Origin of the sequence: Sinorhizobium numidicum (assembly GCF_029892045.1) — a bacterium.
Lineage (GTDB): Bacteria > Pseudomonadota > Alphaproteobacteria > Rhizobiales > Rhizobiaceae > Sinorhizobium > Sinorhizobium numidicum.
On the sequence record NZ_CP120368.1, the window covers coordinates 1,019,484 to 1,073,366 of the forward strand.

At 60.9% G+C, this 53,883-nt stretch carries 60 protein-coding genes and 1 pseudogene (2 of these 61 running past the window's edge); 30 read left to right on the top strand and 31 right to left on the bottom strand.

Going from position 1 to position 53,883, the window contains the following annotated elements:
* Both PYH37_RS15945 and PYH37_RS15950 read left to right on the top strand, forming a co-directional pair.
* Positions 1-1,240: pseudogene (locus PYH37_RS15945) on the top strand (putative bifunctional diguanylate cyclase/phosphodiesterase) (it extends 1,104 nt beyond the left edge of the window).
* 301 nt (positions 1,241-1,541) lie between these two features.
* Positions 1,542-2,318 carry a L,D-transpeptidase family protein gene (locus PYH37_RS15950; RefSeq protein WP_280735888.1) on the top strand — a complete coding sequence of 259 codons (777 nt, stop codon included), beginning with the start codon at positions 1,542-1,544 and terminating at the stop codon, positions 2,316-2,318.
* A 24-nt stretch (positions 2,319-2,342) separates the two neighbouring features.
* Here PYH37_RS15950 and PYH37_RS15955 read toward each other — a convergent pair whose 3' ends face one another.
* Positions 2,343-2,819: a MarR family winged helix-turn-helix transcriptional regulator gene (locus PYH37_RS15955; protein ID WP_280735889.1), complete on the bottom strand. Its 477-nt coding sequence runs from the start codon at positions 2,817-2,819 to the stop codon at positions 2,343-2,345.
* A 114-nt stretch (positions 2,820-2,933) separates the two neighbouring features.
* On the opposite strand from PYH37_RS15955, the gene PYH37_RS15960 reads away from it, so the two are divergent.
* Positions 2,934-3,356 (top strand): organic hydroperoxide resistance protein, encoded by a 423-nt coding sequence (locus PYH37_RS15960; protein ID WP_280735890.1) that lies wholly within the window; start codon positions 2,934-2,936, stop codon positions 3,354-3,356.
* Positions 3,357-3,496: 140 nt separating this feature from the next.
* Here PYH37_RS15960 and PYH37_RS15965 read toward each other — a convergent pair whose 3' ends face one another.
* The gene (locus PYH37_RS15965) at positions 3,497-3,709 is read right to left on the bottom strand and encodes an alkylphosphonate utilization protein (protein WP_280735891.1); all 213 of its coding nucleotides are present in this window, start codon (positions 3,707-3,709) and stop codon (positions 3,497-3,499) included.
* Between the two features lie 27 nt (positions 3,710-3,736).
* On the bottom strand, positions 3,737-5,284 hold the full coding sequence (locus PYH37_RS15970; protein WP_280735892.1) for a helicase HerA-like C-terminal domain-containing protein: 1,548 nt from the start codon (positions 5,282-5,284) through the stop codon (positions 3,737-3,739).
* Positions 5,285-5,580: 296 nt separating this feature from the next.
* On the opposite strand from PYH37_RS15970, the gene PYH37_RS15975 reads away from it, so the two are divergent.
* Positions 5,581-5,973: a hypothetical protein gene (locus tag PYH37_RS15975; RefSeq protein WP_280735893.1), complete on the top strand. Its 393-nt coding sequence runs from the start codon at positions 5,581-5,583 to the stop codon at positions 5,971-5,973.
* A gap of 94 nt (positions 5,974-6,067) precedes the next feature.
* Here the strand turns inward: PYH37_RS15975 and PYH37_RS15980 are convergent, their stop codons facing one another.
* The 5 genes from PYH37_RS15980 to PYH37_RS16000 all read right to left on the bottom strand — a co-directional run bounded on the left by PYH37_RS15980 (position 6,068) and on the right by PYH37_RS16000 (position 10,289).
* Entirely contained in the window at positions 6,068-6,901 is an 834-nt protein-coding gene (locus tag PYH37_RS15980) for an aldo/keto reductase (RefSeq protein WP_280735894.1), read from the bottom strand.
* Between the two features lie 70 nt (positions 6,902-6,971).
* Complete coding sequence (gene tam / locus PYH37_RS15985) at positions 6,972-7,766, bottom strand: trans-aconitate 2-methyltransferase (protein ID WP_280735895.1); 795 nt, start codon at positions 7,764-7,766, stop codon at positions 6,972-6,974.
* Positions 7,767-7,778: 12 nt separating this feature from the next.
* Positions 7,779-8,441 carry a haloacid dehalogenase type II gene (locus PYH37_RS15990; protein ID WP_280735896.1) on the bottom strand — a complete coding sequence of 221 codons (663 nt, stop codon included), beginning with the start codon at positions 8,439-8,441 and terminating at the stop codon, positions 7,779-7,781.
* A gap of 186 nt (positions 8,442-8,627) precedes the next feature.
* Positions 8,628-9,179, bottom strand: a complete 552-nt coding sequence (locus PYH37_RS15995; RefSeq protein ID WP_280735897.1) for a phosphatase — start codon at positions 9,177-9,179, stop codon at positions 8,628-8,630.
* 69 nt (positions 9,180-9,248) lie between these two features.
* Positions 9,249-10,289 carry a zinc-dependent alcohol dehydrogenase family protein gene (locus tag PYH37_RS16000; RefSeq protein ID WP_280735898.1) on the bottom strand — a complete coding sequence of 347 codons (1,041 nt, stop codon included), beginning with the start codon at positions 10,287-10,289 and terminating at the stop codon, positions 9,249-9,251.
* A 158-nt stretch (positions 10,290-10,447) separates the two neighbouring features.
* Between PYH37_RS16000 and PYH37_RS16005 the strand changes: the two genes are divergently transcribed.
* Positions 10,448-11,329 (top strand): branched-chain amino acid aminotransferase, encoded by an 882-nt coding sequence (locus PYH37_RS16005; protein WP_280735899.1) that lies wholly within the window; start codon positions 10,448-10,450, stop codon positions 11,327-11,329.
* Positions 11,330-11,352: 23 nt separating this feature from the next.
* Here the strand turns inward: PYH37_RS16005 and PYH37_RS16010 are convergent, their stop codons facing one another.
* Both PYH37_RS16010 and PYH37_RS16015 read right to left on the bottom strand, forming a co-directional pair.
* Positions 11,353-11,610 carry a YdeI/OmpD-associated family protein gene (locus tag PYH37_RS16010; protein WP_280735900.1) on the bottom strand — a complete coding sequence of 86 codons (258 nt, stop codon included), beginning with the start codon at positions 11,608-11,610 and terminating at the stop codon, positions 11,353-11,355.
* A 4-nt stretch (positions 11,611-11,614) separates the two neighbouring features.
* Positions 11,615-12,025 carry a VOC family protein gene (locus PYH37_RS16015; RefSeq protein ID WP_280735901.1) on the bottom strand — a complete coding sequence of 137 codons (411 nt, stop codon included), beginning with the start codon at positions 12,023-12,025 and terminating at the stop codon, positions 11,615-11,617.
* A gap of 617 nt (positions 12,026-12,642) precedes the next feature.
* Between PYH37_RS16015 and PYH37_RS16020 the strand changes: the two genes are divergently transcribed.
* Positions 12,643-13,245 carry a superoxide dismutase gene (locus tag PYH37_RS16020; RefSeq protein WP_280735902.1) on the top strand — a complete coding sequence of 201 codons (603 nt, stop codon included), beginning with the start codon at positions 12,643-12,645 and terminating at the stop codon, positions 13,243-13,245.
* A 238-nt stretch (positions 13,246-13,483) separates the two neighbouring features.
* Here the strand turns inward: PYH37_RS16020 and PYH37_RS16025 are convergent, their stop codons facing one another.
* A complete protein-coding gene (locus tag PYH37_RS16025; RefSeq protein WP_280735903.1) occupies positions 13,484-14,197 on the bottom strand; it encodes a helix-turn-helix transcriptional regulator in 714 nt (237 codons plus the stop codon).
* Between the two features lie 133 nt (positions 14,198-14,330).
* On the opposite strand from PYH37_RS16025, the gene PYH37_RS16030 reads away from it, so the two are divergent.
* The 3 genes from PYH37_RS16030 (at position 14,331) to PYH37_RS16040 (ending at position 16,612) form a co-directional block, all read left to right on the top strand.
* A complete protein-coding gene (locus tag PYH37_RS16030; protein ID WP_280735904.1) occupies positions 14,331-14,969 on the top strand; it encodes a LysE family translocator in 639 nt (212 codons plus the stop codon).
* Positions 14,970-15,165: 196 nt separating this feature from the next.
* Complete coding sequence (locus tag PYH37_RS16035; RefSeq protein ID WP_280736063.1) at positions 15,166-15,612, top strand: c-type cytochrome; 447 nt, start codon at positions 15,166-15,168, stop codon at positions 15,610-15,612.
* Positions 15,613-15,697: 85 nt separating this feature from the next.
* Positions 15,698-16,612 carry a c-type cytochrome gene (locus tag PYH37_RS16040; RefSeq protein WP_280735905.1) on the top strand — a complete coding sequence of 305 codons (915 nt, stop codon included), beginning with the start codon at positions 15,698-15,700 and terminating at the stop codon, positions 16,610-16,612.
* 4 nt (positions 16,613-16,616) lie between these two features.
* Here the strand turns inward: PYH37_RS16040 and PYH37_RS16045 are convergent, their stop codons facing one another.
* The 6 genes from PYH37_RS16045 to PYH37_RS16070 all read right to left on the bottom strand — a co-directional run bounded on the left by PYH37_RS16045 (position 16,617) and on the right by PYH37_RS16070 (position 23,751).
* Positions 16,617-17,186 (bottom strand): DJ-1/PfpI family protein, encoded by a 570-nt coding sequence (locus PYH37_RS16045; RefSeq protein WP_280735906.1) that lies wholly within the window; start codon positions 17,184-17,186, stop codon positions 16,617-16,619.
* A gap of 13 nt (positions 17,187-17,199) precedes the next feature.
* Positions 17,200-17,703: a GNAT family N-acetyltransferase gene (locus PYH37_RS16050; protein ID WP_280735907.1), complete on the bottom strand. Its 504-nt coding sequence runs from the start codon at positions 17,701-17,703 to the stop codon at positions 17,200-17,202.
* A 306-nt stretch (positions 17,704-18,009) separates the two neighbouring features.
* The gene (locus PYH37_RS16055) at positions 18,010-18,423 is read right to left on the bottom strand and encodes a MerR family transcriptional regulator (RefSeq protein ID WP_280735908.1); all 414 of its coding nucleotides are present in this window, start codon (positions 18,421-18,423) and stop codon (positions 18,010-18,012) included.
* 133 nt (positions 18,424-18,556) lie between these two features.
* On the bottom strand, positions 18,557-20,893 hold the full coding sequence (locus tag PYH37_RS16060; RefSeq protein WP_280735909.1) for a glucose/quinate/shikimate family membrane-bound PQQ-dependent dehydrogenase: 2,337 nt from the start codon (positions 20,891-20,893) through the stop codon (positions 18,557-18,559).
* A gap of 255 nt (positions 20,894-21,148) precedes the next feature.
* A complete protein-coding gene (locus tag PYH37_RS16065) occupies positions 21,149-22,654 on the bottom strand; it encodes a protein adenylyltransferase SelO (RefSeq protein WP_280736064.1) in 1,506 nt (501 codons plus the stop codon).
* Between the two features lie 140 nt (positions 22,655-22,794).
* A complete protein-coding gene (locus PYH37_RS16070) occupies positions 22,795-23,751 on the bottom strand; it encodes a homocysteine S-methyltransferase family protein (protein WP_280736065.1) in 957 nt (318 codons plus the stop codon).
* A gap of 229 nt (positions 23,752-23,980) precedes the next feature.
* Between PYH37_RS16070 and PYH37_RS16075 the strand changes: the two genes are divergently transcribed.
* Entirely contained in the window at positions 23,981-24,601 is a 621-nt protein-coding gene (locus PYH37_RS16075) for a TetR/AcrR family transcriptional regulator (RefSeq protein ID WP_280735910.1), read from the top strand.
* A gap of 47 nt (positions 24,602-24,648) precedes the next feature.
* Here PYH37_RS16075 and PYH37_RS16080 read toward each other — a convergent pair whose 3' ends face one another.
* From PYH37_RS16080 to PYH37_RS16090, 3 genes are all read right to left on the bottom strand, one after another.
* Positions 24,649-25,176, bottom strand: a complete 528-nt coding sequence (locus PYH37_RS16080; protein WP_280735911.1) for a DUF1697 domain-containing protein — start codon at positions 25,174-25,176, stop codon at positions 24,649-24,651.
* An 11-nt stretch (positions 25,177-25,187) separates the two neighbouring features.
* Positions 25,188-27,296 (bottom strand): S9 family peptidase, encoded by a 2,109-nt coding sequence (locus PYH37_RS16085; protein ID WP_280735912.1) that lies wholly within the window; start codon positions 27,294-27,296, stop codon positions 25,188-25,190.
* 120 nt (positions 27,297-27,416) lie between these two features.
* The gene (locus tag PYH37_RS16090) at positions 27,417-28,337 is read right to left on the bottom strand and encodes a LysR family transcriptional regulator (RefSeq protein WP_280735913.1); all 921 of its coding nucleotides are present in this window, start codon (positions 28,335-28,337) and stop codon (positions 27,417-27,419) included.
* 142 nt (positions 28,338-28,479) lie between these two features.
* Here PYH37_RS16090 and PYH37_RS16095 point away from each other — a divergent pair, with 142 nt between their 5' ends.
* Entirely contained in the window at positions 28,480-28,752 is a 273-nt protein-coding gene (locus PYH37_RS16095) for a DUF2798 domain-containing protein (RefSeq protein WP_280735914.1), read from the top strand.
* Between the two features lie 43 nt (positions 28,753-28,795).
* Here the strand turns inward: PYH37_RS16095 and PYH37_RS16100 are convergent, their stop codons facing one another.
* Positions 28,796-29,635, bottom strand: coding sequence for an SDR family oxidoreductase (locus PYH37_RS16100; protein ID WP_280735915.1), 840 nt, complete (start codon positions 29,633-29,635; stop codon positions 28,796-28,798).
* A 122-nt stretch (positions 29,636-29,757) separates the two neighbouring features.
* Here PYH37_RS16100 and PYH37_RS16105 point away from each other — a divergent pair, with 122 nt between their 5' ends.
* A complete protein-coding gene (locus PYH37_RS16105) occupies positions 29,758-30,120 on the top strand; it encodes a winged helix-turn-helix transcriptional regulator (protein ID WP_280735916.1) in 363 nt (120 codons plus the stop codon).
* A 53-nt stretch (positions 30,121-30,173) separates the two neighbouring features.
* On the opposite strand, the gene PYH37_RS16110 is transcribed toward PYH37_RS16105, so the two are convergent.
* Positions 30,174-31,064, bottom strand: coding sequence for a VOC family protein (locus PYH37_RS16110; RefSeq protein WP_280735917.1), 891 nt, complete (start codon positions 31,062-31,064; stop codon positions 30,174-30,176).
* Positions 31,065-31,473: 409 nt separating this feature from the next.
* Between PYH37_RS16110 and PYH37_RS16115 the strand changes: the two genes are divergently transcribed.
* The 3 genes from PYH37_RS16115 to trhA all read left to right on the top strand — a co-directional run bounded on the left by PYH37_RS16115 (position 31,474) and on the right by trhA (position 33,271).
* Positions 31,474-31,896: a universal stress protein gene (locus PYH37_RS16115; RefSeq protein WP_280735918.1), complete on the top strand. Its 423-nt coding sequence runs from the start codon at positions 31,474-31,476 to the stop codon at positions 31,894-31,896.
* Between the two features lie 56 nt (positions 31,897-31,952).
* Positions 31,953-32,297 carry a TraR/DksA family transcriptional regulator gene (locus tag PYH37_RS16120; protein WP_280735919.1) on the top strand — a complete coding sequence of 115 codons (345 nt, stop codon included), beginning with the start codon at positions 31,953-31,955 and terminating at the stop codon, positions 32,295-32,297.
* 311 nt (positions 32,298-32,608) lie between these two features.
* On the top strand, positions 32,609-33,271 hold the full coding sequence (gene trhA, locus PYH37_RS16125; RefSeq protein ID WP_280735920.1) for a PAQR family membrane homeostasis protein TrhA: 663 nt from the start codon (positions 32,609-32,611) through the stop codon (positions 33,269-33,271).
* Between the two features lie 95 nt (positions 33,272-33,366).
* On the opposite strand, the gene PYH37_RS16130 is transcribed toward trhA, so the two are convergent.
* Positions 33,367-33,864 (bottom strand): hypothetical protein, encoded by a 498-nt coding sequence (locus PYH37_RS16130; RefSeq protein ID WP_280735921.1) that lies wholly within the window; start codon positions 33,862-33,864, stop codon positions 33,367-33,369.
* Between the two features lie 219 nt (positions 33,865-34,083).
* Positions 34,084-34,491 carry a peptide-methionine (R)-S-oxide reductase MsrB gene (gene msrB, locus PYH37_RS16135; RefSeq protein WP_280735922.1) on the bottom strand — a complete coding sequence of 136 codons (408 nt, stop codon included), beginning with the start codon at positions 34,489-34,491 and terminating at the stop codon, positions 34,084-34,086.
* Positions 34,492-34,764: 273 nt separating this feature from the next.
* Here msrB and PYH37_RS16140 point away from each other — a divergent pair, with 273 nt between their 5' ends.
* From PYH37_RS16140 to mnhG, 7 genes are read left to right on the top strand one after another with little or no spacing between them, the layout of a single operon-like run.
* Positions 34,765-37,128, top strand: coding sequence for a putative monovalent cation/H+ antiporter subunit A (locus tag PYH37_RS16140; RefSeq protein ID WP_280735923.1), 2,364 nt, complete (start codon positions 34,765-34,767; stop codon positions 37,126-37,128).
* Positions 37,125-37,544, top strand: a complete 420-nt coding sequence (locus PYH37_RS16145) for a Na(+)/H(+) antiporter subunit B (RefSeq protein ID WP_280735924.1) — start codon at positions 37,125-37,127, stop codon at positions 37,542-37,544. Before PYH37_RS16140 ends, PYH37_RS16145 begins: the two co-directional genes overlap by 4 nt.
* Entirely contained in the window at positions 37,544-37,921 is a 378-nt protein-coding gene (locus PYH37_RS16150; protein ID WP_280735925.1) for a Na+/H+ antiporter subunit C, read from the top strand. The genes PYH37_RS16145 and PYH37_RS16150 overlap by 1 nt, the downstream gene beginning before the upstream one ends.
* Before the next feature lie 6 nt (positions 37,922-37,927).
* Positions 37,928-39,487 (top strand): Na+/H+ antiporter subunit D, encoded by a 1,560-nt coding sequence (locus PYH37_RS16155; protein WP_280735926.1) that lies wholly within the window; start codon positions 37,928-37,930, stop codon positions 39,485-39,487.
* Complete coding sequence (locus PYH37_RS16160; protein ID WP_280735927.1) at positions 39,484-39,960, top strand: Na+/H+ antiporter subunit E; 477 nt, start codon at positions 39,484-39,486, stop codon at positions 39,958-39,960. Before PYH37_RS16155 ends, PYH37_RS16160 begins: the two co-directional genes overlap by 4 nt.
* Positions 39,957-40,343 carry a cation:proton antiporter gene (locus PYH37_RS16165; protein WP_280735928.1) on the top strand — a complete coding sequence of 129 codons (387 nt, stop codon included), beginning with the start codon at positions 39,957-39,959 and terminating at the stop codon, positions 40,341-40,343. Before PYH37_RS16160 ends, PYH37_RS16165 begins: the two co-directional genes overlap by 4 nt.
* The gene (mnhG, locus tag PYH37_RS16170; protein ID WP_280735929.1) at positions 40,343-40,702 is read left to right on the top strand and encodes a monovalent cation/H(+) antiporter subunit G; all 360 of its coding nucleotides are present in this window, start codon (positions 40,343-40,345) and stop codon (positions 40,700-40,702) included. Before PYH37_RS16165 ends, mnhG begins: the two co-directional genes overlap by 1 nt.
* Positions 40,703-40,745: 43 nt before the next feature.
* Here the strand turns inward: mnhG and PYH37_RS16175 are convergent, their stop codons facing one another.
* A complete protein-coding gene (locus PYH37_RS16175) occupies positions 40,746-41,039 on the bottom strand; it encodes a hypothetical protein (protein ID WP_280735930.1) in 294 nt (97 codons plus the stop codon).
* A 62-nt stretch (positions 41,040-41,101) separates the two neighbouring features.
* Here PYH37_RS16175 and mucR point away from each other — a divergent pair, with 62 nt between their 5' ends.
* The gene (gene mucR / locus PYH37_RS16180) at positions 41,102-41,533 is read left to right on the top strand and encodes an exopolysaccharide biosynthesis transcriptional regulator MucR (RefSeq protein WP_280735931.1); all 432 of its coding nucleotides are present in this window, start codon (positions 41,102-41,104) and stop codon (positions 41,531-41,533) included.
* A gap of 277 nt (positions 41,534-41,810) precedes the next feature.
* On the opposite strand, the gene PYH37_RS16185 is transcribed toward mucR, so the two are convergent.
* Positions 41,811-42,233: a SufE family protein gene (locus PYH37_RS16185; RefSeq protein WP_280735932.1), complete on the bottom strand. Its 423-nt coding sequence runs from the start codon at positions 42,231-42,233 to the stop codon at positions 41,811-41,813.
* Positions 42,234-42,576: 343 nt separating this feature from the next.
* Positions 42,577-43,014, bottom strand: coding sequence for a DUF5330 domain-containing protein (locus PYH37_RS16190; protein ID WP_280735933.1), 438 nt, complete (start codon positions 43,012-43,014; stop codon positions 42,577-42,579).
* A gap of 726 nt (positions 43,015-43,740) precedes the next feature.
* Here PYH37_RS16190 and PYH37_RS16195 point away from each other — a divergent pair.
* From PYH37_RS16195 to PYH37_RS16205, 3 genes are read left to right on the top strand one after another with little or no spacing between them, the layout of a single operon-like run.
* Positions 43,741-45,324 (top strand): sensor histidine kinase, encoded by a 1,584-nt coding sequence (locus PYH37_RS16195; RefSeq protein ID WP_280736066.1) that lies wholly within the window; start codon positions 43,741-43,743, stop codon positions 45,322-45,324.
* Complete coding sequence (locus PYH37_RS16200; protein WP_280735934.1) at positions 45,296-46,249, top strand: peptidoglycan-binding domain-containing protein; 954 nt, start codon at positions 45,296-45,298, stop codon at positions 46,247-46,249. Before PYH37_RS16195 ends, PYH37_RS16200 begins: the two co-directional genes overlap by 29 nt.
* A gap of 58 nt (positions 46,250-46,307) precedes the next feature.
* On the top strand, positions 46,308-46,664 hold the full coding sequence (locus PYH37_RS16205; RefSeq protein ID WP_280735935.1) for a DUF1491 family protein: 357 nt from the start codon (positions 46,308-46,310) through the stop codon (positions 46,662-46,664).
* A 103-nt stretch (positions 46,665-46,767) separates the two neighbouring features.
* Here the strand turns inward: PYH37_RS16205 and PYH37_RS16210 are convergent, their stop codons facing one another.
* A complete protein-coding gene (locus tag PYH37_RS16210) occupies positions 46,768-47,841 on the bottom strand; it encodes a DUF2336 domain-containing protein (protein ID WP_280736067.1) in 1,074 nt (357 codons plus the stop codon).
* Between the two features lie 274 nt (positions 47,842-48,115).
* On the opposite strand from PYH37_RS16210, the gene PYH37_RS16215 reads away from it, so the two are divergent.
* The 3 genes from PYH37_RS16215 to PYH37_RS16225 all read left to right on the top strand — a co-directional run bounded on the left by PYH37_RS16215 (position 48,116) and on the right by PYH37_RS16225 (position 49,783).
* Positions 48,116-48,808: an SH3 domain-containing protein gene (locus PYH37_RS16215; RefSeq protein ID WP_280735936.1), complete on the top strand. Its 693-nt coding sequence runs from the start codon at positions 48,116-48,118 to the stop codon at positions 48,806-48,808.
* Between the two features lie 235 nt (positions 48,809-49,043).
* Positions 49,044-49,328 (top strand): hypothetical protein, encoded by a 285-nt coding sequence (locus PYH37_RS16220; protein ID WP_280735937.1) that lies wholly within the window; start codon positions 49,044-49,046, stop codon positions 49,326-49,328.
* A gap of 287 nt (positions 49,329-49,615) precedes the next feature.
* Complete coding sequence (locus PYH37_RS16225; protein ID WP_280735938.1) at positions 49,616-49,783, top strand: hypothetical protein; 168 nt, start codon at positions 49,616-49,618, stop codon at positions 49,781-49,783.
* 154 nt (positions 49,784-49,937) lie between these two features.
* Here the strand turns inward: PYH37_RS16225 and PYH37_RS16230 are convergent, their stop codons facing one another.
* The 3 genes from PYH37_RS16230 to PYH37_RS16240 form a co-directional block, all read right to left on the bottom strand.
* Positions 49,938-50,483, bottom strand: coding sequence for a DUF1254 domain-containing protein (locus PYH37_RS16230; protein WP_280735939.1), 546 nt, complete (start codon positions 50,481-50,483; stop codon positions 49,938-49,940).
* Positions 50,476-51,063, bottom strand: coding sequence for a DUF1214 domain-containing protein (locus PYH37_RS16235; RefSeq protein ID WP_280735940.1), 588 nt, complete (start codon positions 51,061-51,063; stop codon positions 50,476-50,478). Before PYH37_RS16235 ends, PYH37_RS16230 begins: the two co-directional genes overlap by 8 nt.
* 105 nt (positions 51,064-51,168) lie before the next feature.
* Positions 51,169-53,382 carry a transglycosylase domain-containing protein gene (locus PYH37_RS16240; protein ID WP_280735941.1) on the bottom strand — a complete coding sequence of 738 codons (2,214 nt, stop codon included), beginning with the start codon at positions 53,380-53,382 and terminating at the stop codon, positions 51,169-51,171.
* A 144-nt stretch (positions 53,383-53,526) separates the two neighbouring features.
* Here PYH37_RS16240 and PYH37_RS16245 point away from each other — a divergent pair, with 144 nt between their 5' ends.
* A protein-coding gene (locus PYH37_RS16245; RefSeq protein WP_280735942.1) for a YcgN family cysteine cluster protein crosses the window boundary here: on the top strand, positions 53,527-53,883 show its 5' portion. It continues 111 nt past the right edge of the window; 357 of the gene's 468 nt are visible here — the first part of the coding sequence; it begins with the start codon at positions 53,527-53,529; its stop codon lies off the right edge, out of view.

Here is a 53,883-nt window from a genome sequence, read left to right on the forward strand (position 1 = left end):
AATTCGCGGATGCGATCAGTGGGCGGTTCTGGCCTTTCTCGATCTCGACAACTTCAAACTGATCAACGACAGCCTCGGTCATACCGCCGGTGATGAGCTGCTTAAGGCGGTGGCAGAACGCATGCGCGCCGCAGTGCGTAAGTCCGACGTTGTCGTGCGCGTCGGCGGCGATGAGTTCATCATCCTCCTGAACGGGCTACCGACGGAACAGGAGGTGGTGCTCTCCCGCCTGGAGGATATTCGCGCCGCGATTGCCACCCCGGTGCAGCTCAACGATTGCAGCCTGCAGGTCACTTGCAGCATGGGCGTCGCCTGCTTCCCCAACCAGGGCCGGACCGTAAGCGAACTGCTCGCCAACGCCGATATGGCCATGTATCGCGCCAAGGAACTCGGCCGCAACAACCTCCAGGTCTTTTCCGAGGAGATGGCCGCCAAGGCTCATGAGAAGCTCCAGCGGCAGGAAGAACTGCGTGAGGCAATCGCCCGCGAAGAATTCGTCCTGCATTACCAGCCGCAGATGAGCCTTGAGAGCGGCCGCATCTTCGCGGCCGAAGCTCTGTTGCGATGGAGGCATCCGCTTCGCGGCATGCTCTCCCCTGCTACTTTCGTTCCGCTCGCTGAAGAGACCGGCCTGATCGTGCCGATCGGTGATTGGGTACTGAGAACCGCCTGCCGCCAGTGCAAGGCCTGGCAGGATGCCGGGCTGGCGCCTCTGATCATCAGCGTCAACGTGTCCGCGCGGCAGTTTCGCGAACGCAACTGGGCCGCGCGGGTGGCGGCGGTACTGACTGAAACGGGTCTGGAGGCGCGTTATCTCGAGCTCGAATTGACCGAGAGCCTGATCATGCAGGACGTGCAAGGGGCGATCGCGACCATGCATGAGCTCGAGGCAATCGGTGTGCATCTGGCCATCGATGATTTCGGGACGGGATATTCGAGCCTCAGCGCGCTCAAACGCTTTCCGGTGCGGCGGTTGAAGATCGATCGCTCGTTTGTAGAGGACATTCCCTCCGACCCCGATGACAAGGCAATTACCTCGGCGATCATCTCGCTCGCGCAGAAGCTCGGCCTGCGCGTGATTGCCGAAGGGGTAGAAACCCTCGATCAGGTTGAATTTCTGCGCCAGAGCGGTTGCGACGAGATCCAGGGCTATTTCTTCAGCCGGCCGCTGCCCGCCGGCGATTTCGAGGCGCTGCTGCGGCAAACCTTGTGCGTCTTAAACGATGCGTGGCGCGTGTAGGTGCCACGCGGCCGGGGTCTGGTGTCATACCAGCGGTTGTGAACTGCGATAGCACAATTGTGATCGGAAGTTTGCTGACACAAGCCGGCTCCGGCCGTAAATGCGAATCTGGAGCAAGATGAGAAAAAAACATAAGCGGTTTTCGCTTGCGTCCTGCTCCGGCTTATCGATATCGATCACAATGATTTTGGATTGCTTCAATCCAAGGTCACCGTGATCTATTCGAAAGGCAGGGAGGCGTGAGTCGCTGATGCCTGTCCTGCCGCTCCTTCAGTCGCCGCACTCAAACCACAAGAGCTCGATGTCATCGCTGCCTGTCTTTTCCCGCCGCCAGTTCCTCCGCACATCCGGACTCGCAATCGCCTCCGCCGGCCTTGCGGGCTGCACCTCTTCGATGAACACCGATCGGTTTCGCCAGGAAACGGCGCCGGTTTTCCGCAATCCCGCTCTTGAGAGTCGCTGGATCGACCCCGCCGAAGGCATACTGGAAGGACCGGTCGGCGAGCCGACGGGATTACCGGCCCAGGACCCTTACTACGAGGAGATCTATGCGGCGATGGAGGATGGCGGCTTCCTGATCCCTGCGGTGCCCTATCGGCAGATCGATGCCCGTTTCTATCGCCAGGAAGTCAGCGATCCGTTCGGCGAGCGGCCTGGCACCATCGTCGTGGATACGGCCGACCGCTATCTCTACCTCATCCAGCCGGGTGGCCAGGCTCTACGATATGGGGTCGGGCTTGGCCGAGAGGGTTTCGCCTGGTCGGGACGCGGCGTCATCCAGTGGAAGCAGAAGTGGCCAAAATGGACGCCGCCGGGCTCAATGATTGCGCGCCAGCCGATCCTGGCGAAATACTCGGCGCAGAATGGAGGCATGCCACCGGGGCTCGACAACCCGCTCGGATCGCGCGCGCTCTATATCTTCCAGAACGGCCAGGATACGCTCTATCGCGTGCATGGAACGCCGGAATGGCAGTCGATCGGCAAGGCGGTTTCATCCGGTTGTGTGCGCATGATCAACCAGGATGTCATCGATCTTTACGACCGTGTGCGTAATAAGGCGCCGATCCTGGTCATCTGACGGATTTACGTTTCCGCTGAGCGATCAGCCTTCGTGCTGATCGTTCGCGAGCCGCTGCGTCAGCCGGTGCAGGGCTTCGCGCAATTCGCCGACCTCTTCAAGGCTGCAACCCGTGGCCTTGCCGATTTCGATCAGTATCCCGAAGGCCTCGTCCTTCAGGTCCCGGCCATTTTCCGTGAGACTGACGATCACCTGCCGCTCGTCGGCCGGATCGCGCAGCCGGGTGACATAACCGGCCGCTTCCAGCCGCTTGAGCAGCGGAGAAAGAGTGCCGGAATCGAGGCCCAGCTCTTCGCCGATCCGCTTCACCGTCATGCTGTCCTGCTGCCATAGCGCGAGCAGCACGAGATATTGCGGGTAGGTGAGCCCGAAACGGTCAAGCAGCGGCTTATAGGCGCGGTTGAAGGCATGCGCCGCCGAATAAACGGCAAAACAGAGTTGCTTGCCGAGCGTCAGTACCTCATCGGACAGGGCATCAAATTTCGCCACTTTGGTCGTCATGATGGCATTGTCGCAAATTCGCGCCGACAATGCAATTTGCAAAATTAATTTGCGAGCAATTTAATTTTGCGATAAGTATCTGCCCATCGGCAACATCACACGAAGGAGACTGCCATGCCTATCGTTTACCGCACCACCGCATCCGCGACCGGCGGCCGCGCCGGCCAGGCCAAGAGCGCTGACGGCGTGCTCGACGTTACCCTCACCGTGCCGAAGGAACTCGGCGGCGACGGCGCGCGCGGCACCAATCCGGAGCAACTCTTCGCCGCCGGCTATTCCGCCTGCTTCCTCGGCGCGCTGAAGTTCGTCGCCGGCAAGGAAAAGGTAAAGCTTCCGGAAGACACCAAAGTGACAGGCACGGTGGGCATCGGCCCTCGCGAGGACGGCACGGGTTTCGGCATCGACGCGGCGCTTGAAATCTCGGCGCCCGGCGTTGACCGGGCGGTAGTCGAGGACCTGGTGCAGAAGGCGCATATCGTTTGCCCCTACAGCCATGCGACAAAGGGCAATATCGACGTGAAACTGACGGTCGCCTGAGAGCGAGCTCGTTGCTGTTATAAGCTGAGGCCCGAAACGCGTTTCGGGCCTCAGCTTTGTCTTTCGCGACCTCGGTACAGGGCGATTCCCGGCAGCCCACCCGACGAGCGCGTGCCTCGAGCGATTTGTAAAGGGGCCGCCTAGGCCTTCTTTAGAAACTCGGTGCGCAGCACCAGTCCCTTGATCTTTTCGACCCGGCACTCGACCTCTTCCGGATCGCCCGTCAGGCGAATGCCCTTGACCAGCGTGCCGCGCTTCAACGTGGTGGAGGTCCCCTTTACCTTCAGATCCTTGATCAGCGTGACATTGTCGCCGTCCTTCAGGATGGCGCCGTTCGAGTCCTTAACGTCCATGGTCAATCCTTTGAGTATATAACTGGGTTACCGCTTCAGGCTGCCGAGGATACCGCGCACCAGGGCACGGCCGACCTGGGTTGCTACGGTGCGGGCAACCGATTTCATCGCGGCTTCGACGATCGTCTCACGCTGGTATCCGGACGAACGCGCCTGTTTGCCTGCCGGCTTTTCCGACGCATCGTCACCGAAACCGGGCAGGGTCCAGCGTCCGCTGCCGGTCTCCTGGGCTTGCGCCTCTGCCTGTTTGGCTTCCGCCTGCTCCGCGGCCTTGGCCGCCCGTTTTGCAAGCATCTCGTAGGCGGATTCCCGATCGAAGTCTTCGTCATAGAGACCACGCACCGGACTGACGTCCATCACCTTCTGGCGCTCGGCCTCCGTCAGCGGACCGAGGCGGGAAGCCGGCGGGCGGATCAGCGTCCGCTCCACTATCGAGGGTGAGCCCTTGCCCTCAAGCGTCGAGACCAGCGCCTCGCCGGTACCGAGGTTGGTGATCACCTCTGCGCAATTAAAATCGGGATTGGGGCGGAACGTGTCGGCCGCCGTCCTGACCGCCTTCTGTTCGCGCGGGGTATAGGCGCGGAGCGCATGCTGGACGCGATTGCCGAGCTGCGCCAGCACCGTTTCCGGCACATCGAGCGGATTCTGGGTGACGAAATAAACGCCGACGCCCTTGGAGCGGATGAGACGAACCACTTGTTCGACGCGCTCGACGAGCACCTTTGGTGCATCGTTGAAGAGCAGATGCGCCTCGTCGAAGAAGAACACCAGCTTCGGCTTGTCCGGATCGCCGACCTCGGGCAATTCCTCGAAAAGCTCCGAGAGAAGCCAAAGGAGAAAGGTCGCGTAGAGCCGCGGGTTCATCATCAGCTTGTCGGCGGCAAGCACCGAGATTGCGCCCCGACCGTCATTGGTGGTGCGCATGATGTCGGTGATCTTCAGTGCCGGTTCGCCGAAGAAATGCTGTGCGCCCTGCTGCTCGAGGATCAGCAGCTCGCGCTGGATCGAGCCTACCGAGGACTTGGAGATGAAGCCGAACTGGTTGGAAAGCGCGCTTGCGTTCTCGCCCATATAGTTGAGCAGCGACTGCAGATCCTTGAGGTCGAGGAGGGGAAGTCCGCCCTCATCGGCGATCTTGAAGGCGATGTTCAACACGCCTTCCTGGGCATCGCTAGCGTTCATCAGTCGCGACAGGAGGAGCGGTCCCATCTCCGACATGGTGGTGCGCACCCGGTGGCCCTTCTCTCCGTAGAGGTCCCAGAAGATCACCGGAAACTCCTGGAACTCGTAGGGCGTAAGGCCGATCTGCTCAGCCCGTTTCAGCAGAAAGTCCTTCGGCTCGCCGATCGCCCCGATACCGGAAAGATCGCCCTTCACGTCGGCGCAGAAGACCGGCACGCCGGCATTTGAAAAGCCCTCGGCGAGGATCTGCAGCGTTACCGTCTTGCCTGTGCCGGTGGCGCCGGTGATCAGCCCGTGGCGGTTACCGAATTTGAGCTCCAGATACTCGGCCTTGTTGACCGAATCGTCCGGCTTGCGGCTGGTTCCGACATAGAGCTTGCCTTCCTGCAGCATGGGGGTTTCATCTCCGTTTTATCAATGAAACCGGGCAGTTCCCGCATGTTGCGCAAAGGCCCGTCATCGAAGTTTCGCTCAGCTCTGTTATAGGCGGTGCAGTTGCATGCGGCAACATGGTCGCAATCGGAAACAGTCGCGCCGGCGGCCGGATTGCCATTGGTAAGGCGCTGTGAAACCATGGCTGGAATTCGGGCGACGCTCCGCGGCCCTGACGGATTGGGGTTGTTATTGTCATTCCAGGACCGATCATTTACCTTGACGTTAACGTCAAAAATTCGAACGAGGAGATTTCCATGAGTGAACTGGTCACACGCGTCGCGGAGAATGTCGGAATCGAACCTGCGACGGCCGAAAAGGCTGTGGGGATGATCCTCGGTTTCCTCCAGCGCGAAGCGGCCGAAGGGCCGGTTGCCAAGATGATCGAGGCAATCCCGGGCGGGCCTGAGCTGGTCGCCCAGTATAGTGGCGAAGGCAGCAACGGTGGCGGATTGCTTGGCGGCCTCATGTCGGCGATCGGCGGCGGGGGCGTCATGGCGCTTGGCCAGCAACTGATGAGCGAGGGCCTCGGCATGGGCGAGATCACCGCGCTCGCCAAGGAAACCATCGCCTTTGCCAAGGAAAAGGCGGGTGACGAGGTGGTCGACGAGGTTGTCGCCTCCGTCCCGGGCCTCAGCCAATTCGTCTGATGACAACCCGTTAGACGCCCGAACCTGTGTCAAACACCCACCGAAGCGTTCGGTGGGTGTTGTTGTTTCGACTTTCCAGGATTTTGATCCCGTGTCAGGCAGCCTCGTCCCACTGAGGCGCCAGCCCTGCGGGACTGACGATCCGGCCGTCCGGGCGGGCGAGCCCGCTGATCGCCGCCATTTCCTCCCGCGTCAGCGCAAAATCGAAGATCTCAAAGTTTTCCTTGAGCCGCGATTCCGTCGCCGTTTTCGACAGCGCGACGACGTCCTTCTGTTGCACGAGCCAGCGCAGCGCCACCTGTGCAGCGGTCTTCCCATGGCGCGCGCCGGTGTCTTTGAGCAGGGGATCAGAAGGCACCCTGCCATTGGCCATGGCGTAATAGGCGGTGAGAGACATCCCAAGCCGGCGTGCGGTTTGCAGAACCTTCGTCTGGGCGAGATACGGGTGATACTCGACCTGATTGGTCGCGATCGGCGCGTCGCTGAACAGCACCGCCTCCTCCATCTGCGCCGTGTTGAAATTGCTGACGCCGATATGGCGCACCTTGCCTGCCTTCCGCACCTCGTTCAGCGCGCCGATACGCTCGGCCATCGGCACGCAGCTGCCCGGCCAATGGAGCAGCAGCAGATCGACATGATCGGTCTTCAGCTTTCGCAGGCTTTCATCGACCGAGCCGATGAACGCGTCATGGCGATAATTGTCGACCCAGACTTTCGTCGTCAGGAAGATGTCCGCACGCGGAATTCCCGACTTGCGGATTGCTTCGCCGACTTCCGCCTCGTTGCGATAGGCCTGAGCCGTGTCGACATGGCGGAAACCGAGCCTCAAAGCTTCCGGTAGTATGTGAAGCACCTCGGGTCCAGACATGCGGAACGTGCCGAAGCCGAGAGCGGGTATATTGGCGCCGTTTGAATTGACTGCATGCATTGAGGGCTCCTTGATCTAGGGTCAGCCGAGAGAAGCAACACCCCTATACTTGTCCCCGTCGGGCGCGGCTTCAAGGCGCCTTGCTGACCGGTGGTGTCGGGGCTGTAGCGACAATGAACAGGCGCGGAAAACGCAGCAGCACGCGCCCGTCCGCCATGGCAGGATAAGCCCTACGAATCTTCTCGGCGTAGGCCGCGAGGTAGTCTGTACGCCGGTCGGCTGGCAATGCGTCGAGATAGGGGCGCAGTCCCGTGCCTTTCACCCATTCGACGATGGCATTCGCATTGGCGAGGGGGTGGTAATACACCGTGTGCCAGATATCGACCCGAGCCGCATGAGGGGTGAGCCTTTCGACATAGGTCCCCGGCGGGGGGAGGGGCATGCGCTGGAGCGTCCAGCCGCCATAGGCCTGCGCAAAGGCTGGTTCCTCGGCCGTTTCCTGCATCAGTTGATGCGACGGCTCGTCGAGATTGTCGGGCATCTGCACCGCGAGCGCCCCGCCCGGCACCAGCGCGTCGATGAGCCGCTCGAGAATGGCGATATGCTTCGGCAGCCATTGGAAGACCGCATTCGCGAAGAAAAGCGCAGCCCCGTGCGGCGGCATCCAGTTGGCGAGATCTGCCTTTTCGAAGCGCAGATCAGGCAGCCGATTGCGGGCGGCCGCCAGCATGTCATCGTCGCTGTCGATGCCGGTGAGCGGGTTATTCGGGAAGCGCTCAAGGATCAGTTGCGTCGAATTTCCGGGTCCGCAGCCGAGGTCGAAGGCCGGGCCGGCGGGAAGATCGGGCACCTGGGCGATGAGATCGCGTGCCGGCCGCGTCCGTTCATCCTCGAACTTCACGTATTGCGCTGCCGACCAGGCCATCGGGCCGTTCCTTCATATGCCGAACTGCAGGCTTTCAAGCGAGGGCAGGATGAGCGCCGGACCATAATCCTTATATTCGTCCGGCATATCGGCGCGGTTGATCCAGACCGTGCGGAAGCCGAACTTGGTCGCACCTGCAATGTCCCAGCGGTTCGACGACTGGAACGAAACCGCATGCGGATAAAGCCGGTATTGCGTCGTCACCAGGTCGTAGACGGCGGGTGCCGTCTTGAAGGCTCTGACCGCATCGACCGAGAAGACGTCGTCTATGATAATGTCGAGGGCGGCATTCTTCACGGCGGAGGCAAGCATTGCGGGTGAGCCGTTCGAAAGGATGGCGATGCGGGCGCCGCGCTCCTTCAATCCCCGCAGCACGGCCGGAACCTCCGGGTAGCAATCGAGCGCCCAATAGGCGTCGAGCAGCCGCTTCTTGAGCTTCGGATCGGCCGAAGGGAAGCGCGCGAAGGCGTAATCCAGCGATTGCTCCGTCAACTGCCAGAAGTCGACATAGGCACCCATCAGCGAGCGCACCCAAGAATATTCGAGTTGCTTGGCGCGCCAGAGCTCGGAAAAGGCCTGGCCATCGGGCCCGATGGCCTCTGCATGGCGGCGCACGGCCGCATGCACATCGAAAAGCGTCCCATAGGCGTCGAAGACATAGGCCGCGTGAGACATCAAACTCTCCCGTCAATCCATCGTTCGGCGGCGCGCAAGAGGAATTTCTCTCAAGTGAATAGCCGCCAAAACAAGGGCTTATAGCGTCGCGTCAGAAGACGCTCTGCTTTCTCCATTTCTTTTCCCTGGATCATGTCAAAAATTTGTGCACCGCACAATGCCTCCCTCTGCGGTTGCTGCCATTGTTCAGCCTTTCCAGACCTTTGCAGGGAACCGCAGCGCCTGCTTGGCCAGTTTGCCCTTGAGGCCGAGAGCCGCATCGCAGAGGCCGACTACGTGGCGGTTCGGCTTGGCTTCGGGGCGCAGCGCGTGAAGGGCGGCAGCCGCGCTCTCCGGCGCCATGTAGCGCGCCAGGATGCCGAGCGTCAGCGCCGTCGAGCGGCCGATGCCCCGAAGACAGTGGACGAGCAGATGCGCGTCCTCCGGCAGACTGTCGACAAAAGCAAAAGCCGCCTCGACCGCCTCGAAACGTGCGGCGTCCGGCGCATCCGGATCGGTGGCGTCGCCGAAATGGAGTTCCAGATGCCGCTCCGGCGGCAGTTCGATCATGGAAAGCAGCCGGCTTGCGGGCGCGCGGATAGAGATGAGATGCGTCGGCGCCCAGAGCACGCGATTGTGCCGCGCCTCGGTCTGCGAACTCACGATCACGCGCACCGGCCAGCCGTTCGCATGTTCTGGATTGGCTTCGAGAACGGGGCGGTAAAGTTCGCTTTCTGTCGCCTGAGCCGCAAGCGCCATGACAGGACCTCGCTGATTCGTCTTGCCCGATGAGAATAACAGTGCGGCGGAGCGATCGGAATCTCTTCATCAGAACCTTGTAATCACGCTGATGCCGAGGTCGGTCGCACGGTCCATCGCCACCAGCGCCGGCACGGCCTCTTCCAACGAAATCTCGCGGCCGATCAACTGTTTCGGATCGAGTTTGCCGGCCGTGATCATCGCGAGCATCGCGTCGTAGCGCCAGGCCTGCATGCCGTGGCTGCCATAGATCTCGAGTTCGTGGCCGATCACCTGCGCCATCGGGATTTGTGGAGTCGCATGGTCTGCGAGCATCAGGCCCACCTGCACATGCCGGCCGCGCCGGCGGAGGTTCTTGATCGAATTGAAGCAGGTGACGGGGGAGCCGAGCGCATCGATCGAAACATGGGCGCCGCCTTTGGTGATCTCCTTCACCGCACCGGCGACATCTTCCGTTTCGCGGCCGTTGATTGCGGCGACGGCGCCGAGCCTGCGGGCGAAGGCGAGCTTTTCCTCGGAAATGTCGATCGCGATCGGATTGGCGCCGAGTGCGGCGGCGATCATGATCGCCGAGAGGCCGACACCGCCGCAGCCGTGCACCGCTACCCATTCGCCGCCCTGGACCCGTGCCTGGTCGGCGATGGCCCGGAAGGAGGTGGCGAAGCGGCAGCCAAGGCTTGCGGCGGTCGCAGAATCCATGCTCTCCGGCAGGTGCACGAGGTTCTGGTCGGCAAAGTCGAGCGCCACAAACTCGGCAAAGGAGCCCCAATGGGTGAAGCCGGGCTGGAACTGTGCTTCGCAGACCTGTTGGTTGCCGGAGCGGCACTCGCCGCAGCGTCCGCAGCCGGAAACGAAAGGCACCGTCACGCGGTCGCCGGCCTTATAACGCAAGACGCCGCGACCGGCGGCGGCGATTGTTCCGGCGAGCTCGTGGCCGGGCACGTGCGGCAGGCGGATATCCGCGTCGTGCCCCATCCAGCCGTGCCAGTCGCTGCGGCAAAGTCCGGTCGCCTCGACCTTGATGACGACGCCGTATTCCGTCGGCGTCGGGTCCGGCAGCATCTTGATTTCCGGCGTCTTTTCGAATGCGTCGTAATAGATCGCTTTCATTGCGGTCCGCTCCCCTGCGGTTTTCGGTCATTCTCGCATGGCGCTCCGGGTGGTGCCAGAATGGACGCCATGACATTTTTTGATGTACCCATTCAACCCGATGCTGTTTTTTCCGGCTAGACCGGACGAACACACGACAAGCCGAGAAGGAGACGCCGATGGCCGTCGATACATCACCCCGCTCCACCACCTGGACCTATGTCGATGGTGAGTGGCTTTCCGGCAATCCGCCGCTGATCGGACCGACGTCTCACGCGATGTGGCTCGGCTCGACCGTGTTCGACGGCGCGCGCTGGTTTGACGGCATCGCCCCGGATCTCGATCTGCATTGCCAGCGCGTCAATCGTTCTGCCGTGTCGCTCGGCCTGAAGCCCACGATGGCTGCCGAAGAGATCGAGGCGCTCACCTGGGAGGGCGTGAAGAAGTTCGACGGAAAGACGGCCCTTTATGTAAAGCCGATGTATTGGGGTGAGCACGGCTCATGGAGCGTTGTAGCCGTCGATCCGGAATCGACCCGCTTCGCACTCTGCCTGTTCGAGGCGCCGATGGGCAATGCCCATGCCGGCTCGTCGCTGACGCTATCGCCGTTCCGCCGCCCGACGATCGAATGCATGCCGACGGACGCCAAAGCCGGCTGCCTCTATCCCAACAATGGCCGCATTTTAAGCGAGGCGCGTTCGCGCGGCTTCGACAATGCGCTCGTGCGCGACATGCTCGGCAATATCGCCGAGACCGGTTCGTCCAATGTCTTCATGGTGAAGGACGGCGTCATTTTCACGCCGGCGGCGAACAAGACCTTCCTTGCTGGCATTACCCGTTTTCGCGGCATGGGCCTTTTGCGCGAGGCTGGCTTCGAAGTGATCGAAACCACGCTGACCATGGCCGATTTCGAGGCGGCCGACGAAATCTTCACGACCGGCAACTATTCGAAAGTGCTGCCGGTCACCCGCCTGGAAGGCCGGGACCTGCAGGCCGGCCCGATCGCCGCCAAGGCCCGTGATCTCTACATGGATTGGGCGCATTCGAGCGGTGACGTGTAGGGCCCTGACAACGAAATCCCCGCCTATTTCGCGCCACTCCGGCCACGATACGGCATGCGCATATAGGTGTCGCCGGCCTTAAGTTCGGCGAGCATCTGCGCCATGCGTCTTTCGCGGGTCTCTTCATGCTTCGCCCGCGAAATCCAGCCGAGATAATCGTTGCGTTGGTAGGCCGGACGCGCCGCATAGGCAGCCTCGAGGCCGCTGTCGCGCAATCGGCTGGCGATATCGTCCGGCATCGGGTGGATCGCGCGCTTGAGATTGCTGGTGCCGCCGGTCATGTATTCAGATCTCGATCGGACGCACGAGGACATCGGCGGACGAGCGCGTTGTCGGTCCATGATAGACCGCCTCGATATTGTTGCCGTCCGGATCGAAGAGAAATGCAGCATAGTAGCCGGGATGGTACTGGCGCTCGCCGGGCGCTCCGTTGTCCATGCCGCCATGGGCAAGTCCCGCCTTGTAAAATCGCTGCACGGCATCCTGGTCGGCGGCCTGGAAGGCGAGATGGACGCGGGTGCAATAGTCATCCGCCTGATCGACGTAGAACTCGTCGAATGCAAAGGCTGAATTGCTCTGGTAGCTCGGCTGGTGACCGAGCGCGCCAAGCACGGCCTGATAGAAGCGCTTGCTGACGTTGAGGTCGCCGACGCGAAGATGAATATGGTCGATGAGCCGTCCCTGATGGAACTCCATTTTTTCCTCCCTGCCGATTGCCTGGCCTACGGTTTCGATGCCGACACCCTTTTCGCATCGATCTCGCTGCCGAGCTCGACGTTTTGATTTCTTGTCATAAACGCAAATATCGGCAACAGGTTCTTCTCCGCCTTTCGGCTTGCCGGTGACAAGCGCCAGGGTGAGCCAAAAGGATCCACCAGGACGGCGGCATCCGGCAGCGATTTGGCAGCCGCATCTGGCTGAAACGTCTCGACGGAACTCCTCCCAAGCGGCGCCTGATGACCCGTGCCCCACGGTCGCGGTCAGGCTCGCTGCAGCCAACAACATGGCGGTCAAGGCCGGGCGAGGTGACATATTTATCTCCCCTGCGTGGTTTCGAAAGCTTGTGCGCGGGAAAGTTGCGCGCCGTCTTGGCCTGAAATGTGCCGCGTATCACAGTGATCTTGGATGCGGGCGAACTGCGCACACTTTCCCTGATCTTGCCCAGGGACCACGATCGCTGAAAGCATGATGAAAGTATTTTGCGTGGTTAGGGAAATTTTGGCACCGCATCGGTTGCCTCCCGCCAAGCCGGTGCCTATGTTCCCGCTCACAGATTTCCATGACGAAATCCCATGCCAAGAGGAGATGCCACAATGGCTTTCGAATTGCCGAACCTTCCCTATGATTACGATGCTCTCGCCCCCTACATGTCGCGCGAAACGCTCGAATACCACCACGACAAGCATCACCTTGCTTACGTGACGAACGGCAACAAGCTCGCCGAGGAAGCCGGTCTTTCCAATCTTTCGGTGGAGGAAGTCGTCAAGAAGTCCTATGGCACCAACCAGCCGCTGTTCAACAATGCCGGCCAGCACTACAACCACATCCACTTCTGGAAGTGGATGAAGAAAGGCGGCGGCGGCACCAGCCTGCCGGGCAAGCTCGACGCGGCCATCAAGTCCGATCTCGGCGGTTACGACAAGTTCCGTGGCGATTTCATCGCTGCCGGCACCGGCCAGTTCGGCTCCGGTTGGGCCTGGCTTTCGGTCAAGAATGGCAAGCTTGAAATCTCCAAGACGCCGAACGGCGAAAACCCGCTCGTCCACGGCGCCTCGCCGATCCTCGGCGTCGATGTCTGGGAGCATTCCTATTACATCGACTACCGCAACGCCCGTCCGAAATATCTCGAAGCTTTCGTCGACAACCTCATCAACTGGGACTACGTCCTCGAAATGTACGAAGCAGCCACCAAGTAAGCGGCTCGTCTATCGCGACAGAAAATCCGACCCGGCGCCTGCGCCGGGTCTTTTTTGTGGGACGGGGTGGCTGCGGGCGCGAGGCTGGTGATTGCACTTCACCCCGACCTCTCCCAAGGATGGGAGAGGGGGATAGGGGCCTCGCCGCGCGTGTCGTTTCCCCATCAAAATGGGGAGAAGGTGACCGGCAGGCCGATGAGGGGAATATTGCGCGCATAGCTAACTGTCCCGCGCGCCTCTATGAGTCGCCCGCCTCAAGCGGCTGCGCTGCATTCATTTTCCACCCGGCGATCCAGAGCTGCCTGAGCTTGTCGCCCTCGCCATGGAAAAATTCGCCGGCCGGCTCGCAGTGCTCCACCCGGTCGGCGCGAAAGTTGCGGATATCCTGCCGCAATTCGCACCAGGCAACCATCATCGCATGTTCCGAATAGTAGATCAGCGCCAGCGGCCGCACCGTGCGTTCCGTTGCCCGCCCGAGTTCGTCGCGGTAGTCGAGCGCCAGTTTCTGTTCGTCGCGGATCGCGCGGCGGACTAAGGCGAGGTCGATGGCCGGTGGCGCAACTGCGACCGAACCCCAGGCGTGCAGCGCTTGCGACTGGAAGGCCTGGCGAAGAGGCTGCGGCACGGCGCCGGTGATTTTCTGACTGACCCGTCGCGCCGCCGCTCTCAGTTCCTCGTCGGCGGTGCGTGCGAGGAAGGCAAGTGCCAGCACGATCGCCTCCGTCTCCTCGATCGAGAACATCAAGGGCGGCAGGTCGAAGCCGGGCCTCAGAATGTAGCCGATGCCGCGTTCACCCTCGATCGGCACCCGCATCGCCTGCAAGGCGGCAATATCACGGTAGATCGAGCGCGGCGTGACCTCCAACGCTTCGGCAATGTCTGCCGCGGTGACCGGTTTCCTGGCGAGCCTTAGAATCTGGATGATCTCGAATAGCCGCGATGCCTTGCGCACGGCAAAAAACCTCCACCGCCTCAAACCTCCTGACAAGACATTGTCAGTTGGGCAGCGGTATAGCACGAGCCAACGGATTGAAAAGTCTGCAATCCGGTTCGGTATCCCTATAGAAATTTGACAGGCAACTGACATGAGCTACGCTGAAAATCTCTGGCTTTTCTTCACTCTACTCTTCGGCATCATCGTTGTACCCGGCATGGATATGGTATTCGTGCTCGCCAACGCAGTGACCGGCGGGCGGTCCTCCGGCCTGTCGGCGACGGCCGGCATCATGGCGGGCGGTGTGCTGCACACGCTCTATGCCGCACTCGGCGTCAGCGTTATCCTTCATCTGGTGCCGCAGTTGTTCAACGTTCTGCTTGTCGCCGGTGCCGCCTACATCGCCTGGATCGGCTTTTCTCTTCTCCGCAGTTCCATCACCATCGGCAGCCTCGAGAGCGGCGCAAGACTGTCGCACTGGGCGAGCTTTCGACAAGGGGCGCTTACAAGCCTGATGAACCCCAAAGCCTATCTCTTCATGCTGGCCGTCTATCCGCAGTTCCTGCGGCCGCAATTCGGTCCGGTCTGGTCCCAGGCTGCCGTCATGGCCGTGATGATCGCCTTGACGCAGCTTGCCGTCTACGGCGGGCTCGCGCTTGCCGCAGGGCGCGGCCGGGATCTGCTCGTCGGCAGCCCGGGCGCCACGGTCGCGATCGGTCGCGCCGCCGGCCTTCTGCTTGTTGTTATCGCAGCTTTCACCGTATGGCAGGGGTGGATCGGCGCTAGGTAACGTGCGGCCCACTGCGATGCTGACATTATGCCGTAGGCGGAAAAAGCGTCGCAGCGCGAGGTAATCTGCCGTCGATTTATGCTGAAATGACAAGCACTTCAAGAAAATGTTACTTCCGTCGAAAGACCAAAATGCCATCATGCCGGCGCTTCAACGGACTGCCGCAGAAGCGGGTTCGAATAACCGGGAGACCATGATGAAGATACGAGCTTTTATGCTTGCTGCCGTCCTGGCAGGCGTTGGTGTTACTGCTGTCACTGCAGCGGACGAACCCCAAGCGGTCCGCCAGCAATTGATGAAGAAAGTCGGAGCCGCTGCCGGCGCCCTCAGTGGTATCGCCAAGGGCGAAAAGCCGTACGATGCCGACATCGTCAAGGCATCGCTGGCGACGATCAGCGAGACGGTGAAAATCTTCCCGAACCATTTCCCGGAGGGTTCGGAAACCGGCATGGAGACCGAAGCGAGTCCGAAGATTTGGGAGAACATGGGTGACTTCAAAGCGAAGGCCGCCAAGCTGGGCAGCGATGCCGAGAAGCTTCTTGCCGAGCTTCCCGCCGATCAGGCCGGCGTCGGCGCCGCCCTCGGCGTTCTCGGCAAGGATTGCGGTAGCTGTCACGAGACCTATCGTCTGAAAAAAGAGTGACAACCGCTTCTTCCGATCCCACCGTTAAGATGCGCCGGTCCGACCGGCGCATTCTTGTCTGCGTTTGAAGCCTGAAGGGGTGTCAATGGGCCGGCGAACAAGGAAGCTGATGTCTGGTCTGGTCCTGCTGGCGGTTGCGGGCGCCGGTGCCTTCTGGTGGCTGACGAAACCGGCGCCACGGGATGAGGCCTACTGGCAGGATATTGGCGAGCCGGATCTTGCCAACGGCGAGCAGGTCTTCTGGGCCGGGGGCTGCGCCAGTTGTCATGCCGCGCCGGGGGCGCAGGACGATGCCCGGCTCGTACTTTCGGGGGGACGGATCCTGAAAAGTCCCTTCGGCACCTTCCATGTCCCGAACATCTCGCCCGATGAGACCGCCGGCATCGGCAGTTGGACGCTTGCGGAGTTCGGCGACGCCGTGACGCGCGGCATCGGAAGAAGCGGAGAACATCTCTATCCGTCTTTCCCCTACGGCTCCTACGCACGGATGACCGTCAGGGACGTCAACGATCTCTGGGGATATTTGCAGACGTTGCCGAAAAGTGCCAATGCGGCGCCACCCCATGAATTGCCGTTTCCCTACAATATCCGCCTCGCTGTCGGCGTCTGGAAGCTGCTGTTCTTCGATGACGAGCCGCGCGTTGAGATAAATACCGCCGACGCCAAGCTCGCCCGCGGGCAATATCTCGTCGAAGGTCCCGGCCATTGCGGCGAATGCCATACGCCCCGCAATGCGCTCGGTGGATTCGAGGCAGGCAAGTGGCTGGCGGGCGCGCCGAATCCGGAAGGCAAGGGTCGCATCCCCGATATCACGCCGGGCTCGAAAAGCATCGGCAGTTGGAGCGCGTCCGACATCGCCTCCTACCTGGAAACAGGATTCACGCCGGAATTCGATACGGTCGGTGGCTTGATGGTCGAGGTGCAGAAAAACATGGCAAGGCTTCCGCCGTCCGACCGTGAAGCGATCGCTGCCTATCTGAAAGCGCTGCCAGCGCAATAGGTGCTCAGGTGAGCAGATGCTCCTTGCCGAAGCGCGCAAGATAGCCGTCCAGTTCCTCCGAACCGAGGCCGAGTGCATGGAAAATCTCGGCCGTGAAGCTGACCGGTGCGGTGCCCGCAGCCGTCACCAATCGACCGCTGCGAAGCGCTTGCGGCTGATCGCAGTAGTGCGCTTGCCCGCGATAGCCGGGGACCCTCGAAAGGCTCTCGGCCGCGTTGCCGGTATGGTCCGCCGCGTCGAGAATGCCGCTGGCGGCGAGCGCAAGTGTTGCGCCGCAAATCGCTGCCACCACGCGATCCTCCCCGTGAAAGGCACGGATGGTGGCCGTGAGATCGGGCGCTGCGGCGGTTTCCCAGATCGGCCCGCCGCAAAGCACAAGACCATCGAACTCCGCCGGTGTAAGCGTTTTCGTCGGCAGATGCGGTGTGATGCAAAGTCCGCCCATCGATGTCACAACCGTGCCTTCAGGTGCGGCAATAAGCATGTCGAGGCCGAACTCGGTGCGCGCCGTGGCCATCAACAGCGCACATTCCCAGTCGGCAAACCCTTCTGTCAAAACGATCGCCAGACGCATCCGGTCCTCCCGCTCAGCCGAGCTTCTGCAAATAACGCATGCCGGTCACCGGACGCGGCACGAAACGTTCGGACTCGTAGAAGTGATGCGCCTGGAAATTGCCGGTAGCGGCGCTGACCGAAAGATACTCGCAGCCGGCTATCTTCGCCTGCTCGCGGGCTTTGGCGACGAGGTGGCGGCCGATGCCGGTGCCGCGATGACCGGGGCGCACGAAGAGGTGATGCAGTTCCATGCCGCGCATGCCTTCGGCCGCCCGGTATTGGGGGACGAGTATCGCGTAGCCGATCAATTGATTGCCGGCTTCCGCAACGAGCGCGGTTATCCAGGGCGTACGGCCGAAAAGGTCCCTCTCAAGCCGTTCCGGCGTTATCGGAGCGGCATCGCCGTGGTGGGCGGCAAGCTCTGCTATCATCTCTCGCAGTTCGGGGAGATCGCGGAGCTTGGCGCAGCGAATCGTCACCATGGACGCTCGCGTGGATGGCATGGGATGAAGGTTAGCGGTGGCAGTCTGCAGCATTCTCGGCTCCTACGGTTCTACCGCCATCAGGTGCCGTGAAAAACAAAAGCCGCCTGATGGCGGCCTTGTTGATATGATCAGCAGGCCGCTCCTATCGGAACAGCCAAAAATACGCGCGGCAAATGGGTGCGTTCTTGATCATGCGCGTAGATTGTTCATTTCCAGGAATTTGTCAACGGGATTTCGCTCGACCCTTACAGCGCCGTGGTCTTTCAGACACACAAAGGTCGCTGTAACACTTTGAACTGCTGCATGGTTTATCATTAAATCGATTTCGATTTAAGGAACGCTGCAGTGCTGAGTCGATCAGTGCTCGCTATCGCACATAGAGTGATCGGCGAGTGCCCGAATGACATAGCAATCGCCGATCGTGTGATCGCCATGGCAGGCGACGATACGCTCAAGCTCATGCTCTAGTTTTCTCAGTCGGGAGATCCTTTCCCGCACGGAAGCGAGATGTTCCGTTGCTATTCGGTCTGCCTCCCCGCAGGGTCGTTCCGGATGCTGGCTGAGTGCCAGGAGCTCGCGGATCGCATCGATCGAAAGTCCCAAATCACGCGCGTGGCGAATGAAGGCGAGGCGTTCGAGCTCCCGCTTTTCATAGCGCCGCTGATTGCCTTCCGAGCGTTCGGGCGCCGCAAGCAGTCCCATTTGCTCGTAGTAGCGAATTGTCGGGATTTTCACACCCGTGCGTCGGGAAAGGTCGCCGATCGAATACATTTGAGCTCCTAGACTAGCTCTAGCTTCTAGAGCTTTAGATAAGGCGCCGGTTTCTATCCATCAATACGCTGCAACACCTTGAAGGAGTTCATGCTCCTCGGATCTACGCCGAGCCGAGGGAGCATGTCGTGGGTCAAGGCAACGTGTAGGCGATGACGTAGTCGCCCGGCTTTGTGCCGACCGAACCGTGCCCGCCGGCTACGATCAGCACGTATTGTTTGTCGCCGACCGTATAGGTCATCGGCGTCGACTGGCCGCCTGCCGGCAGCCGCGCCTCCCAGAGCTGCCGGCCCGTGGTGAGGTCATAAGCCCTGAAAAAATTGTCGACGGAAGCGCCCAGAAAGGCGACGCCGCCCTTGGTGACGATCGGGCCGCCGATGCCCGGCACGCCGAGCTTGAACGGCAGCGGAAGCGGTGTCATGTCGTAGACCGTGCCGTTCCTGTGCTTGTAGGCGATCTTGCCGGTCCTGAGATCGGCGCCCGCGACATAGCCCCATGGCGGCGCCTGGCAGGGGATCTGCAAGGGCCCGAGGAACGGGCCCATATAGACGCCGAAAGGCGCCCCTTCGTTGCGGTTCAGCCCTTGCTCGCTCCCTTTTTCGCCTTCGCCCTTGGGCGGGATCTGGTCGCGCGGGACAAGCCGCGAGGTGAAGGCGAGATAGGTCGGCATCCCAAACATGACCTGGCGTTCCGGATCGACCGCGACCGAGCCCCAGTTGAAGGTGCCGAAATTACCGGGATAGACGAGCGTGCCTTCCACCGACGGCGGTGTGAAGCGGCCCTCATATTTCAATGAATGGAATTCGATGCGGCAGGCGAGCTGGTCGAACATGGTGATGCCCCACATGTCCCGCTCGCTGAGCGGCGCGGGCGTGAAGGTGAGGCCCGAGACAGGCTGCGTCGGTGCGGTGAAATCCTCGGGGATAGCACCGCCGGGAGCGGGGACCTCCTCGACCGGAATGATCGGTTCTCCGCTCCGGCGGTCAAGAACATAAATATCCCCTTGCTTGGTCGGTCCGACCAAGGCTGGCACGACGGTTCCATCCTCTTTCGTGATGTCGAGGAGAGTTGGCTGCGCCGGAACATCCATATCCCAAAGGTCATGGTGCACCGTCTGGCGCACCCAGCGCACCGCACCCGTATTGATGTCGAGCGCGACGATCGAAGAGGAATATTTCTCCACATGCTCACTGCGTCCCATGCCGAGCTGGTCCGGGACCTGATTGCCGAGCGGCACGTAGATCAGCCCCAAGCCCTCGTCGACCGATGAGACGGACCAACTGTTCGGCGAATTCGTGGTGTAGAATTGGCCAGGCGGCAAGGGCGCTGTCTGGTTGGGATTGCCGCTGTCCCAGTTCCAGATCAGCGCACCGCTGTTGATGTCGAAGGCGCGGATGACGCCGGACTGTTCCTGCGTCGAGTAATTGTCGTTGACCGCGCCCCCGACAATGATCTTGCCGGCAACAGCAACCGGCGGCGATGTCGAATAGTAGTAGCCGGCCGGGTTGTATCTCATTCCCTGTTCGAGATGCAGGACGCCGTTGTCGGCAAAGCTGGTGCAGACCTCGCCGGTCGCGGCATCGAGCGCGATCAGGCGCGCATCCGATGTCGGCAGATAGACGCGCTCGGCGCAGGCGCTGCCGGGCGCGGCCGCCGGATCAGTCCAGTAGGTAACGCCGCGGCAGGTCTGGTGCTGGCGGTCCGGATTCATACCGGAGTTGGAATCGTACTTCCATTTCTCCTTGCCCGTCGCGGCGTCCAGCGCGATTGCCCAGTTGTGGGGCGTGCACATGTAGAGTGTGTCCTTCACCTTCAGAGGCGTCACCTGATAGGTTGTTTCGCCGACATCGTCAGGCAGCTTCACGTCGCCGGTCTGGTATTGCCAGGCGACCTTGAGGCTCGCGACATTTTCCGTATGGATCTCGGTGAGCGGCGAGTAGCGCTGGCCAAAAGGCGTCCTGCCGTATTGATGCCATTCGCCGGGCGGTACGTTGCCGCCGAGATTGGGATTGGCGGTGATGATGTCACTCGGCAGATCTCCGCGAATACCGTGGAGATCTTGTGTCATCGAGAACGCGGCGACGCAGATCGAGACCAGGCTCGCCAGCGCCAGCGGCCAGGCACTGGCGAGATAGCGCTCGCCGGACGGGCTGACGAAGCCGAGCGGCCGCCGGATCCAGGGGGCGAGCAGCCAGAGACCAAGCAGGATGATGACGCCGCCCCGCGGGCCGAGCTGCCACCAGTCGAAGCCGACCTCCCAGACGGCCCAGGCAAGCGAGCCGAGGACGAGCAGTGAATAGACCCAAAGTGCCGCGGCGCGCCGACGGAAAAGCAGGTACGCGGTGAGCAGAAAGCCCAAGCCGGCGATGAGATAGTACGGACTACCTCCGAGCATCACGAGCTGCGCACCTCCTGCGCCGATCGCAAGGCCGATCAGAGCAAAAAGAATGGCCGTCAGGACAATGACCATGAGGGCAAAACTCCCGAGTTGAAGAGGTGCGGAGAAGCACCCATGAATCCTGCGGGCGGGCCCGGCCGGGCCCGGAAGAGGCGAAGCAGTTCCGGTCGACCATCGCGATCGGATCGCAACGTCCGCTGCTAAGCGGTTTCAACCGGTAGTGCCGTTCGGAAAGTTAACGCAATGAGCGTGCCTTTCAATGGCCACTTCAACCGCAACGACAGTCTGCAATTCGCAGTGATGGGGTCTTTAACCGGGCCTGAACACCTAGGTCCCGCAGAAGGTCTGCAGCACCTCTTCGCCGGGTTGCGGCGGCTCCGCATAAGCTGCGTGCTCCGGCTGGTCCTCATAGGGTCTGGAGGTCACGTCGAGAAGTGCCTCGAAGAGTGAGAAATCCGCATCACGGATCGCCGCGTCAATCGCCTGTTCGACCCGGTGGTTGCGCGGAATGAACGCCGGATTGACGGCCCGCATCGCCGATCTGCGCGCGCCCGCTTCCATCGGCTCGCGCGCAAGCCGCCGACGCCAGTCATTGAGCCACGATGAAGGCGCGGTCCGGTTGTCGAACAGATCGGTAAGGGCCGTGTCCGCGTGCTCGTCTTCCGCCGACGCTGCAAGCTGCCGGAAAGTAAGAGTGAAATCGGCGTTGCCGTTATGCATCAGCGTCAACAGCGACTGGATGAGTTCGAGATCCCCATCCTCCGCCGTCGAAAGGCCGATCTTGCGGCGCATGCCGTCGAGCCAATGGCTCTGGAAGATTGTGCCGTATTCACTCAGCGTATCGTTGGCGAAATTGACCGCTGTGTCTGCGACCGGATCGAACAGCGGTACCAGCGTTTCGGCGAGACGCGCGAGGTTCCACTGGCCAATGGCCGGCTGGTTGGCGTAGGCGTAGCGACCGAACTGATCGATCGAGCTGAACACCTTCTTCGGATCAAAGGTATCCATGAACGCGCAGGGACCGAAGTCGATCGTCTCGCCGGAAACCGTCATGTTATCGGTATTCATCACGCCATGGATGAAGCCGATATGGAGCCAGCGGGCAATCAATGCCGCTTGCCGCGCCGCGACTGCCTTGAAGAGCGAAAGATACGGTCTCTCGTCTTCTTTCAACTCCGGGTAGTGGCGACCGATTACATAATCGGCGAGCGTCCTGACGGATTCCGTATCGCCGCGAGCGGCAAAGAATTGAAAGGTGCCGACGCGGACATGGCTGGCCGCAACACGGGTGAAGACGGCGCCAGGCAGGATCTGTTCACGATAAACGGGCTGGCCGGTGACAGTAGCGGCCAGCGCACGGGTCGTCGGTACACCGAATGCGTGCATGGCTTCGCTGACGATATATTCCCGTAGCACCGGCCCAAGCGCCGCTCGCCCGTCGCCGCGGCGGGAATAGGGCGTTTGGCCGGATCCCTTGAGCTGGATGTCGCGCCGCCGGCCATTGCGGTCGATCACCTCGCCAAGGAGAATCGCACGCCCGTCGCCGAGTTGGGGAACGAAGGTGCCGAACTGATGGCCGGCATAGGCCATGGCGAGCGGTTCCGCTCCAGTTGGAACCTTATTGCCGGAAAAGATTGCCGCCCCATCGCGCTCGAGTGCTTCGATATCGAGGCCCAATTCTTCGGCGAGTGGCCGGTTGAGCTTGACCAACCAGGGTTCTGCCACTGGCGTCGGTTCGAGGCGCGCGTAGAAGGTTGCAGGCAGCCGCGCGTAGCTGTTGTCGAAGCGGAAGGGGGCTGTCTCCGAGGGCGATTGCGGCGGCACGTAATTCATCATGATCCATCGGCACGGGCAAACAAAGCCGGCCGCCCTTTCATGACAAGTCTACACGACCGATCCCCTTTTCGCGAGGGTTGAAACCGATTGGACCCCTCCCGCCCTTATCGCGGGAGGGAAGGAAACGAAGCTTCCTGTCAGGCGCTGAGCATGGACGGCGGCAGGCAGGCTTCGCATATGGCCGCGATATGGCGGTGGTCGGTGCCGCAGCAGCCGCCCAAGATGCGAAGATGCGGCATGCGCCTGGCCAGCGCGCGGTAGCGCTGCGCGAGATCGAACGTGTCGCCCATATCCAACGTCTCGCTTTCATCGAGCTCGGCATGACTTTTCGTCGACGCGTTGGCGCGTATGCCGCCGATGCGCTGCACCCATGCGCGGCCATGGTCGAAGCTGGATTCGAAATGGTTCGGATGCGCGCAGTTGACCATGTAGTAGTGCGGATAGCCGTCCGTCTCCGCATCCACCGTTTCGATCGCCTCCTGCAACGAACGGCCCGTAACGAGCCGGCCGTCGGTCTCAACGGTAAACGATATGGCGCAGGGCATCCGATGGTTGCTGGCCGCGCGGGCAATGCCGATCGCCTCGTCGATATTGGTCAGCGTGTAGGCTGCCACCATGTCGGCCTCGCTCGCGGCAAATGCGGCAATCTGTGCGCTATGATAATCCTCCGCTTCATCGGCCTTCATCCTGCCGGCCTTGTAGCCATCGCCCCTCGGTCCGATTGCCCCGCTGAGAACGATCGGCGCCTGCGGACGCTCGTATTCGGCGCGCAGTTCCGTGAGCAGATACACGGCATCCCGATTGACCCGCGTCAGCGCGTCGGCGTCGTAGCCGAGCTTCTCGCCCCAATCGGCGTTGGCGCGCCATGTGGCCGTGTCGAGCACGAAGCCGGTGTCATGACGTCGGGCGATGTCGAGATAGCGCGTGTAGTAGCGCAAGAGCTGCCGGCGCCCTTCCGCCGACGACAGAAGGACGAAGGATGCGAAATGCGGCAGTTCAACTCCCTCGTGAAAGATCAGCGTCGTCTCCATGCCGCCGTCGCTGAGGAATGTGCCTCCTCGTAAGAGCGGCAGCTCGTGTCTGTACTTTGCCAACTCCTGTTCCACTTTTTCCCTCCTGTGCTTCCCACACGTTCCGGTGCGAGGTCGGATGGCATTTCTGCCTCTTTATCATCTGCTAAACTAGCGGACTTGCGGTATACTATGGCCGAAATATCCGCATATCGCTGTAACATCAGGAACTTGCCGTAGGATTTCAGTCGCGGCGGGGGATGCTCCCGCCGTTTCCCGAATGGAAAACCGTACCGACGGTACAGGAGCGGCCATGCGAAAGGGTGAGGAAACGCGCACGAAGATCCTCGATGCCGCCGAGACCGCCGTGCTGGCAAAGGGTTTCGGCGCGACCTCGATCGACGAGCTGATCGTCGAAATCGGTATTACCAAGAGCGGTTTCTTCTATCATTTCCGTGACAAGAACGAACTCGCCAAAGCGCTTCTCGAGCGCTACATCGAGAACGACGAACGCATTTACGACGAAATCTTCGGCCGCGCCCGTCAGCTCGCTGACGATCCGTTGCAGGCTTTTCTGCTTGGCCTCAAGCTATTGTCGGAACTGCTCTCGGACCTGCCGAACGGACATCCCGGCTGTCTGGTCGCGACCATGTGCACCCAGGAGCGGGCGTTCGATCGTGAGATCCGGGAAATCAATCGACAGGCGGCGCTGATGTGGCGCCGGCGTTTCAGCGCGATGTTCCGGGACATCATGCAAATCTACAGGCCTCGGGAGCCGCTCGACGCCGATCAACTCGCGGACATGGTTTCGACTGTTCTCGAGGGCGGCATAGTGCTTTCGAAGGCGCTGAAGGAGCCGAAAAGTCTGCCAGAGCAGCTGCTTGTCTTTCGCAGCTTCGTGCGCCTGCTGTTCCAACCGGCGATGCAGGCGTGACGTTCCACTGGATCCGCCTCCGAATAAGCACGCGGCGCCGTGGGAACCTACGCGGTCCCGTCCTCCAGTGCCGCGGCCATTTCCGCCAATTTTCGCACTGTATTGAGATTGCGCGCCGTGCCAGGTTTCAGCGCCGGCAGCTTGAGCTTGGATCGTCCGGATCCGTTGGGAAATTGAATGTAGATCTCTCGCCCATCGATCTGCACCTGTTCCCCATCTGGAGCGACCAGTTTGTCGAGCGCGTCGGCCGGAGGGGGCTGCGGCAGAAAGGTGATCAGCAGGAAGTTCGGCTTGGCGTCGGGAAACGGCGCGTTTGCCGCAATCGCCTCGAGCTCGCGACGACTGCGAAGGACGACACCGGGGGCTTTCCCCATCTTTGCCGCCAACGCGTCCTCGAGCCTCTTCTGCACCTCGGCTTCGGCAAGTTCGGAGCGGAAGATCACGTTGCCGCTCTGGATATAGGTCCGCACGTCGGTGAAGCCGAGACCTTCGCAGATGGCCCCCAGCTCCGCCATGGGAAGCGTGCCGGTGCCGCCGACATTGACCGCCCGGAGCAACGCGACATAAACCGGCACGTCCATTCCTCCTACATCTTGCCCGCGACCTTGATGGCGAAGGCGTATTCGAAAGCGATCTCCTCCAGTCTCTGGAAACGTCCGGAGGCGCCGCCGTGACCGGCATCCATGTTGGTCTTCAACAGGATGGGATCGCCCGCTGTGGTTCTATCGCGCAGCTTCGCTACCCATTTTGCGGGTTCCCAATAGGTCACGCGCGGGTCGGTCAGGCCTCCGAGCGCCAGGATGGCGGGGTAGGGCTTCGCCTCGACGTTGTCATAGGGAGAGTAGCTGGCGATGATGTTGTAGAATTCCATGCTTTCGATCGGGTTGCCCCATTCGGGCCATTCCGGCGGCGTCAGAGGCAACGTATCGTCGAGCATGGTGTTTAAAACGTCGACGAAGGGCACGGCGGCGATGATGCCCTTGAACTTCTCGGGCGCCATATTGGCAATCGCGCCCATGAGCATGCCGCCTGCTGAGCCTCCCTCGGCGATGATGTTCGCGTGCGATGTGAACTTCTCCTGACTCAGATAATCAGCGGCGGCGATGAAGTCTTTGAAGGTATTGATCTTCTTCGCCATCTTGCCGTCTTCGTACCACTGGAAGCCCTTGTCCTTGCCGCCGCGGACGTGAGCGACGGCGTAGACGAAACCGCGGTCGACCAGCGATAGGCAGTTGGTGTTGAAGCCCGCTGGAATGGTGATGCCGTAGGCGCCGTAGCCGTAGAGCAGGCAGGGCGCGGAACCGTCGAGCGGCGTATCCTTCCGGTATAGAAGCGTAACCGGCACTTCGGCGCCATCCGGTGCCGGAGCGAAGACCCGGCGGGCCACGTAGTCGGCGGCATTGTGGCCGGATGGCACTTCCTGAGTCTTGAGCAGCCTGCGCTCGCGCGTCTGCATGTTGTAGTCAAAAAGCTGCGAAGGCGTGGTCATCGAGGAATAGGAGAAGCGGATGACGTCGGTGTCGTACTCGGCCGCTCCGGAGAGACCCAGAGAATAGGCTTCCTCCGCAAAGGCGATCGCGTGCTCCTCGCCGGTGCGGCGGTCGCGGACGACGATTTCCGGCAGGCCCTCTCGCCGCTGCAGCCAGACGAGGTGGCGGGCGTAGGCCATGTGGTTGAGGATCAGCGTGCCCGGCCTGTGCGGCACGACCTCGCGCCAGTTTTCCTTCCGCGGCGCTTCCACCGGCGCTTCCATGATCTTGAAATCCTTGGCGCCGTCGGCATTGGTAAGAATGTAGAAAACGTCACCGCCTTCGGTCATCGAATATTCGAGGCCGGTCACACGCCTCGCCACGAGCCGCGGCTCAGCGGTCAGGTCCTTGGTCGAGAGCAGCCGGTATTCGCTGGTCTCATGGTCGTGGATATCGATGTAGATGAAGTCGTCGAGCAGCGAGCCGCCGACCGACATGAAGAAACCAGGGTCCTCTTCTTCATAGACAAGCCGGTCATCCGCCTGGGGCGTTCCGATGACGTGATGAAAGATTTTGGACGGCCGATGGTTTTCGTCGAGCACGGTGTAGAAGAAGCTCTTGCCGTCCGGGTCCCATGCACCGCCGCCGCCGGTATTTTCGATCACGTCGGTGAGGTCCTCGCCGCTCGCAAGGTCGCGGACCTTCAAGGTGAAATACTCGGAGCCCTTGTCGTCATATCCCCAGAGTCCCCGAGAATGATCGCTGGAGTGGTCGAGACCGGCGAGCCGGAAATAGGATTTGCCCTCGGCCTCCTTGTCGCCGTCGAGAAGCACCTGGCGGATCGCCTCATCGCTTGCCGCTGCCTCTCGGGGGACACGGAAGTAACGGGGATGTTCGCCGCCGGTCACATAGAATGTGCCGTAGGCGAAGGCGCCATCCTTCATCGGGACGGACGAATCGTCCTCCTTGATGCGGCCGCGCATTTCGGCAAAGAGCGTCTTCTGCAGGTCCTTGGTGTCCGCCATCGCGGCGTTCATGTAGTCATTTTCCGCTTCGAGATGCCGGCGGATCTCCGGGTCGAGAATCGAGGGATCCTTGAACATCGCCTGCCAGTTGTCCGCTCGCATCCACGCGTAGTTGTCGGTCCGGCTTATGCCGTGGCGGGTATCCGTTATCGGCTTTTTTGGAGCTACGGGTGCGATTGGCAGGTTCTTGAAAACGGACAAGGAATATCTCCGGGGTCGGTTCGGTGGGAGACAATGAGATAGAGAGCGGCGCCGTGGCTATCAAGCGGAAAGCGCCATTACGGGCGGTGAAGGACCGAGTGCGGCGGCATCTCCGAGAGCTTACCACCGCCCTTTCAGCGACTTAACAGCGTGCTCGATGAACGCGCGGATCTTCGGCGTCTCCGCGTGGCGGTCTAGAAAACATGCGTAGAAATCGAGCGGCTCATGGTCGACGCTGGCGATCCCTCTCGTCGTGTCGCCACTAAAAAGCGGCACGAGCAAGCCCTGTTCGATCAGAGGGTTGGCGATGAATGCGCCGAGCCGGGCGACGCCCGCACCGGCAATCGCCATCTGTGCCAGCGTGTCGATGTCGTTGCTGATGATCGTCGAGCGCAACTCAGGTTCGAAGCGCGCGCCGTCACGCACGAAACCCCAGCGAAACAGCCGGCCGTGCACGGCAAAACGATAGGTCAGACAGTCATGATGCTGCAGCTCCTCCGGCGTTTCCGGCCGGCCGCGCCGCGCGATATAAGACGGCGCGGCGCAGATCATCATCGGCACCGAGGCGAGCTTGCGTGCTATCAGGCCGGGCTCGAGCTGCTGGCCGAAACGTATGCTGATGTCTATCCCTTCGCCTATATGGTCGGTGCTTCGATCCGTGATTACCAGCTCTATCGAGACGTCCGGGTGTCTCGCGGCAAAGGGCGGTACCAGCGGCGCGATAACATGGCGCCCGAAGGTGACGGATGAGGCGATTTTCAACGAACCTCTAGGTTCGTCGTTGAGCATCGAAACGGCAGCCGCGGCCTGCTCTAGGTCGTGGATCACGCCGCGCACACGATCGTAATAGATCCTCCCGCTTTCGGTCAGCCCCAGTTGCCGGGTGGTGCGGCTGAGAAGCCGCGTGCCGAGTGTGCGTTCGAGCCGCGCGATGTTCTGGCTTGCGGCGGCCGGCGTGATGCCGAGCTTGCGCGCGGCTGCAGCAATGCTGCCTTCCTCGACGCTCCGGACGAAACTCTCAACGCCGCGCAAGGTGTCCATAACTTATTCCATCGAATAAAGATCCATATTCGATAGTTTTGCCTAACTCTGAACAAGGCTGCAATGGACTACCGGCGCTCGGCCGCATTTCGTAGTGAGGAGCCACACGAAATGTTTCTTCGCCTTTCTCGGGAGATTTTCCATGTCGGAAGACACCATGCCGCTTCCCGCCGTGAATAGTCGTAAATTGCCGCCGCAGGCCGTGCCGGTCGTCTTTGCCTTTTTCATGTCCGCGATCATGGCCTTTCTCATGTGTTGTGTGATCGTCGCTTCCAACAGCGGTGTCGATGCGGGTTATCCGGCCCGTGTCGTCAGTGCCTACGCCTTGGCAATGCCGGTCGCCTTCGTCTGTGTGTTGCTCGTTCGTCCGCTCGTCCTGCGACTTGTCGCCATGGTCTGCCGGATGCACGCCTGATATCGCGATGCTACCAACGGGCAACTTCCGTGCTGCGAGAATGTCACGCCATCAAGGCGGCAACATTGTCCCTGGCGTAGGTTTCGAAAGGACGCGGCGGCTTGCCCGTAAGCCTCTGAACGTCGTCGGTGGGCGCGGCCATCCGGCCCTCGCGCACCGGTCGGAAGAGGGTCGCGAGATACCGAGCATAGGCTTTCGGCACACCCCCCTCGCTGAGCATCGCGATGAAGGTCTCGTCATCGACCGACTTGTAGGTGATCGGCTTGCCGGTGACGCGCGAAAGAATTGCGGCGGCTTCAGCGTAGCTCAAAGCCTCCGGGCCGGTCGTGTTGAATGCCTGACCGTTGAAGACATCGCTAGTCAGCGCTGCTGTCACGCTTTCCGCGACATCGCGTGCGTCGATGAAACTGACCTTGGCATCCGCCGCGGGCACGGTGATCGCCCCGCGCCGGACGCCTTCGAGCCAATAGGTATGGAAGTTGTCCGCAAAACAATTGGGCCGTATGAGCACAAATTTCGCTCCGGTCTTTTCGACGAAGAGTTCCACCTGGCGGTAGGGAAAATCGTCATCGGCTTCGAGGCCGAGCAGGGTCATGAGGACGATCTTTATGCCACGTGCGGCTGCGGCCTGGATGATCGGCGTCAGCAGTTGGACCGGATCCAAACAGCCCGCCGGTGCGATCACGAAAATACGGTCTGCGCCATCGAGGGCCCGGCCGTACGTGGAACACTCCCGATAGTCAAAGGCCACGGCCTCGGCGCCCGCCGCCGGCAAGCCCTTCCGGCTCGCAGCCTTGACGCGTTCGCCCTTCGCGGCGAGCGCTCGCACCACTTTGCTGCCGACCGACCCATTGGCGCCAACCACCAGAATTTTGCCTGCCATTTCTCGCCTCCCTAGGTATACTTATGCAACCATGTTTATGGGAGAAACTAAGCGGGGGCCGGAAAGTTGCGGTAGGGAGGGCACTTTCGCCGGCTTGATCGTTCGAAGCTGCTGCGGAGTTGATGGTGAAGGAATACGACGTTTACATGCAGGCCTGCCCGACGCGGCTGGTGCTCGACCGGCTTGCGGACAAATGGGCGGTCCTCATCCTCGCGAGGCTCGACGAAAGCCCGATGCGTTTCAACAGGCTGAAACGCGAAATCGAGGGTGTTTCACAGAAGGCGCTGTCGCAGGTGCTGAAAAAACTTGAGCGCGACGGGCTCGTTCGCCGCGAAGTTTTCGCAACGGTGCCTGTGACGGTCGAATACTCGATTACGCCGCTGGGCCGCACATTGTCGACGACCGCTACGGCGCTCGCGCGTTGGGCCGAGGAAAATGTCGAAGCTGTCCTCGCCGCGCAGCAGCAATACGACCGTAGTGCCTGATGGCGACGGGGGAGGCGTGGGCGCGCAGACAGTAGCAGCCGGTGACAGGAACTTTATGCGGCGAGTTTGACACCGATGCCCCACGGATCGATGAGGCTGTGAATGTCGCCCTCCTTGCTCACTGCTATATCGAGTTCCTCAAGCTTCTGGACCATTGCTGCAAGCCTCTCCCGATCTCTGAGGCGGATCGTATAGTCGGAGAGGCCCGTCATATTGCCTTGGCGCTTCGATGCGCCGCGCGAGTTCCAGACATTGGCAGCGACGTGATGGTGATATTTGCCAGAGGCAAAGAAGCTCGCGCCCGGATAGCGCGCCATCAGGTCGAATCCCAACGCGTCTCGGAAGAATGCATCCGCCTGGGGTATATCGGAGACTTGGAGATGAATGTGCCCGATCGTCGTGCCCGCAGCGAGACCGCTCCACCCATCTTTCGGGACCTCGTCATAGAGCGTCTGCAGGTCGAGCGGTAGGGTGCTCATTTCCACCGTACCATCCGGCTTATAGGTCCACTCGGCGCGCGGTCGGTCGCGGTAAACCTCGATGCCGTTGCCTTCCGGGTCGGCAAGATAGATCGCCTCGCTGACGCGGTGGTCGGATGCGCCCTGCAGGTGAATGCCACTCTGTGCGGCATGCGCAAGCCAGCGACCGAGTTCTTGGCGATCGGGAACGAGGATCGCGTTGTGAAACAGGCCGGGCGCGCTGCGCGGCGCCTTTGCCGCGCTGCTATCGGTCGTCAGCGTCAGCAACGGACGTCCGGCGACGCCGAGCGTTTCGCCGCTCGCGCTCGTCTCGATGGGCGCAAGCCCGAGGATCCGCCGATACCAGGCGGAAACCGTCGGCAAATCCTGCACGACGAGGTGCGACCGCTCAATATAGGCCGGCATGGCGACAGCGTGATCGGCGGGAAGATGCATCATCGAATGCGACTGTGTAGTGTCTTTCATCGTCTGCCTTTCGGGCCCACAGGCCGGCCTGCGATCGCCGGTCGCGGTTTCTTGAAACCATAACCCAATATGGGCACGTGAACGCGTTCACGAAAGCTATTATATTACTTGATGTTGTGTTCGATGAACGTTGACGGTCGCAGCCGTCGCTCTACCTCATTCCTATAGCGATGTGAGTGCGAGTGTTGCGGCCGATGTGATCTCAATCAATGTCGGAGAGGCCCCTCCGCTCAACTTCGGGTCGGCACGGATGACGGAGAGCTGAGCTCATTGTCCGCCTCGTATCTCGCGCCGACCTATGAGGAAATGGTCACCTTGAATTGCTCAATCCGCTATCATCGTGATCTTGAGGATTGGCTTCATTTTCCGCACCGGCGATCCGGGAACGCAACAGAAGGAGCGTAACTGAATGTATAGGAAAATTATCGTCCCGATTGCCATGGATCAGCTGGAGCATGGCGAGTCCGTGCTCGGCATCGCCGAGAAGCTAATCAATAAGGACGGCGAGATCGTTCTCCTCAACGTCGTCGAAGACCTGAATGCCTATGCCCAGGGATATATGATCGTCGATTTTCCGCTGGAGATGATCGAGGAATCGCGCAAGCATGCGGCCAAGACGCTGGAAGCGCTGAAGACCAAACATGGCATCAAGGGCCGCATCGAAATCCGCACCGGCGGAGCGGCCGGCACCATTAACGCTCTCGCCAAGGAAGAGAACGCGGACCTCGTGATTATCGCGTCGCACCGCCCGGGGCTGATCGACTATTTCATCGGTTCGACTGCCAGCCGCGTGGTCAGCCACTGCCCCTGCGCCGTCCTCGTCGATCGGTAACCAACAACAAAAAGGCGGTGTGGTCCTGCCGCACCGCGACTCAAGGAGCCTACGCAATGGACAAGTACGCGCTTGACGATTTTCGCGAACAACTTCTACGCCGCAAACGCGAACTCTATGGCCGGCTGGTGAAGATCGAGGAAGACCTCGATCAGCCGATGAACGCCGACGTGCCGGATCGGGTCACGGAGCGGGAAAGCGACGAAGTGTTGGAGGGGCTTGGCCTTGCAGGCCAAGGCGAAATTCGCGCCATCGACGCGGCACTCGATCGAATTGCGTCAGGGACCTTTGGCATCTGCGTGCGTTGCGGCGAACAGATTTCGCCGAAAAGACTGCACTCCGTGCCGCACACGCCTCTCTGCCAGACCTGTGCGGCGGAGGTTTCCGGCCGCCCAAGGTGAAGTGTTGGACATCTTCTTTCCGGTCGGGCCACCTTCAACAGGAACTGGGACCTGCACCTTCGGCCCGCACTCCTGCTCAACGGCAAGGAATTGGCCATGCCGTCGAAGTGTCCCGCTTTGCGCCCGACGTCAGCGCAGTGTTGTAATGCGTTGCAAAATTTGATCCTTTCGCCGCATTCCTGCTCTTTGCCGGGAGAGTTCCCTATGGCACGATGAACCGATATGGGACGGAAAAAGGGGGCCTGGTTTTTCATCCTCTCGTTTACTTATCCGAATTAATTACGTGCCTAAGCGGAATCCGGAGGGGCCGCGTGGATAGCAGCGACTTCAAGTGGGACTACGACCTATCGGAGCTGATCGCCGATGGAATTGTCCACGGCATCGGGCTTTGCGCTGCGCTCGTCGGCGTTACGGCCCTGATTTTCTATGCGACCGTCTGGAGCACGTCCGGTCAGCTCGTCGCAGCCGCGATCTACGGAGCGGGGCTCGTCATTACGCTGTCGGTTTCATTCCTCTATAATCTTTATCCGGTCTCTCGAACGAAATGGTTCCTGCGGCGTCTCGACCATTCGTCGATCTTCATCCTGATCGCCGCGACCTATACGCCGTTTCTCCAGCGCGGCTGGGATGATCCGTTTCTCTTCTCGATGCTGATGGGCATCTGGGCGATCGCGGCCGCCGGCATTGCGATCAAATGCCTGCTCCCAGGGCGTTTCGACCGGCTCGCGATCCTGCTCTATCTGGCTATGGGCTGGAGCGGACTTCTTGCAGCGAAGTCCTTGTTTGCGGCATTGAGCGGAACGACCCTTGCCCTCATCGTCGCTGGCGGGATCATCTATTCGATCGGTGTCATCTTCCATATCTGGGAGCGGTTGCGTTTCCAGAACGCCATCTGGCATGGCTTCGTCGTTGCTGGTTCGGCTGTGCACTACTCGGCTGTCGTGAGCTGCATCAGCAGTGCTACCGCATCCTGATCGCCTCTATAATGCCGGTGCTGTAACACTTTGCAGCGCCGTGCGTCTTTTCAGACGCAAAAAGTCGCTGCAACGCTTTGAATTGCTGCCGCAATTCAATCGGGCGCCTGTTGGCAATTCTCCGACGGTCTCAGCGCCTCGGCCATGCGCGAGATGACGCCGTCGAAACTCGTCAGCTTGGTCTTGCGGTATTGCAGCCTGAAATAGGCGGCGCTGCCGTCACAGAGTGCTATCGCGCGCGCATAGAACACCTCGCGGTCGCGCGCACCGGAGAAGCTGGCCCAGACGGGCGTGATGCGGGAGAAGAGTATTCTCCACTGGTCCTGCTTCTCGTAACCGATGTGCTCGGCGACGTCGGTCTCGAAATCACCGTCAGACGGGTGGCTGCCGAACACCGTCAGCGTCGCCCCGTTGTCGTCCGCATGAAAGCTTGCGCCATCGCCGTTGTCCGATTGCTGGCGCATTTCGAACCCGGGCGGTATGTCGATCGTGTAGCCGAAGCGGGGATTGGCATAGGGATGCCAATCGTCCTGCGCGGCGGCGGGCGGGGCGAGGACCGCAAGGAGAGCGAATGCAAAAAAGGCACGGCGCATGCGGGCGTCCTCTCGGGTTGCTTTGACCTGCCGCTCCCCTTACAGCGCCGCGCGTTTCCTCAGATGGGTGAAGGCCGCCGTGGTTGCTCTGAGCTGCTGCATAATTTTATCCTCAAATCGATTAGAGTTTAAGGATTATCGGTAGCTTCGCGGCGAGGTCTCCCCCGCTGTTCCTGATGGAACAGTCGGCAGATGCCAGCGCCCTGTCGAGCGTCCCAGTCAGTCCTCTTCGAAGGTCATCGCGGTGCCGTTGAGGCAATAGCGCAGGCCCGTCGGCGGGGGACCGTCCGGAAACACATGGCCGAGATGGGCATCGCAATCGGCGCAGCGGATTTCCGTCCTTACCATTCCGTGCGAGCGGTCGACATATTCGGCGATCGCCTGCGGATCTACCGGTGCGAAATAACTCGGCCAGCCGCAACCTGAATCGAATTTCGTGTCGGACCGGAAGAGTGCTCGACCGCAACAGACGCATTTGTACGTACCAAATCTCTTGTTGTCGAGGAAGGGGCCGGTAAAGGGGCGTTCGGTGCCATGTTCGCGCGTAATGCGATATTGCTCGGCCGTCAGCAGCGCCCGCCATTCCTCGTCCGTCTTCTGTACTTTCCGCGTGCGGCCATCGGCCATCGTCAGTCTCCTCATCGGTAGCGGCGATTATATAAGATCACGACGGCGCGCTGCCAAACAGGCGTCCCGGATCTCCATACACGATCTCGCCCGGCTATCGCCGCAACCGTTGTGCAAAAGCCGGGAGCTGGTCAGCTTTTGCTTGGCTTTCTTCAGTATATCCGTCGCATAAGGGCAGTCGTTGTCGATTCGCTCTTGAGGCGGAACCGCCCTTCTTTTATGTGCGGTACTGGCTTGACCGCGGTTCAAGCAGTAAAGGAGCGTGCCAAGACGATGGATGTCGCGGCCCTGACATTTCTGGCCCTCGGTCTACCCTTCGTCGCGGCCCTCGTGGCGCCGGTGCTGACGCGGTTTCTTGGCCAAAATGCTGCCTGGCTTCTGGCCCTCGCGCCGGCCGCGATCTTCGTGCATTTTCTCCGTTTCCTGCCAGAGATAGCGCAGGGGGAGATCGTCACCGGCGGCTATGCCTGGATCCCGTCCTTCAATGTCAGTTTTTCCTGGCTGATCGATGGATTGTCGCTCACCTTCATTCTCCTGATCTCCGGTATCGGCGCGCTGATCGTGCTCTATTCCGGCGGCTATCTGAAAGGACACCCGCAGCAGGGGCGCTTCTTTTCGTTCATCCTGATGTTCATGGGATCCATGCAGGGCCTTGTCGTCTCGGACAGCTTCCTGATGCTCTTCGTCTTTTGGGAGTTGACGTCGATTACCTCCTTCCTGCTGATCGGTTTCGACCATGGGCGCGAGGCAGCCCGCCGCGCGGCGCTGCAGGCCTTGGTCGTAACGGGGGGCGGCGGTCTGCTGCTGCTCGCCGGGCTTCTCATCCTCTGGAATGTGAGCGGCATTACGCAGTTCTCGCTCCTGCTCTCTTTCGGCGCCGACTTGAAAGAGAGCCCGTTCTATCTCGCTATACTTCTCCTGGTGCTTGGCGGCGCGTTCACCAAGTCGGCGCAGTTCCCCTTCCACTTCTGGTTGCCGAACGCCATGGAGGCGCCGACACCGGTTTCGGCCTATCTGCATTCGGCAACGATGGTGAAAGCGGGTGTCTATCTTCTAATGCGGCTCAATCCGGTGCTCGGCGGGACGCCGGAATGGCAGATCCTGCTGCCGCTTTTCGGTGTGACGACGCTTATCGCCGGGGCGGCGTTGGCGGTGCGCCAGACCGATTTGAAGTTGATGCTTGCCTATACGACGATGTCGTCGCTCGGTCTTCTCGTCATGCTGACGGGTTTCGGCGCGCCGCATGCGATCGAGGCCGCGGCGCTCTACCTCGTGGCGCATGCGCTGTTTAAAGGCGCGCTGTTTATGGTGGCCGGCATCATCGACCATGAAACCGGATCGCGCGATCTGACGGAGGTTGGCGGCCTGCGTTCCGCCATGCCGCTGACCTTTCTGATCGCGCTCGCCGCAGCGCTTTCCATGGGCGGCCTGCCGCCCTTCTTCGGTTTCCTTGCGAAGGAGGAAATCTATTACGCTCTCTCCAGTTTCGACCGTCGCTCCATCGTCTTTGCGTCGCTAGCGATAGTCGGTAATGCCCTGATGTTCGCGGTCGCCTTCGCGATTGCTCTGAAACCCTTTCTCGGGCCGAAGCAGAGTACGCCCAAGTCCCCCCATGAGGCACCGGTCCTCCTCTGGCTTGGCCCCGCCATTCTCGCCGTCAAAGGGCTTTCCGTCGCACTGATGTCCGGAATGGCGCATCGGCTGATCTCGTCGCCGATGGCTTCGGCAATCGCCGGCGAGCCGCGAACGGTGACGATTTCGCTCGTGCCGCATGTCGGTGCGCCGCTCCTGCTTTCCGCCGTCACCGTGCTCGTTGGCGTCGTCTTCTACTTCAATCTTGCCCGTCTGCGTGGACTTATGACGGCAATCCTGGCCGATATCGGCTGGGGGCCGGACCGCGGCTTCGACCAGTTCATCGGCGGTCTCGTACGCTTCGCCGTAGCTTTGACCCGCCGGCTGCAAGCTGGGCGGTTCGAGATCTATATGACGGTCACCTTCATGCTGGTCGCCGTCGTGCTTCTGGCGGTACCGGCCTATTACGGCGAGTTGCCGCGCGCGCCGTTCTTTGCCGCCGACGTGCCGGCGCATGAGCTCGCCATCATGGCGATCGCCGTCGCCGGCCTTTTTGCCGTGGCGCTCGCCGCCGATCGCCTGACCGCGATCGTCTCGCTCGGCATTCAGGGCTTTGCCGTCGCCGTAATCTTCCTGCTCTACGGCGCACCGGACCTGTCCTTCACCCAGTTCATGATCGAGACGCTTTCGGTGGTCGTGCTGGCGCTGGTGATGACGAGGCTTCGCCTGTCACCTTCGGACCACCGCCCGCTGCGTCAGAGGGTTCCCGATCTCGCCGTCGCGCTCGCCTGTGGCCTCGGTTTCGGATTTCTTCTGCTGGCGGCCACCGGCGTGCCCTTCGACGCGACATTGACGGAGTTCTTCAATGACCATTCAAAGTCGATCGCCCACGGCGCCAATGTCGTCAACGTTATCATCGTCGATTTCCGCGGCACGGACACGCTCGGCGAAATTGCCGTCGTGATGATCACCGGCCTCGCCATTCTCTCGCTCGTTCGCCTGAGGGCAGGATCACTCAAGCGTGGCGCGGAGATGCAGCAGCCGGCTGCGGAGGAACGCGCATGAAATCGGTGATCTTCCGCACGGTCGCGCCGTTTCTGACAAGCCTGATGATGCTCTTTTCGATCTTTGTGCTGCTGCGCGGCCACAACGAACCGGGTGGCGGGTTTATCGGCGGATTGATTGCCGTATCGGCGCTCGCGATCTACGGCATCGCCCACGGGGTGGAGACCGTGCGCCATGCGATCTATTTCCACCCGATGGTGATCGCCGGAACGGGCCTCTTCTTCGCCACGGTCGCGGGCTTGATCTCCATCTTTGTCCGGGTGCCCTTCATGACGGGGCTCTGGGTCTACCCGTCCTTTATCGGCGTCGAGATCCCGCTCTCCACCCTCATGCTGTTCGACACGGGCGTTTATCTCGTCGTCGTCGGGGCTATCAGCTCGATTGCGCTGTCGCTCGAAGAGCGGGGAGGGGAGTGATGGAGGCCTGGTTCGCCCTGCTCGTCGGTATCTTTTTCACCGTTGCCGTCTATCTGCTGCTGTCGAAGTTCATCATCCGGGTGCTCTTGGGCGTCGCTATCCTCGGAAACGCCGTCAACCTGTTGATCTTCACAGCCGGCCGGCTGACGCGTGACGTGCCGCCGGTAATCGCCGGCGGAGCCGATACGCTTGTCGGTCCGGCTGCGAACGCGCTGCCGCAGGCGCTGATCCTGACCGCGATCGTCATCTCCTTTTCCTTCTTCGCCTTCCTGCTCGTTCTTTCCTGGCGGGCTTATGATGACCTTCAGACCGATAACACGGACGAGATGCGCGTTGCCGAGCCGGTGAGCGAGCCGGCGCCGCCGCTGGGATATTGACGATCCATGGCTGCTATCAGCTCTCCCCCCGCCGATCTTTCCGCTGCGCTCGTCCTCGCGCCGACGACGGCAGCCGATTGGCTGGTTATCCTACCGGTAGCCTGGTGCCTGGCGGTTGGCGCCTTCCTCGTTATGCTCCGCCGCCCGATCGGCTTTCACCCGGTCATCGCCATTGCGGGACTTGCTGGTCTGGTGCTGATCGACGGACTGCTTCTCGAACATGTGGCAACGAACGGTCCGGTGACGATGGTCATGGGCCGCTGGCTGCCTCCTTTCGGCATCGCATTCACCGTCGACCTGACCGGGGCGTTGTTCGCGCTGGCGGGGGCGCTCGTCGCATTCGCGGCCGGCGTCTTCTCGCTTGCCGATATCAACGACAGCGGCCGGCGCTACGGCTTCTATCCATTTTTGATGCTGTTGATGGCGGGGGTTTCCGGAGCTTTCCTGACGGGAGATGTTTTCAATCTCTATGTCTGGTTCGAGGTGCTGCTGATCTCGTCCTTCGGTCTGCTGGTTCTCGGCTCCGAACGCGAGCAGATCGACGGCACCGTCAAATATGGATTCCTGAATCTTGTTGCGACGACGCTTTTCCTGACCGCCACAGGATATCTTTACGCGATCTTCGGTACGCTCAACATGGCTGATGTCGCGCGCAAGGCGGAAGCCCTGCGCGATAGCGCTCCGCTGATGACGCTGACGGCGCTCTATATGCTTGCCTTCTGTATGAAGGCGGCGGCCTTTCCGGTGAACTTCTGGCTGCCGGCCTCCTACCATACGCCGCGCGTGGTCGTATCGGCGCTCTTTGCCGGGCTGCTGACCAAGGTCGGCATCTACGCGCTGATCAGGGTGATGGTCATGCTTTTCCCGGTCGAGAGGGAGGAGCTGAGCTTCGTTCTGGCGCTCGCCGGGGCGGTGACGATGATCGTCGGTGTTCTTGGCGCGCTGGCGCAGACGGATTTTCGCCGCATCCTCGGCTATCTCATTGTTTCGGGCATCGGTTCGATGCTCGCGGGCATCGCCATCGGCGGTCCCGGCGGCATCGGCGGCGCCATCTTCTACGCGCTGCATTCGATGCTGGTAATGACCGGCCTCTATTTCGCCTCGGGAATTGCGATGCGCCTTGGCGCAAGCTCATCGATTGCAACGCTCGCCGGTCTTTACCGCAAGCATGCAGGATTTGCCGCGCTCACGTTGATGCTGTGTTTCGCGGTTTCCGGCCTGCCGCCCTTTTCCGGCTTCTGGCCGAAGGTCATGCTCGTAAAGGCGGCTTTGGACATAGGCGCCTGGTGGCTTGCCGCTGCGCTTCTGCTTGTCGGCTTCCTCACCATGATCGTCACCGGCCGTCTCTTTCTCTTCGCCTATTGGCGCGAGGAGGATGTTGCGACTGGCGAGACGGCGCCGCCTTCTCCGGCAACATTGGCGCCACTTGCGGCGCTCGTGCTGCTGACGCTCGGAATTGGCCTTTATCCCGAACCGCTGCTTTCGGCGATCCAGAGCGCCGCAGCAGGGCTTGCCGAGCCGTCCGCCTATCTGAACTCGGTCTTTCCCGCAGGAGGACCGCAATGAAGTTCCTGGTGATCAATCTGATCTTCACCATTATTTGGGCTGCCATCAGCGCCAGTTTCACGCCTGCGAACCTCGTGCTCGGTTTCGCCGTCGGTGCCTTGTCGCTCTGGCTGATCCGACGCGAGCTTCAACCCGTCACCTATCCGCTTAGACCGCTGCGGCTGCTGCTTCTCACATTGCTGTTCTTCAAAGAGCTTGCCATTTCCGCAACCAAGGTCGCGATCCTGGTGCTGCGCTCGAGGATGGCGCTGAAGCCCGGCATTTTCGCCTATCCGCTGACGGTGAAAAGCGATTTCGAGATCACCTTGTTGGCCAACCTCATTACTCTCACGCCCGGCACGCTTTCGGTTGACGTCTCGGACGATCGCAAGACGCTCTATGTTCATGCTCTTGACTGCGCCGATCCCGGCGCGCTCAGACAGGACATCGCCCGCGGTTTCGAGCGACGCATTCGGGAGGCCTTCGAACGATGACGCCGGATACGGTCCTTGCCGCCGCCATCGGCCTGGCGCTCGTGCTCCTGTCGCTGGCGCTGCTGATGACGGTGTTGCGCATCATTCGCGGACCGACGTTGCCGGACCGCGTACTCGGTCTCGACATGTTGGTGGCGATTGCCATCGGCCTCATTGCGGTGATCGCCATCAAGACCGGTTTCAGCCTCTACATCGACATCGCGATCGCTCTCGGCCTCGTCGGCTTTCTGGCGACCATCGCCTTTGCGCGGTTCATCCTGGCGCGCGGCCTTGCTCCGGAGCGGGAGGCTGAACGGCTGCAAGCGGTGGCGGGCACGAAATCATCTTTGAAGCGCGGCAAGGCTGGGCAGGCGGCGCGCCGCAAACGTAAGGGAGAGCGCTGATGGGAGCGCAAATCGAGACCGCCGTCACGCTCGCGGTCGCGCTGATCCTGGTGGTTGGCGCGTCCTTCTCGTTGCTGGCGGCGCTTGGCCTTTTACGGTTTCCCGACCTCTATACGCGTATGCATGCCGCCTCGAAGGCCGGAACCGTCGGCTCGGGTCTGTTGCTCTTTGCCGCTGGTCTGCACTCGCTCGACGTCGCGGTCTTCATCCGTGCGCTTGCAGGCTTTGTTTTCTTTGTGCTGACGGCGCCGATCTCGGCCCATCTCCTGGCGAAAGCTGCGCATCAGGCGGGCTACCGGATGACGAAGCTTTCGGTGATAGATCAGCTTCCACAAGGGGAAGAGGCGCGTCGACATTGATCGGCAGCGTTTCTGTCTCTGTATTTCAGAACAGTTCTGCGGCTCACTTCAATTTTAGCAATTTGGAATAAAGTTGCTGCTGTCGGATAAAATTATGTTTGGACTTTTGGCGGATCAGTGTTAATCCAGTAAATGTAAAGTGTCGTCGTGGAAAATACTTTGAACTGAAATTCCAGCTTGGGTTGTGAAACTTGTCCGTTGCTTTGAGGTGTCGACCTTCCGATACCTTGGTGACGGATTTCCCTGTTGCAACTCGAGCCTTGATGTGCGGCAGAACAGTGGTCTCTGCCACGCGATTATCGGTCAAATCCAAGGCAGCAAGCGCTGCTGGCGGCATTTTGCACACCCCTCTGAAACAGTGTTTCAGGTTTTGTTGCTGGATTCCGATAGGAGAAAGAAATGACAGAAACTACGCTCGGTGCGAGCCATGAACTCTTGGTTGAACTGACGGCGGAAATCGTTGCCGCTTACGTTAGCAACCATGTGGTTCCGGTTGCCGAGCTTCCGACGCTCATAGCCGATGTCCATTCGGCCCTTAACAACACGACGGCTCCTGCGCCCGTGGTGGTTCCGGTCGAGAAGCCGAAGCCCGCGGTTTCGGTCCGCAAGTCTGTTCAGGACGACCAGATCACCTGCCTCGAGTGCGGCGGCACCTTCAAGTCGCTGAAGCGCCATCTGATGACACACCACAACCTTTCGCCAGAAGAGTATCGCGAAAAGTGGGATTTGCCTGCAGATTATCCGATGGTTGCACCGGCCTATGCCGAAGCCCGTTCGCGTCTTGCCAAGGAAATGGGCCTCGGACAGCGTCGCAAGCGTCGCGGCAAATGAAATCTGGGCCGGCTCTATTGCGTTGTCCCTTAAATCGGAACCGATTTAAGGGACGAAACCATGCACTTCAAAGTGCTGCAGCAATCCTGAAAAGACGCTCGGCGCTGTAGGGCCCGCCCGGTCGAGTGAGCATTTCGCGCGCACACGGATGAACAAGTGTCTGTGTGATGTGCGGTACTGCGTTGCCGAAACATGAGCCGGGCCATCAGCCCGGCTTTTTCGTGCGCACTGAATTTGGATTGTTCGCCCGGCTACGTTCCTCAGGCGTCGGGCGCCGTCAGGCCGCCAGGCGGGTTTCCGCCTCGCCCTTAATCCGGCGGAGCATCGAACGCAGACCGTTGGCGCGTTGCGCCGACAGATGCTCGATGAGGCCGATTTTGCCGAAGACGTCGAGGGCGTCGAGCTTGGCGATTTCAGACGCCCGCTTGCCGGAATAGATAGCAAGCACGATCGCCACGAGACCTCGGACGATATGCGCGTCCGACTCCCCCTCGAACGTGAGAACCGGGTCGTCCGGGTCACCGGCCGCGCGGGTTACCAGCCAGACTTGGCTCGCGCAACCCTGGACCTTATTCTCGCCCGTCCTCCAGGCTTGCGGCATTTCAGGCAGGCTTTTGCCCAGCTCGATCACATAGCGATAGCGGTCCTCCCATTCGTCGAGGAAGGCGAAGTCATCAATGATCTGGTCAAGCGACGTCATAGGCGGTCCGAATACCGGCGCATCTTGGCGAAACGACAGCCGTCCCCGCGAAAACGCGCCCTGTTTCAGCCCCGTTGCCCACAGCATGGAGCCCCAGGGTCTTGTTCACCCTCATATAGGAGATGCTGGACGTAAAGAGAACAGTCAAAGCGATTTTCAGGGCGAACGCAGGCATTCCTACTGCATGTTTCCTTAAATCGGTGCCGATTTAAGGAAACATGCAGCAATTCAAAGTGCTACAGCGACTTTGCGCATCTGAAAAGACGCACGGCGTCGTAGGTGCGGCAGCGACAGAAAAGAAGACGCTGCAAGGCGGACAGACTCGCTCCAGCCGCGCGAGCGGCTACTTGGTGGAGGCCGCTTCCGGTTCGAGGCGCTTTTCCGGAACCGGCGTGCGTTTAAAGGTGGGCACCGTTGCGTTTGGCGTTTCCGCGGACGTTACCTCCGCCAAGGGAGCGACCGTACCGGTCATAACCTTGGAGTCGGGCGTGCCGGCATCAGTCTCGGCAAATTGGGTATTCAGGAATTCATAAGCGATCCGGGCGCCTTCGCGGGCTCGATGGCCGAGAGCGACGAAGGTCTCTGTACCTTTCTCGCAAACATCGGGCTTCTGGATGCAAATCGCGCTTATATATTGGAAGGCCTCATTGGCGGCGGAAACGGTATCGCCGATTTCGACCTTCGGACCGTGCTCCAGCTTGCTCGTGCTCGAAGGATCGAGGAACGGCAGCAGTATCAGCACCAGCGAAAACCAGAACGTCGCCTTTACGAGAAACCACATGTCCTGCCCATCCTCTTTACGCCTGCCGCAGCTCCGGTCTGCTATAGCGCCACTCGCCGTTCAGGCGCGCAAGGTCACTGTAGCACTTTGAATTGCTGCATAATTTTGTCCTTAAACCGATTCCGGTTTAAGGAGTCATGGAGTAGCCGGTTTTGCCGCCATCGGCAGCTAGAGCGCGAAAGCCTGATATCCACGCTCGTTCTTCGTTCCACGCTCGGAGCCTTTCACCTTCAGCTCCGGTCATATCTTGAACTCGACTGTAGAATGGGAATCACAAGGCGGCTTTTCCAAAAACAATCGGATTTGCTTCAAAATTTAATGAAACGCCCGATTTCGATATTCGCCATGGTGATTTGTCTCGCATTTTAGTGATTGCCGTTAAGGTTCATGGCAGAGTGCCGAAGGCCAAGCCCGAAGGTCTGGGCACAGGCGTCCGCCCACCCTGCCCAAATCCTTAACAGAAACCGGAAAATCCACAAAAATCCGCTGCTTACGCCCCGTTAACCACAACAGACGAAGCTCGCCCGAATTGCCCCAAAACGGGAATTTTCGGCCTTTTGCCGTGTCCTCTCGGGTGGCCCGCTTATTCTTTCATTAAGTCGGGGATGCGAGATTCGGATCATCACGAGGCGGTCCGACAGGCGCTGCGAAACGCAGAAACGGACTTGCGATTGTCTCGCAAAAACAACAAAGGTGGCAGGGCAAGGCGTGAGTGTATTGCGTGACATGGCTGGCAAATGGACATCCCGTGCGGATGCAGCGGCCGCACCGTGGCTGCCGCGCCGCGCAGCTGGTTCCGTTGTCGCACGCCATGATTTCAAGCGGCTGCGTGCCGTCGCGGCCGTCTCGTTGACCGCCCTTCCGATCGTCCCGCTCGCTTTAGCGGCGGTATTGCCGGTTTCTGTTGCCCTGCCGGCGGGAACCGCGCTCTGGGCCTCCGCCTCGTTGTTGGCTGCTGCTGCAACTATTGCCGGCAGCCGCGTCGCGCCGATGCCGGGCCATACGGAAGCGATGCCGGCACCCGAACAGTCCGAGCTTTCTGCCGCTTACGACCTTTTCGCCGGTCTCGTGACCGTCCACGATGTGCGCGGCAACGTTCTTTCGGTTCATGGCCGCGATGCGGTCGACCATTTGAAGCTGATGCGCGACCCGAGCGGACGCGGATTCATCGAGCAGATTCACGTCTCGGATCGCATCGTCTTTCTCAGGGCAATTGATGTGTTGCGGCAGGGCGGCGCCCGATCCGCGGTCGATATCCGCCTCGAACGGCTATCGTTGCCGTCCGAAGCGGCGCAATTCGTGCACATGCGCTGCGAAATGACGCCGGTCTGTGACACGGACGGGCGGCTGGCGGCAATCGTCGCCCAATCGCGCGATGTCTCCGAAGAGGCTCGCCTGCGAGCGGAAGCCGCCGCAAAGACCGCGCAAGCCGAATCAGCAAACGATGCCAAGACTCGTTTCCTCGCCGCCGTAAGCCACGAGCTGCGCACGCCGCTCAATGCCATTCTCGGCTTTTCGGATGTCCTCTCCGGGGAATATTTCGGAAAGCTGGAGAATGACCGGCAGCGCGAATATGTGTCGCTGATCCACAAATCCGGCATGCATCTCTTGTCCGTGGTCAACACCATGCTCGACATGAGCAAGATCGAAGCCGGACGCTACGAACTGGTCCCGGAGCCTTTCCGCGTGATTGAGGCGGTCGCTGCCTGCGAGGCCATGCTATCGCATCAGGCGCGTGAAAAAGGGGTAAGATTGGTGAGCCGCGTCCACCGTTCTGTGGGCGAGGTCAACGCCGATCAGCGTGCGTTCCAGCAGATACTGATCAACCTCATCGGCAATGCCATCAAATTCACGGATGGAGGAGGACTTGTCACCGTCGATGCCGAAACCCAGGGCGCGACGCTGAAGCTCACCGTCAGCGACACGGGCATTGGCATTGCCGAAGACAAGCTGCAGATGCTTGGCCAACCTTTCGTCCAGATTCAGAATGACTATACCCGCCGCTACGAAGGTACCGGACTCGGCCTTTCACTGGTCAAAGGCTTGGTTGCACTGCACGGCGGCAACGTTTCGATCCGCAGTTCGGAAGGTGAGGGAACCGTGGTCGTGGTTTCTATCCCGTGCGACGGCTCCGGAATCGTGGACGCTGGGCGCGAGCACCTGGCGGCGCCCCTCCCGGTGGAGTTTCCGCCGCGATTGAAGGAGCGTGGCCGGGAGGACGGTGATTTCGGAAAGCACGGACTGCCGAAGGCTTTCCAGAAAGAGGGAATGGACGAGGGACATGGCTCCGCGCAAGCGAAAACAGCCTGAGCGGAAAAGGAGGGCGCAACCGCGGCCAGGCCTGGCCTTGCGGGGCTTGGCGCTCGCCGGTCGCGGCTTGGTGTTCGGCGGGAGGCTGATGGCCCGCCATCCGGTCGGTGCCGGCGGATCGGCCGCCTTCGCCATCGTCTTCAGTTTCGTCGCGGCCAACGCCATGTGGTACCAGCCTGGTGCTCATCCGTCGCCGCTTCTGCGCACGCGCGTGCCTTTGGTCAGTCCAGAGATTGCAGAACGCTTGGCGGCTGCCAACGGTGAGACGGTTCAACCTCGTAACGTGACGACCTTCGTCATTGAGCGTCAAGGCGCGGCGAAAGCGGAGAATGTCGAGGATGTGACCGCTAGCGCACCGCACGAGGCCGAGGCGGGATCGGGCGACCGAACGGAAGTCGGCTCGGGTGCCGGCTCGGCGATTATTACGGACGTCCAGAAGGAGTTGGCGCGGCTCGGCCTCTACGAGGGAACACCCGATGGCCGTAGCGGTCCGAAAACCTCGGCCGCGATTCTTCGCTTCGAGAAGCAGGCCGGGCGCATGGAGACCGGTACGGCAAGCGCCGATCTGCTACGGGGGCTGCGGACGGCAAGCAGTTCCGAGCCTGCCGCGGTTACTCCGGGCGCGCGCCCTTACGCCGATCCAAAGACGGTCCCGGCCGGCGCCGATCCGGTCGCCGCCGCAATTCGTACGGCGGAGAACGAGATGCTCGCTCCCCGTACCGAGATTCCGGTTTCGAACGAAATGGTGCTGACCATCCAGAAGGGACTGAGCAATCTTGCCTATGCCGATATCGTTGTGGACGGCGTTGCCGGCGACCAGACGCGTGCCGCGATCCGTCACTTCGAAAAGCATTACAGGCTGCCGCAGACTGGCGAACCGAACGTCAAGGTTCTCAAAAAACTGAAGGAAATCGGCGCCCTCTGACAGCTATGCGACATCCGGGTCATTTGCATACGCATGGTATGGCGTGTATCAGCCTTGAATGCGTCTGAAATCCCACATCTTCGTTTCCTCGCTGTTGCGGAGCGTCTTTGGGCGCGGCGGCTACGCGGCGGTCTTGCGCAAAGGTGCCGAAGAGGCTGGAGCGATCTTTATCCGTCAGCGCACGCGATTTGGAACTGAGACGCTTTATGCGCCGGCTCCGCAGAGTTTTTTCGACGATGCAAGTGAGCCCGGCCGCAAATTCGAGGTGCGGCTCCAGGACAAAGAGCCGGAAAACGTCGACAGCGTTCTTTCCTCGGAAATTCGCTTCGATCCGGACTGTTGGATCGTCGAAATCGAGCTCGACGACTGCGGCGATCTGTTCGAGATCACCGATGCAACCGCCGCCGGCAGATGAGTACCGCCTTCCCAGACCTCTACAGCGCCGTGCGTCCTTTTAGACGCATAAAGGCCGCTGTAGCGCGTTGAATTGCTGCATGGTTTTGTCCTTAAATCGGTTCCTATTTAAGGGACCATGCAAGACGTTGCGTGGCATCGCCTTGAACGGCAGCGGTGCGCGCTTCTTGTCGCCGGGAATCGGAGACGCGGTTTTCGGCGAAGTGGGCCTCGTGCCGCACCGGTGCTGCACCGTTTCCATCGACGCGAAGCCAGGCCTCTAGCCGTTCGAGGCTGGCTTTCCTGCCAACGCTCATGATCAGCGCCTCGGCACGGCTGCTACCGCCGAGCCTTTCCGAAAGATGCGGATAAAGGCTCTCGAGCAGGAAGCGCGTATCGTCGGCGGGAAAGTCCATTGCCGAAAGCGTTGCGGCGAGTTGCTGGCCGGAGACGTCCAGCAGAATGCGTTCGGCGAGCGCGCGGCTCGCGCCTAACGCGTCGGCAAGAGCGGTGGCAAAGAGGCTCGCTTCACCATTTCGGGCAAAGCGCACGAGCAGCGCCTGGTGAAGCTCATCGATCGGCCGGACGACACGCGACGTTCCGTTAGCATCCTGCGATCCGACACGCGCCAGTGCCTTGATCTCCTCGCGCAGCTTTTCTTCACGTGACGGGCGGTCTGAGGATGGGCTGATGGGCGTCGTCGAGTAAAGAGTGCTCGCTGCGGACCGATCCGCGTCGCCATGCGGCCGCTCCGGCAGAGTTGCGGGTTGATGGTGCTCGACCAGCGCGTCGATGACTAACGGCGATAGGTTCTCCCGGCGGGCAATCGCCTTGGCGTGAGCCGACCCTTGCCGGCGGACGATGGAAATAAGCGTCTCGTCGGAGATTGCTTTCGATCGGGTGAGAAAGATCGCGGCGATGGAAATCGGCATGCTGCCGATCAGAAGCGCAACAGATTCCGGAACCTGGGCGCATTGGGAAAGGGCGGCCGCCGCCTGACGACGGGCCTCATTGCTGGAACCGAGAAACAATGGTTCGAACAGTTCGGCGAATTGTTTCATGTCGGATTTGCGCGGAATGCGCAGACTTTCGAAGCCGGTGACTGTCGCCATCAGCACGACGTCCTTCAGCCGGCCGGTCTGCGGCCTTTCCAACTCACGAAACCGGTTCGTCACGAGATATCCTTGCACGCAAAACATTGCCATTGCCGGTGGTTCGGAACGGCACACGTCACCAAAAATAAAATTAAAACGTTAGCGTAGCATTAACTATGGACGTTGGGGCTTTATTCAGGCTTGCGGCGCGGCCGTGGCGACAGCAGGCTCCAAAATTTTCCCAATAAACATCGAGCCGGCAGCAGCGCGTCAGCCTTAAAAAGTCCACAAGCGGTTCTATTTGATCCCACAGACGGTGAAGGGCGTTATGCCCGCCGAAAGAGAAGGCCAATGCGGCTTTCCCATGGGAGATACATCTGTGAAGAATGCGTTTTTGCGGGCGGCGGCCGTATGCGCGCTGTTGCTCATGCCGGCGATCGCGGAGGCGGCGGAAGGCTTTGCCACTGCCAACGTAAATATGCGCTCGGGTCCGAGCACGCGCTATCCGGCCGTTGCCGTGATTCCGGCAGCCGAATCGGTGGAAATCCATGGATGCCTGGCGGACCGACCCTGGTGCGACGTTTCCTTCTATGGCGGCCGCGGATGGGTCGCGGGCCGCTATGTGCAAGCCATCTATCGCAGCAGCCGGGTTTATCTGGAGCCGGAATATTATCGTCCGCTCGGGATCCCGACGGTCGTTTTCCAGTTCGACCGCTATTGGGACCGCAACTACCGGGGCCGCGACTTCTATCGCGACCGCGACCGCTGGCGCCGCGGCCCGGATTGGGTCGAGGAAAACCGCGACAGCCGTGACTGGGAACGCCAGGCCGACCGCGATCGCCGCGAATGGGAACGAAGCCAGTCCAGAGAACGCCGCGAATGGGAACGCGATCGGGAACGCGTCCAGCGGGAGTGGGAAGGGGAACGCCGTGATGACGACCAATGGCGGCGTAGAGGCGATGAAGACGACCAGGGGCAACGGGACCGGCGGCGCCGCGAATCCAGGGGCGAAGATGACTCGAGAAACGTACCGGATTGTGCGGCCGGCGATTTCCGATGCGAGGAGAATTAGGAGGTAAAATGCCGGCACGAGCATCCACGAGATAGCTGGTCCTGCCCATCCGGATTCTCGCACCCGCGCCCGAGAGGCGCGGGTGCGGAGAGCTACCGCAAATGCAGAGCGGGCGGCGATTGTCGCCCGCTTTTCTTTTTGCTCGCGTCTTTCCGCCTGGGATTTTGGGCCGCCGGTAGAGGGAACCAATCCGGATGCGCTGCGTTGACATCGCGCAAAAGCAAGGAGCGAAGAAATGGCGGACAAGAATCTGGCGGCAGTTGGCGCCGAAACAGATGCCGAAACACGGACCGTAGGCGCACAGGCGGAGCTTGAAGCTCAGATTGCGGATTTGAGGACGGAGATCAGCCGCTTGACCGAAACGGTGACGGCCATCGGCAGTGGGGCGAGGGCGGTCGTGCAAACCGAAGCGGAATTGATGACGGAGCGAATGCGCGAACGTGTACGCGAGGACCCGATCTCGGCGCTTTTGACCGTAGCCGGCGTCGCCTTCCTGTTCGGCTTGCTTGCAAGACGCTGAGAGGATCGCTATCAGGCCCGTCCCGGCCAGATTGAAGATGGTTAAGGTGCTATGGCCTGAATTAAGATACCGTTAACCAGGCTATGGCTCAATCGAGGCGGGCCGGTTATGATCGGTCCCGCATCTGATGTGAACCGAAACGGAAGAGATCCGGGCAACCGGAAGAAGGAGCAAATGAGAAGGGCGCGTCTGTCCGGCCTATGTCCTGGAAAATGCGTCAGCCCGCGAGCGGGCAGGGTGAAATCTGTACGGTAGTTCATCCGTCTCATGGAAGTATGGAGACGAGCATGGCAGACGTAATCAGAATGCAGGACCGCAAGGTCAAAACACCGCGAAGGCCTCCCGTCACCTCAGGCGGCGCCAAAGTGCTGCTCTTCACAGGTATCCGCTACGAGCGTCTGGACGGCCGCGGGCCGCAGCCCAAAGCGCCGCCAGGACACCGGATCAAGCAGTAAACATTTCTTGGCGAAGAGCGATCCGTTCATCCGGGAGCGCTCGCGTCGGTGAAGGTCGCTGCGATCTTCAGAGCCGCCAACCTCCACAACCATTCCCAAGTATAACCATTCCGTTCTTGAAGATTGGAACCGGTGGCAACCGTCCGGCTATGGGTTAGCGGCGAAAGGGCTCGCAACTCGACTCGGAAAGGAAGTTGCGGACCTGTTCCTCGAAACTCCGGAGAGGCGCGAGCGCGCGAAGAACAGCATAGCCTTCCGCGTCCTTCATCTCGATCATGATCGATTGCGCCAGCGCTTCGGGCGGCGATTTACGCAGGTCGACGAGCTGGATGGGTGTGGCAACGACCAGGTCCAGATTGCCGTTGACGGCCGTCTGGTCGTTCATGCTGAAGACTTCGTTCGAGCTGCTGTCGAAAACCGAGAGCGACCAGAACGGCACGGCGCCGCGGGCGATAAAGCGCGCCGGCGTATCGGCGATCGAGAAGCTGCAGACAGCGGTGCGCAGATAAGGATCGCTGTTGTCCAGGCCTGTTGCGCCCGGCTGTGCAGTCAGCGAAAAAAAGCTGTCCATTTCCAGCAGTCCAAGCACCCGCGTATAGGCGTCCCGGCCGGTGAATTGCGGCAGGGCGAGCACGATGACGATGTGCAGGAGCGCCGCGCCGACCAGGCCCACGAGAATGGCGAAAAGCACGCTACGCATTTCCGCACCCGGTCTTGACGATCTTGGGCATGGCGAGGTCGATCAGTCCGGAAGAGCCGGCCGTCGGCGTGTCGAGCAAGGTCAGTACGAGATTGAAATTGCCCTGGTGGCGGATGGCAAGCCAGTTGTCCGGCCGAGCGAACGGTGACGCGTGGATGACGAAACTGCTGTCCTTGGAGCGCAACACCGTCCACGAATTCATTGCCGAGGGCATCTCCGGACCCGGCCGCAACGTGATCCCATCGGATGTCGTCGCATAGAGTGTCCAGAAACGGGCTGGTGGCGTGATGCCGGAGACCTCGTAAGAGCAGGCGGCCGAGAGCCGCGCGCCGCTGTCGTCGGTTGCGGCGGTAAACATCAGTCCCTCTGCACCGCCGTAGAGCAATTCGCCTGCACGAGCGCGGTGCGCCTTGGCATAGGGGTCTGCGGCGATGGTTTGCGCCTCCGGGAACGCCACCCATGGGCCGATCGCGATGGAGCCAAAACCGACCGTTGCCTTTAGCGCCCATATGGCCGAAACGATGCCGCCGCCGAACGCGACGGTCAGTGCAAGTGCGACGAGGAGGGGAATTCGGAACAACGGCGGCTCTATCGAATGATGTCTTGTTTGCCCCGCCCGCTTTGGTCTGCTCTGCGGCGATGGCGTCTGGCGTGTTCGTCAGAGAACGGACTTATGGTTGTGAAGTCAATCGCTGGTGGCATTCGCTGTGAGCCGTTTGGCAGAACCTTCCTCCGGTGCTTCGAGCACGGCGACCTTTCCATTGCTCTTCCCCGGCGTTTTGAGGGTCGGTGCTTTTTCGAGTCTCTCGCCGATCGATTTCAACAGCCGGGTCACTTCGGACGAGAGGGATCGTGGACGAACGAGCGGGGGGAAAGCGTTTTCGTCCGGCTTGGCATCCGCCACCGCGGCAGGTTTCTTCGGCGCGTCCGGAAGCGGCTCGATGCCGGGGATCGCACGGTGGTCGATTCCCTGTTCGGCATAATCCATCAGCCTCTTGAAGGTCATGGCCGGCAGCGAACCGCCGGTCATCTTGTCGGTCGACGTATAATCGTCATTGCCGAACCAGACGGCTGTCGTGTAGTCGCCCGTGAATCCGACGAACCATGCATCGCGATAGGCTTGCGTGGTGCCGGTCTTGCCCCCCGTGACGATGCCGTTGTCGAGAGCTGCTCGGCGCGCGGTTCCCATAACCGGGATCTGGGTAAGAATACGGTTCATCGAGGAGATTGCCTGCTCGCTCAGAACCCGCCGCGCTGGCGGCGCATCGCGACCGAAATCGTAGAGAATGTCGCCGTCATAGTTGAGGATCTGGCTGATACCGTGCCGTCGCGTTTGGAAGCCTCCGGCCGGAAAGACGGCATAGGCCGTCGCCTGGTCGAGCACGGTCACTTCCGAGGTGCCGAGCGGCATGGTCTTGTCGGTGCGGATGGGTGTTTCAATGCCCATCTTCTTTGCGGTTTGGGCAATGACTTCGGTGCCGAGCTTGTCCTTGGCGAGCCGGACCGGAATCGTATTGATCGATCTCGCCAGCGCCGTCATCAGGGTTACCCGGCCGGAATAGCTGCGGCCGTAATTCTGCGGCGACCAGCCGCGCCAGGTGATCGGGGCATCGACGACGACGGTCTCCGGCGTCATGCCCTTTTCCATTGCCGCCGCATAGGTATAGACCTTGAAGGACGAGCCCGGCTGGCGAAGCGCGCGGGTGGCGCGATTGAACTGGCTCTCGCCATAGTCGCGGCCGCCGACCATGGCGCGCACGGCGCCGCCGTTTTCGATCATGACCAGGGCGCCCTGTTTAACCTTGTAGCTCTCGCCATATTGCCGGAGGCTCGATTCCACCGATTCCTCGGCTGCCTGCTGCAGCCCCATGTCGATCGTCGTGCGCACGATCAGCGAATGCTGGGCAAAGGACGCGGCGATGCGTTGGACCTCCTCGAAGGCCCAGTCCAAGAAAAAGTCCGGCGCCTTGACCTGGGCGCGGTCGATCACGGTCGCGGGATTGAGACGGGCGGCAATCACCTGGCCTTCGGTCATCAATCCGCCTTGGACAAGATTGGACAGAACCTCGTTGGCGCGACCGCGCGCAGCCGGCAGGTTGACATGGGGCGCGTAACGCGCCGGAGCCTTGAAGAGCCCGGCCAACAGGGCGGACTCGGCAAGGTTGACGTCGGTGATCGCCTTGCCGAAATAGAACTGAGCCGCCGCCGCCGCTCCGAAGGTGCCGCCGCCCATATAGGCGCGATCGAGATAGAGGCGGAGGATTTCTTTCTTCGAGAGGTTGGATTCGAGCCAGACGGCGAGGAAGGCTTCCTTGATCTTGCGCTCGATCGTTCGTTCGTTCGACAGGAACAGGTTCTTCGCGAGCTGCTGAGTAAGTGTGGACCCGCCCTGGACGACGCCGCCCGCGCGGGCATTCTCGGTCATGGCGCGCATCAGGCCGAGGAAATCGATGCCCCAATGATCGAAGAAACGGCGGTCCTCCGTGGCGAGAACTGCCTTGATGAGATGATCCGGCAGTTCGTCGATCGGAACGGAATCCTCATGGATGATGCCGCGATGGCCGATCTCGTTGCCGTAGCGGTCAAGGAAGGTGACGGCGAAGTCGCTTTGCGCCCGCCAGTTGCCCTTGGTCTCCTCGAAGGCTGGCAGCGCCAGCGCCAGCATCAGCACCGCGCCCGCCGTCCCCCAGGTCATGCCTTCGCCGAGAATTTCGAAAAAGGCTCTTTTCCAGCCGCGCACACGAAAGCGGCGAAAGAAAATGGTGGTGTCTTCCCACCATTCCGCCAGCCGAAAACCTGCGTTCCACACCGTCGAGTCGATCCAGGAATCGATTCGAAGAAAGATGTGTCGCCTCTTCGGCTGATTGTCCTCTTTCCTCGGTTCCTGCACGGCTTTCATGTCCCGAAGGTTTCCTTGCGCTACGACGATATTTGCACGGCGCGAAATTCCAATCTACTTGCATATCGCGCCGTCGGCCTTAAAAAACCGGCAATTTTCTGCGAAGTTTCCATGTTGGCGTGGAAGTGACGAAAGTGTGATGAAATGGGCGAAATGCCGTTCTGGAAGACGAAGAGTCTTGACGAAATGTCCAACGCCGAATGGGAAAGCCTCTGCGACGGCTGCGGGCTCTGTTGTCTGAACAAGCTGGAGGATTGGGATACAGGCGAGATCGCCTGGACTTCGATCCGGTGCACGCTGCTCGATGGAGAGAGCTGTCGCTGCAAGGACTACGACAATCGGCAGGCAACGGTGCCCGACTGCATTCAGTTGACGCCTGAGGTGGTGCACGAGATCACTTGGCTGCCGCCGACCTGCGCCTACCGCCTGATCGGCGAGGGGAGGGATCTTTATTGGTGGCACCCGCTCGTTTCGGGGGATCCGGAAACCGTGCACGCGGCG

Coding starts and splice junctions, on each gene's coding strand:
- PYH37_RS16140 (WP_280735923.1), top strand. CDS start 34,765: ATGGATGTCGCGGCCCTGACATTTCTGGCCCTCGGTCTACCCTTCGTC.
- PYH37_RS16150 (WP_280735925.1), top strand. CDS start 37,544: ATGGAGGCCTGGTTCGCCCTGCTCGTCGGTATCTTTTTCACCGTTGCC.
- PYH37_RS16030 (WP_280735904.1), top strand. CDS start 14,331: ATGAGCTACGCTGAAAATCTCTGGCTTTTCTTCACTCTACTCTTCGGC.
- PYH37_RS16075 (WP_280735910.1), top strand. CDS start 23,981: ATGCGAAAGGGTGAGGAAACGCGCACGAAGATCCTCGATGCCGCCGAG.
- PYH37_RS16230 (WP_280735939.1), bottom strand. CDS start 50,483: ATGCGTAGCGTGCTTTTCGCCATTCTCGTGGGCCTGGTCGGCGCGGCG.
- PYH37_RS15975 (WP_280735893.1), top strand. CDS start 5,581: ATGAGTGAACTGGTCACACGCGTCGCGGAGAATGTCGGAATCGAACCT.
- PYH37_RS15955 (WP_280735889.1), bottom strand. CDS start 2,819: ATGACGACCAAAGTGGCGAAATTTGATGCCCTGTCCGATGAGGTACTG.
- mnhG (WP_280735929.1), top strand. CDS start 40,343: ATGGGAGCGCAAATCGAGACCGCCGTCACGCTCGCGGTCGCGCTGATC.
- PYH37_RS16035 (WP_280736063.1), top strand. CDS start 15,166: ATGAAGATACGAGCTTTTATGCTTGCTGCCGTCCTGGCAGGCGTTGGT.
- msrB (WP_280735922.1), bottom strand. CDS start 34,491: ATGGCCGATGGCCGCACGCGGAAAGTACAGAAGACGGACGAGGAATGG.
- PYH37_RS16000 (WP_280735898.1), bottom strand. CDS start 10,289: ATGAAAGCGATCTATTACGACGCATTCGAAAAGACGCCGGAAATCAAG.
- PYH37_RS16110 (WP_280735917.1), bottom strand. CDS start 31,064: ATGAAAGACACTACACAGTCGCATTCGATGATGCATCTTCCCGCCGAT.
- PYH37_RS16155 (WP_280735926.1), top strand. CDS start 37,928: ATGGCTGCTATCAGCTCTCCCCCCGCCGATCTTTCCGCTGCGCTCGTC.
- PYH37_RS16100 (WP_280735915.1), bottom strand. CDS start 29,635: ATGGCAGGCAAAATTCTGGTGGTTGGCGCCAATGGGTCGGTCGGCAGC.
- PYH37_RS16090 (WP_280735913.1), bottom strand. CDS start 28,337: ATGGACACCTTGCGCGGCGTTGAGAGTTTCGTCCGGAGCGTCGAGGAA.
- PYH37_RS15965 (WP_280735891.1), bottom strand. CDS start 3,709: ATGGACGTTAAGGACTCGAACGGCGCCATCCTGAAGGACGGCGACAAT.
- PYH37_RS16165 (WP_280735928.1), top strand. CDS start 39,957: ATGACGCCGGATACGGTCCTTGCCGCCGCCATCGGCCTGGCGCTCGTG.
- PYH37_RS16115 (WP_280735918.1), top strand. CDS start 31,474: ATGTATAGGAAAATTATCGTCCCGATTGCCATGGATCAGCTGGAGCAT.
- PYH37_RS16050 (WP_280735907.1), bottom strand. CDS start 17,703: ATGCTGCAGACTGCCACCGCTAACCTTCATCCCATGCCATCCACGCGA.
- PYH37_RS16105 (WP_280735916.1), top strand. CDS start 29,758: ATGGTGAAGGAATACGACGTTTACATGCAGGCCTGCCCGACGCGGCTG.
- PYH37_RS16015 (WP_280735901.1), bottom strand. CDS start 12,025: ATGGAGTTCCATCAGGGACGGCTCATCGACCATATTCATCTTCGCGTC.
- PYH37_RS16205 (WP_280735935.1), top strand. CDS start 46,308: ATGCGTCTGAAATCCCACATCTTCGTTTCCTCGCTGTTGCGGAGCGTC.
- PYH37_RS16095 (WP_280735914.1), top strand. CDS start 28,480: ATGTCGGAAGACACCATGCCGCTTCCCGCCGTGAATAGTCGTAAATTG.
- PYH37_RS16005 (WP_280735899.1), top strand. CDS start 10,448: ATGGCCGTCGATACATCACCCCGCTCCACCACCTGGACCTATGTCGAT.
- PYH37_RS15970 (WP_280735892.1), bottom strand. CDS start 5,284: ATGCTGCAGGAAGGCAAGCTCTATGTCGGAACCAGCCGCAAGCCGGAC.
- PYH37_RS16020 (WP_280735902.1), top strand. CDS start 12,643: ATGGCTTTCGAATTGCCGAACCTTCCCTATGATTACGATGCTCTCGCC.
- PYH37_RS15960 (WP_280735890.1), top strand. CDS start 2,934: ATGCCTATCGTTTACCGCACCACCGCATCCGCGACCGGCGGCCGCGCC.
- PYH37_RS16055 (WP_280735908.1), bottom strand. CDS start 18,423: ATGTATTCGATCGGCGACCTTTCCCGACGCACGGGTGTGAAAATCCCG.
- PYH37_RS16145 (WP_280735924.1), top strand. CDS start 37,125: ATGAAATCGGTGATCTTCCGCACGGTCGCGCCGTTTCTGACAAGCCTG.
- PYH37_RS16200 (WP_280735934.1), top strand. CDS start 45,296: ATGGCTCCGCGCAAGCGAAAACAGCCTGAGCGGAAAAGGAGGGCGCAA.
- PYH37_RS16010 (WP_280735900.1), bottom strand. CDS start 11,610: ATGACCGGCGGCACCAGCAATCTCAAGCGCGCGATCCACCCGATGCCG.
- PYH37_RS15990 (WP_280735896.1), bottom strand. CDS start 8,441: ATGTCTCACGCGGCCTATGTCTTCGACGCCTATGGGACGCTTTTCGAT.
- PYH37_RS15980 (WP_280735894.1), bottom strand. CDS start 6,901: ATGCATGCAGTCAATTCAAACGGCGCCAATATACCCGCTCTCGGCTTC.
- PYH37_RS16065 (WP_280736064.1), bottom strand. CDS start 22,654: ATGAATTACGTGCCGCCGCAATCGCCCTCGGAGACAGCCCCCTTCCGC.
- PYH37_RS16185 (WP_280735932.1), bottom strand. CDS start 42,233: ATGACGTCGCTTGACCAGATCATTGATGACTTCGCCTTCCTCGACGAA.
- PYH37_RS16240 (WP_280735941.1), bottom strand. CDS start 53,382: ATGAAAGCCGTGCAGGAACCGAGGAAAGAGGACAATCAGCCGAAGAGG.
- PYH37_RS16060 (WP_280735909.1), bottom strand. CDS start 20,893: ATGGTCATTGTCCTGACGGCCATTCTTTTTGCTCTGATCGGCCTTGCG.
- PYH37_RS16220 (WP_280735937.1), top strand. CDS start 49,044: ATGGCGGACAAGAATCTGGCGGCAGTTGGCGCCGAAACAGATGCCGAA.
- tam (WP_280735895.1), bottom strand. CDS start 7,766: ATGGCCTGGTCGGCAGCGCAATACGTGAAGTTCGAGGATGAACGGACG.
- PYH37_RS16190 (WP_280735933.1), bottom strand. CDS start 43,014: ATGTGGTTTCTCGTAAAGGCGACGTTCTGGTTTTCGCTGGTGCTGATA.
- PYH37_RS15995 (WP_280735897.1), bottom strand. CDS start 9,179: ATGGCGCTTGCGGCTCAGGCGACAGAAAGCGAACTTTACCGCCCCGTT.
- PYH37_RS16210 (WP_280736067.1), bottom strand. CDS start 47,841: ATGTTTTGCGTGCAAGGATATCTCGTGACGAACCGGTTTCGTGAGTTG.
- PYH37_RS16040 (WP_280735905.1), top strand. CDS start 15,698: ATGGGCCGGCGAACAAGGAAGCTGATGTCTGGTCTGGTCCTGCTGGCG.
- PYH37_RS16120 (WP_280735919.1), top strand. CDS start 31,953: ATGGACAAGTACGCGCTTGACGATTTTCGCGAACAACTTCTACGCCGC.
- PYH37_RS16175 (WP_280735930.1), bottom strand. CDS start 41,039: ATGCCGCCAGCAGCGCTTGCTGCCTTGGATTTGACCGATAATCGCGTG.
- mucR (WP_280735931.1), top strand. CDS start 41,102: ATGACAGAAACTACGCTCGGTGCGAGCCATGAACTCTTGGTTGAACTG.
- PYH37_RS16130 (WP_280735921.1), bottom strand. CDS start 33,864: ATGCGCCGTGCCTTTTTTGCATTCGCTCTCCTTGCGGTCCTCGCCCCG.
- PYH37_RS16045 (WP_280735906.1), bottom strand. CDS start 17,186: ATGCGTCTGGCGATCGTTTTGACAGAAGGGTTTGCCGACTGGGAATGT.
- PYH37_RS16160 (WP_280735927.1), top strand. CDS start 39,484: ATGAAGTTCCTGGTGATCAATCTGATCTTCACCATTATTTGGGCTGCC.
- PYH37_RS15950 (WP_280735888.1), top strand. CDS start 1,542: ATGTCATCGCTGCCTGTCTTTTCCCGCCGCCAGTTCCTCCGCACATCC.
- PYH37_RS16225 (WP_280735938.1), top strand. CDS start 49,616: ATGGCAGACGTAATCAGAATGCAGGACCGCAAGGTCAAAACACCGCGA.
- PYH37_RS16195 (WP_280736066.1), top strand. CDS start 43,741: ATGGCTGGCAAATGGACATCCCGTGCGGATGCAGCGGCCGCACCGTGG.